The sequence below is a fragment of the Roseateles sp. P2_H4 genome, from assembly GCF_056403315.1.
Genome location: NZ_JBFUFR010000003.1, coordinates 115,344 through 168,953 on the forward strand (window position 1 = coordinate 115,344; position 53,610 = coordinate 168,953).

Consider the following 53,610-nt stretch of genomic DNA (forward strand, 5'->3'; position numbering starts at 1 on the left):
TGCAGCATGTCGTGCAGCAGATGCAGCCCGTCGGCCGCGAGATGGTGCGCCTGGGCTGGGAGACGCCCCATCCCATCCCCGACCCGCTGCGCGCCATCTGCAACCGTGCCACCGACCGCCAGTTGCGCCAGCGCTACCACCTCGCCCGCAGCTTCTGGCGCGCGCTGGACGGCTGGCGCACCTCGGCTGCGCACGACAGTGGCGGCCCCGTGGCACTGTTGATGGACAAGCTGCAGCGCGTCGGCCACCTGCCGACGACGACCAGTGGCCTGCACCGTTTCACGGGAGGCTCGGGCCTGGAGTCCCAGCACGCCAGCGCGCTGTCCGAGTTCGTGCTGAAGGACATGGCCCTGAGCCTGGAGCTGGTGCGTCGCGTCAACAACGCGCTCAAGCAGAGCGGCCACCAGGGCGAGACCGTGCTGAACATGCAGCGCGCCATCCAGATGCTGGGCCTGGACGGCCTGCAGTACGCGGCCAATTCGCTCAAGGCCTGGCCGGGACCGTTGGCGCCGGTGGCCGCCGAGATGCTGCGCCAGCTGATGGCCCGCACGGCCAAGGCGGCCCAGGTGGCGCAGGTGCTGCGCCCGGCGGGCTACGACGGCGAGGTCGTGCACCTGATCACGGTCATGCAGAACCTCGGCCGGCTGCTGCTGCAGTACCACTTCCCCGACGACGCCCAGCAGATCCGCCAGCTGATGGTGCCGCCGGAGCCGACGGAGGACCAACCCACGCCGCCGGCGATGAGCGAGCAGGCGGCGGCCTATGCGGTGCTGGGCTGCGACCTGGACGCCCTCGGCGCCGCCGTGGCCCGCCACTGGGGCCTGGGCGACGAACTGCTGCACATGATCCGCCGCCAGCCGCTGGAAGGCGCCGTGCATCCGCCGCGCAGCGACGCCGACACGCTGCGCCTGACCTGCAGCTTTGCCAACGAACTGGTCGATGCCCTCGGCCTGCCCGAAGCCCGTCGCCGCCCGGGCCTGGAAGCCGCGACGCGGCGCTATGCCAAGCCGCTGGGCATCGGCCTGCGCGAGGTGATGGAGGCCCTGAACCCCGGCACCCACAAGCCGCCGACCGCGGCCGCCAGGCCCGAAGAGGGCGCCCAACCGGCCGCGTCGTCGCTGCGCGACCGCCTGTCCGCCCGGGGCGGTTCCTAGCAAGGCGCGCCATGGCCGACGACCTGCCACCCCAACTCGGCCGCTTCCGCCTGATGCAGCGGCTGGGCGAGGGTGCGCAGGCCACCGTCTGGCTGGCCCACGACCCGCTGCTGGACCGCGAGGTCGCCGTCAAGCTGCTGAAGGCCGCGGCAGAACCGGGCAGCGTCGACGAATGGCTGAACGAAGCGCGCGCCGTCAGCCGGCTGACCCACCCCAGCATCGTGCCGGTCTTCGAGGCCGACAGCCAGGGCGGGCGCTCCTACCTCGTCTTCGAGTACGTGTCCGGTGGCACGCTGAGCCAGCGCCTGCGCGCCGCGCCGCTGCCCACGACGACCGAGGCCGTCACGATCATGTTGGGCATCCTGGATGGGCTCACCGCCGCCCACGCCGCCGGCCTGGTGCACCGCGACCTCAAGCCCAGCAACATCCTGCTCGACGCACGCGGTCGGCCGCGCGTGATGGACTTCGGCATCGCCGCGCGGGTGTCGCCGGATGCCAACCAGCCGTCGCGCATCGTCGGCACACCGGGCTATATCTCGCCCGAGGCCGCGCGCGGTGCGCCACCGCATCCGCAGATGGACGTGTTCGCGGCCGCCGTTATGCTGGCCGAGATGCTGAGCGGCCAGCGCCTGAATCATGACCCCGACCCCTGGCGCGCCGTGCAGCGCGTGCAGACCACCGATCTCCTGCTGCCCTCGGGCCTGGACAGCAGTGTGGACGATGCGCTGCGTGCCATCGTGCAGCGCGGCCTGGCGCGTGAGCCGTCGGCGCGCTGGCCCAGCGCGGCCCTGCTGCGCGATGCGCTGGCCGCCTGGCTGCGCCCCGTCGCCGAGCCCGATGCCGAGGCCCAGGACGCGCCGGTGCTGGACTTCCTGCTGCGCCGCATGCGCCACAAGAGCGACTTCCCGGCGCTGTCCGACGCCATCGGCCGCATTCAGCGCCTGACGCAGTCCGAGAACGAGAGCCTGGCCAGCCTGTCCAATGAGATCCTGAAGGACGTGGCCCTGACGCAGAAGCTGCTGCGCCTGGTCAACACGGCCCAGTACCGGCACGCCGGCGGTGGCGGCATCAGCACGGTGTCGCGCGCGGTCGCGCTGATCGGCTTTGCCGGCATCCGCAACCTGGCGCTCAGCCTGGTGCTGCTGGAGCGCATGGAGAACAAGGGCCACGCCAAGCGCCTGCGCGAGGACTATCTGCGCTCGCTGATGGCGGCGTCGCTGGCGCGCGAGCTCTGCCCCAACCCGCGCGAGGCCGAGGAGGCCTTTCTCGGCGCGATGTTCCACCACCTCGGCCGCTCGCTGACCGAGTTCTATTTCCCCGAAGAGGCCGATGCCGTGCGCCGCCTCGTCAGCCCTGCCGAGGACGGCCAGCCCGCCCTCAGCGAGGCCGCCGCTTCGGCCCAGGTGCTGGGCATGAGCTACGAGGCCCTGGGCCTGGGTGTGGCCAGGCAATGGGGCTTGCCCGACAGCCTGCAGCGCGCGATGCGCCGCCCGGTGGGCGAGGCGCCGCAGCGCCTGCTGGAAGACGGCATCGAGCGCCAGCGCTGGCTGGCGCGCGCCAGTAACGACATGGCCGACCTCATCCTGAACACGCCGCCCGAGCAGGCCCACGCCAAGCTGCGTGCGATGGCCCAGCGCCATTCGCGGGCCTTGGGCTTGAGCGCCGAAACCTTCGAGCGCGCCGCCGACACGGCGCGCCAGCATCTGGCTCAGATGACCGAGGCACTGGAGCTGCACCTGCCCAAGGACTCACGCGCCCAGCGCCTGCTGGCGCCGTTGACGCCTTCCGTTCACGACTCGCTGACGGCGCACGAACTCGCGCCGACGCTGGTGATGGAGAGGACCGCGGACAAGGCCGTCGTGTCCCCTTCCGACCAGGCCACGCAGTTGCTGGCCGCCGGCGTGCAGGACATCACCGACGCGATGGTCGAGCACTTCCAGCTCAATGCCGTGCTGCGCATGATCCTGGAGACCATTTACCGCGCCCTGGGTTTTCGCCGTGTCGTGTTCTGCCTGCGCGACGCGCGGGGCCAGGCGCTGACGGGGCGCCTGGGCGTTGGCGCCGATGTGGAGCGCCTCGCGCCGCTGCTGCGCGTCGACCTGACGGCCCAGCCGCTGGACCTGTTCGCCGCCGTCTGCCTGAAGGGCGCCGACACGCTGATCCAGGACGCCCGTGCCGCCAACATCGCGCCGCGGCTGCCGAGCTGGTTCCGGGGCGAGCTGCAGGCGCAGAGTTTTCTGCTGCTGCCCCTCATCCTCAAGGGCGCGCCGCTGGGATTGATCTACGCCGACCACGCCGTGGCCGGCGCCGTGCAGCTGGGCGAGAAGGAGCTGTCCTTGCTCCGCACGCTGCGCAACCAGGCCGTGATGGCCTTCCGCCAGGCCACCGGCTGAGCCGGCCGCGGCCTAACGCCGCTGTAGGGCATTTCCCACATCGCTGGAGGCCCCAGGCTGACCGGCGTCGCGCCGACCCTCCGACTGGGGGCCGGGCCGTGATGGCGAATACTGAATTTGCATCCTCAAAGAACCCGAGCCCGGCGGGGCGTGATGCGCGAACGCCGGGTATTTGAAACCACAGGAGTTCGTATGAATCACCATTCGATGAATGGCCGGGCTGTTTTGCTGGCGGCCCTTGCTGCCACGGCCCTGGCCGGATGTGCGTCGACAGCCGACGCCCCGAAGGAACAGATGGCCGTGGCCAATTCCTCGGTGGAGCAGGCCTCTGGCAATGCGGCCGAGGCGCCCGCCGAACTGTCCACGGCCCGCGACAAGCTGGCCCGCGCCAATGCCGCCATGGCCCGCAAGGACTATGTGCAGGCACGCCAACTCGCGGACGAAGCCGCGGCCGACGCGGCCCTCGCCCAGGCGACGGCGCGCTCCGCCCGTTCCAGCCGCGCGCTGGCCGAGGTGCGCCAAAGCATCCAGCAGCTGCAGGTGCAGCTGAACCGTTCCTGATTCATCGAAAGGATTGCCATGAAGAACTTCGCCCAACTGACTGTCCTGGCCGCAGCCGCCGCTCTGTTCGCCGGCTGCGCCAGCGCCCCCACCGTCACGCCCGGCCTGCAGCAGGCGCGCGCCAATGTGCGCAGCGCCGAGTCCGATCCGGCCGTGCTGAAGTACGCCTCGCTGGACGCCAAGAAGGCCGCCGATTCGCTGCGCCGGGCTGAAGAGCTGAGCGCCAAGCGCGAGTCGCCTGCTGACATCGACTCGGCCGCCTATGTCGCGTCGACCCAGGCCCGCACGGCGATGGCCATCGGCCGCGCCGCGACCGAGGAAGAGGCCATCAAGGCCGCCGAGGCCGACCGCGAGCGCGCCCGTGCCGACGCCAACGCGCGCCGTGCCAACGTTGCCCAGAACCAGGCCGCCAATGCACAGATCGCGGCGGCGAATGCCAACGCCGATGCCAACGCCGCGCGCCAGCAGGCCGCCGCCGCCAATGCCGATGCAGCCAACGCTCAGGCTCAGGCTGCCAACGCCCAGGCCCAGGCCGCCGCGCTGGCACAGGAGCTGGCCGATCTGCAGGCCAAGCAGACCGACCGCGGCATGCTGGTCACGCTGGGCGACGTGCTGTTCGAGACCGGTCGTGCCGAGATCAAGCCCAACGCGCAGACAGCGATCGCCAAGCTGGCCCACTACCTGAACCAGCATCCTGACCGTCGCGTCCTGATCGAGGGCTTCACCGACAGTACCGGAAGCGACGCCACCAATCTGACGCTGTCGCAGCGCCGCTCGCAGGCCGTGGCCGATGCGCTGCGCGCCCAGGGCGTGGACGCTACCCGTGTCGCGACCCGCGGCTACGGTGAGGCCTACCCGGTGGCCAGCAACGCCAGCACGTCCGACCGCGCGATGAACCGCCGCGTCGAGGTCTATATCTCGAACGACAACCAGCCGGTTCGGGCCCGCGGCTGAGGCCGCATCCGTGAAGGAGATCGCAATGAACACCCGCCGATGTCACACCGCCGCCTGGCTTGCCGCCGCCCTGCTCGTACTGGGCAGCGCCGCCCAGGCGGCACCCAAAGCCAAGAACGTCGATTCGCTGCGCATGCAGTACGAGCGTGAACGCGCCGCCTGCATGACCGGCCAGACCAATCAGCCGCGCGATGTCTGTCTGCGCGAAGCCGGCGCGGCCTATGCGCAGGCCCGCCAGGGCAAGCTGATCTCGCCGGATGACCGGTCCGAGCAGTGGGCCGCCAATGCCCTCAAGCGCTGCCAGGCCCAGCCGCTGGAAGACCGCGAGATGTGCGAGCGCCGCGTGCGCGAAGGCCTGGTGACGGGCAGTGTGCAGGGTGGCGGACAGCTGACGACGCTGACGGTGCGTTCGACCGAGGTCGCCAAGGCGCCAGGTAGCTGAGCGTCACGAGAGGGCTTTGCAGCCCCTGACCAGATCGGCCGGAGGCCCGCATCCATGCGGGTGTCCGGCCGATTCCACTTTCTCAGTTCGGGGGCTGGAAGCGATAGAGCGCCCGCGACTCCGTGCCCACCGCATCCGAGCCGGCCGTGAAGCCCCCCATCACATAGATCGCAGTGCCCACCGCCACGGCCCCCAGGCCGTGGGCGCGATAAGGCATGGTGTCCAGCACCTGCCAGCTGTTGGTGGCCGGGTCGTAGCGCTCCACCGCGTTGCTGACCGTGCTGCCGCTGGCCGTGGTCGCCTCTCCACCGAACACATAGAGCTTGCCGTTCAATACCGCCGCGGCAATGCCGCCGCGTGCCGTGGGCATGGCCGCCGCCGTCTGCCAGGTGTTGGTCAGCGGGTTGTAGATCTCATGCGTGGCCAGGCTCAAATGGTCGTTGCTGCGGATGCCGGGTGAGCGGCCGCCCACGACGTGGATCTGCGCACTGATGACGCCAGCCGCCGCCGCGTTGCGTGCCGTGGGCATGGGCGTCAGCGTGTCGGCCATCCAGGCGTTGCCCGCGGTGTCGAAGGCCGACAGGCTGGCCAGCGAGGCGCTCGCCGCGTTGCTGAGGTTCCAGCCGCCCAGCAGATAGAGCTTGCCGTTCAGCGCCGCCGCCGCGCTGGCGAAGCGGCCGCTGGGCAGGGCGGGGCCCAGTACCCAGCTGTTGCTGGCCGGGTCGTAGACCTGCAGCGACGTGCTGGCCTCGCCGCCCAGCGCATAGACCTTGCCGCCCGACCCTAGCGCGGCGACGTTGTCCGTGCCGCGCGGCAGATTGGGGCCGGCTGTCCAGGTGTTGGCGCTGATGTCATAGGCGTAGACCGTGCGGCTGGTGTCGTAGCCGCCGGTCACGAACAGCTTGCCGTTCACCTCGGCCACGCCAAACTTGGCGGCACCGGCGGGCAGGTCGGCCAATGGCGTCCAACCGGCCGGTGCGGGAGCAGGCGCGGGGGCAGGAGCCGGTGCCGGTGCGGGGGCAGGTGCAGGGGCCGGAGACGGTGCCGCGCTGCCGCCACCACCGCAGGCGGACAGGCTGGTCAGCAGGGTCAGCAAAGGCAGCATGGGGATAGGCGCTCTTCTGAGGGTCACGAGGGGTCTCCTGGTTGGCATGACGGCCCGCGGTCGGGGCCAGGTCAGGCCATTAGGAAATCTCGCCTCAGCACCCGGCAAGCATTCGCGCTCCAATCGGCATCCAGCCGCCATCCAAAATAAATTTCACTTGCAAATCAACGGCTTGCAAATGATCAGTGGGCCAGCATCAGGTCCGCATAGGCGAGGTCGGCGAGCTCCACGAAGACGCTCAGTCCGCCTTCGCCCAGGCTGAATGCCGCCATTTCCGGGAAGCTGCCGAGGGCATGCCGGGCCAGCACGCGGCGCGGGCCGCCGCGCCAGGGCGTGAGTTCGAAACGTTCGGCGTCCGAGCGGGTCAGGGCCAGCACGCCGTCGGGGTGCAGGGTCCAGTCGACGAGGCTGGCGCCGTCGGCCACCACGGCTAGCCGTTCGATGGCGCCGCCGGCCGGCGTCAGCGCCAGCAACTGGGAGGAACCGGACGGCTGGAAATAGACGCGCCGGCCGTCGCTCGCGACCCGGCTGGCTTCGGCCGGCGCGGGCAGGCCGGCGATGGCCTGGCCGCCGCTGCCGTCTTGCGCGAAGCGCCACAGCTGCCAGGTGCTGCCGGTCTGGCTGCCACGGTTGCTGGTAACCCAGATGTGCGCACCGTCCCAGGCCGGCGGGCCGTAGAGGAAGCCGTCGGCCGCCAGCGCGCGCGGTTTGCCACCCTCAGGGCCGCCTTCGCCGTCCAGCAGGCACAGGCCCGAGCGCTGCTGTTCGCCGCAATGGCCCAGGAAGGCGAGCCGGCGCCCGTCGGCCGACCAGGCCGGCGCGGTGGCCCGGCCCGGCAGCCGCGTGAGGCCCTGGGCCTGGCCGCCGTCGAGGCGCACCGTCCAGATCTGCGGCAGGCCGGAGCGCCGCGAGCTGAAGGCCAGCAGGCGCTGGGCGGCGTTGACGTCGGGCTGGCGATCGGAGGCGACGGAGCCGACGAGCCGGCGTGGTGCGGCATCGCTGCCGTCCAGCTTCACCTCGCCGATGCTGACGTGGCTGCGCATCAGCGCGTAGACGAGCTGGCCGTCGCGGCCCATGGCCGGTGCGCTGCCTTCCAGCCCGAGCGGCACGGCACGGGCGTGGCGGCGGTCCCAGCGCATCAGCATGCGGGCGTCGTGCTGGGTCGTCGCGTAGATCAGGTCCTGGCCATCGGCCGCGTAGGTGATGCCATGCAGATAGTGCAGCTTCTCGCGACTCAGCCGCGTGACGGCGCCGCTGGCCACGTCCAGCTCGAACAGGTCGCGCGTGCCGCCCACCGCGTCGCCACGCGCGAAGGCCAGGCGCCGGCCGTCCGGCGACCAGGCCGGCTGGTGGTCGGGCAGGGCCTGGGGTGGGCTGTGCGTGAGCCGCTGGGCCGCGCCGCCTTCGGGCGCGATCAGGAACAGGCCAGCCCCGCCGGCCGGATCGCCCTGGTCGCCCGTGAAGGCGATGCGGTCGCCGCGCGGCGACCAGGCCACGATGGGCGTGAAGAGCGGGTGGCAGGAGGCCAGTGCACGGCGGCTGGCCTGGCGCAGCTCGTAGATCCAGAGCTGGCATTTCTCGGGCGTCGGTCGGGCGGCATAGACGATGGACTGGCCGTCCGGAGCCCAGGACAGGCCGACGATGTCGCCCACGCCACCGCCGATGGCCTGGGGCTTGGCCTGCGGGTCGGCGGCGCCGCGCAGATAGAGCTCGGCCTGGCCCTGGCCCTGCCACCAGCCGAAAGCGAGCTGGCGGCCGTCCGGCGACAGCGCGCCGATGAATTCGTGGCCGGCGTACTGGGTAAGGGGCGCGATGCTCCAGCGGACGGGCTCGCTCGCAGCCGGCTCGGCGCCGCGCTGCAGCCAGAACCCGGCGCCTGCCAGCACGATGGCCAGCAGCGCGGCCACCAGCACCGGCCAGCGCCGGGCCGGCGCTGGCGTGGCGGCGGCCGCCTGGGCGGTTTCGGGCGCCATCACCCGCACCGGCGCGATGAGCCGGTAGCCCTTCTTCGGGATGGTTTCCAGGTAGCGCGGTGATTCGCTGTCGTCGCCCAGGGCCTGGCGGATGGACCAGATCGCGTTGTTGATGGCCTGGGGCGCGACGTATTCGTTGCCGTCCCAGATCAGCGCGACGATGTCCTCGCGCGGCACCGTCTGGCCGGCCCTTTCGGCCAGCAGCAGCAGCAGGGCCATGGCCTTGAAGCGCAGGGGGCGAACCTCGCCGTCGCGCAGCAGGCGGTTGCCGTTGGCATCGACCGTCCAGTCGCCGATCTGGAAGGGCTGCGCGGCGAGCGGGCGCGCGTCAGCCGCCGCCATGGTTGGCGTCGGTCTTCAAAAGAGGAGGGGAGGGGTGACGAGCCTTACCCCCGGCACTGGTTGCAACGCTTAGGGCTGCTTGGTTCCCCACCTGACCCGGTTGGGCGCGCTTCCATGCGGGGAGGCCCGTCGCTGACCATTCTACTTGCCCCATGAGGGTCAGCCTGGAAGGAACTGCCGATTGATGGACAAATCCATCGCCAGGGCCAGCAAGGCGAGTGCGGTGAGATAGCCCAGCAGGTGCAGCCGCGCCTGGCTCATGGCCCAGTGGCCGCAGATCATGTAGCCCACCAGCGCGACCAGCTTGGCACCCAGCCACCAGTCGCGGATGGGGCTGTAGCCGATGGAGCCCCACAGGCTCAGGCCCGTGACGACAAGGCAGGCGTTGACGCCGAACACCAGCACCAGCAGGCGAGCGTCCTTGGCCAACGCTTGCAGTTGGGGCGTGCCGAACTGCACCAGCAGGCCGCGTATGAAAAACAGCCCCACGCTGCACCAAGCCAGCAGCACATGCCACTGGATCATCTGCGTGTAATACCAACTCATGGAGCCCCTCGCCCGGTCTCGCCGCGCTGAACGCGGGCGACCCCGGTCGGTCCCCCGAGGGGACGGCGATGCTTGCGGCATTGAGCCGCAAGCACATCGCCTGAGCGGGCCGGCTCGGGAGCGGCCCAGCGCGCGGCCCGCGGGAATGCGGACGAGTTCCCCATCTCAGCGCAGCGCGAGGTCGTCTTCGCTGAAGCGGATGTCCAGCGGCTCGATCAGCAGCTGCTTCTCACCCGCCTCGACGGTGCCGGCTACCCACGCCTGGATGCCGCAGTCGCGCGCGACCTGCGCAGTGCGCTCTGCGTCCTCGGCCCTGACGAAGATGGCGAAGCCCGCGCCCATGTTCAGCGTCGAATAGGCCTCGCGGTCGTCCTGGCCGGCCTGCTGCTGGATGAAGTCCAGCACCGCCGTCTTGGGCGGCACGGTGTGGATGCGATAGGTCAGCTGCGACGGGTGGCGCAGCAGCTTGCGCCAACCGTGGCCGGTGATGTTGGCGCAGTAGTGGGGCGCGATACCGGCCTTCCACAGAGCCTCGGTGACGGGCGAATACAGCGCGGTGGGTGCGAGCAGCGCTTCGCCGTAGCTGACGCCAGGCTCGATCTCGGTCAGATAACCCTGGGGCAGGCGCTCGGCCAGCTTGCGCGCCAGGCTCAGGCCGTTGGCATGGATGCCGCTGGAGGCCAGCAGCACGATGGCGTCGCCGGCGCCCAGTTTGTCGCCGACCGACAGGCGCTCCTTGGGGTTGATGAGGCCGGTGCAGGAGGCGGCCAGGTCGATGCGGCCGTCCTCGACGATGCCGGCCAGGGCCGGCGTCTCGCCGCCGCCCCAGGCGACCTGGCAGGTGTCGCAGGCGGCCTTCCAGCCGGCCACCAGGGCCTGGGCGCGCTGGGCGTCGCCGAACCAGTCGCTGCCGCCGGCGGCCCAGTAGGCCTGCACGACCAGCGGCGTGGCGCCGACGGTGATCAGGTCGTTGACGGCCATCGCGATGGTGTCCTGGGCGATGCCGGCAAAGAAGCTCTTGCCCGTCAGCTTGGCCATCTCGTCGGCCACCAGGGTCTTGGTGCCCAGGCATTCGACGATGGAGGCCAGGTAGAACGGCCCCACGTCGACGACATAGGCCGACTCGCCACGCGAGGCCTTGACCTCGGTGAAGCCATGGCCGGCCAGGTGGGAGGCCGTGGCGGCGGCGGCGCGCTGGGCTGTGATCTTCAGCGGGTCGATCAGGTCGTAGTTGACGCCGGCCTGGTCGTAGGTGAGGGGTGCTGCAGGGGAGGTCATCCCGCAATTATCGACGGAGGGCCACTCATAGAATGACCGCCATGAGTTATCAGGTCCTGGCCCGCAAATACCGTCCGCAGAGTTTCGAGCAGCTTGTGGGGCAGGAGCATGTCGTGCAGGCCCTCGCCAATGCCTTGACGCAGGGGCGCCTGCACCACGCCTATCTGTTCACCGGCACCCGCGGCGTCGGCAAGACGACGGTGTCGCGCATCCTGGCCAAGAGCCTCAACTGCACCGGGCCGGACGGCACGGGTGGCATCACGGCCCAGCCCTGTGGCGTCTGCCCGGCCTGCCGGGACATCGATTCGGGCCGCTTCGTCGACTACGTGGAGCTGGACGCGGCGTCCAACCGTGGCGTCGAGGAGATCTCGCAGCTGCTGGACCAGGCCGTCTACAAGCCGGTCGTCGGGCGCTTCAAGGTCTACATGATCGACGAAGTGCACATGCTGTCCAACACCGCCTTCAACGCGATGCTGAAGACGCTGGAGGAGCCGCCCGACTACCTGAAGTTCGTGCTGGCGACGACCGACCCGCAGAAGGTGCCGGTCACCGTGCTGTCGCGCTGCCTGCAGTTCAATCTGCGCCCGATGGCGGCGGCGGACGTGCAGATGCATCTGGGCAATGTGCTGGGCGCCGAGAACGTGCCGGCCGAGCCGGGCGCGCTGCGCCTGCTGTCGCGCGCGGCGCGCGGCTCGATGCGCGACGGGCTGTCGCTGACCGACCAGGCCATCGCCTTCGGCGCGGGCTCGCTGAGCGAAGCCGGTGTGCGCCAGATGCTGGGCAGCGTGGACCGTGGCCATGTCGTCGCCATCGTCGACGCGCTGGCGGCGGCGAGCGGCGAAGCCGTCGTGGCCCAGGCGGATGCGCTGCGCGGCGCGGGTTTGTCGGCCGCCGGCACGCTGGAGGACCTGGCCACGCTGTTGCAGCAGATGGCGCTGGCCCAAGCTGCGCCGACGGCGCTGGACGATGCCGACAACGAGACTGCCGAGATCCGCCGCCTGGCCGCTCTGCTTCCGGCCGACGAGATCCAGCTGATGTACAGCATGGCCCTGCATGGCCGCGCCGAGCTGCATCTGGCGCCCGATGAATACGCGGGCCTCTTGATGGTGCTGCTGCGCATGCTGGCCTTCCGGCCGGCGGGCACCAGCGCCAGGCCCGTCAAGGCCGCGGCCCTGGTGAGGCCCCAGGCGGTGGCCAAGGCGGTCGTCGCGGTGCCCCTGCCCAAGGTGGCGGCGCCGGCTGCCGTGGTGGCCGCGCCGGTCGCTGAACCTGTCGCTGCACCCCGGGTTGTGGCGCCGACACCGGTTGTCGCCGCAGCCGCCGTGGCCGAGCCGGCCGCACCCAAGCCCAGTGACCGCCTGCGCCCCAAGCCGGTCGAAGCCGAGGCCGAGGCGGCCATGGACCCGGACGGCCCGCCGCCCGACGACGCACCGCCGCCCTGGATGGACGCGGACGACGCGCCCGCGCCGGTGGCTGCTGCGGCTCGCGAGCCCGAAGCGCCGCGCCGCGCCGAGCTGCGCGAGACGCGCGAAGGTGCGCAGTGGGCCGAGCGCATCGCGGCCCTCAACCTGGTGGGCATGACGGGCGAGCTGGCCCGCCAGGCCCAGGCCCTGGGCTGCGCCAGCGCCGACGGCCGCGAGGTCTGGACGCTGCGCGTCGAGCGCGAATCGCTGCGCGCGCCGGCCCTGGTCAGCAAACTCGAAGCGGCCCTCGACGCAAAGCTCGACATTGAGGTCGGCGTGGCCGAAGACTCCATCGCCCTGCGCACGGTCGCCCGGGCCGAAGCCCAGCAGCGTGCGGCCGAAGACCTCGCCGCCCAGCATCCGATGACGCGGACGCTGCTTTCCCAATTCCCGTCAGCACGCATCCTGCCCGGTTCGGTGCAGCCGCTGACGCCCACTCCGTAGACAAGGACACGATCATGATGAAAGGCCAACTCGCCGGCTTGATGAAGCAAGCCCAGGCGATGCAGGACAACCTGAAGAAGGCGCAGGACGAACTCGCCAACATCGAGGTCGAGGGCCAGAGCGGCGCCGGCCTCGTCAAGGTGCTGATGACCTGCAAGCACGAAGTCCGCCGCGTCACCATCGACCCCAGCCTGCTGGCCGATGACAAGGACATGCTGGAAGACCTCGTCGCCGCCGCCTTCAACGACGCGGCCCGCCGCGCCGAGGCGACCAGCTCCGAGAAGATGGGCAGGCTGACGCAAGGCATGCCCATGCCCCCGGGGATGAAATTCCCGTTTTGAACGCGCTTGAGACGCTGATCGAGGCGCTCAAGCGCCTGCCCGGCGTGGGCCAGAAATCGGCCCAGCGCATGGCCTACCACCTGCTGCAGCATGACAGGCTGGCGATGCCGCGCCTGGCCGAGGCGCTGACGGCGGCGGCTGAGCGCATCAAGCATTGCGAGCGCTGCCACACCTTCAGCGAGACGCCGATCTGCAGCGTCTGCACGGACACCGAGCGCGACGCGCGGCTGCTGTGCGTCGTCGAGACGCCGGCCGACCAGGCAGCGCTGGAGCGCACCGCGTCCTACCGCGGCTATTACTTCGTGCTGCTCGGGCGGCTGTCGCCGCTGGACGGTGTCGGCACGCGCCAGATAGGCGCGGCCGAACTGCTGGCGCGCGCGGCCGAAGCGGGCGTCGAGGAAGTCATCCTCGCCACCAGCTTCACGGCCGAGGGCGAGGCCACGGCGCACGTGCTGGCTGAGGCCTTGCGCGCACGCGGCATCAAGTCGACACGGCTGGCGCGTGGCGTGCCCGTGGGCAGTGAACTCGAATATGTGGACCTGGGCACCATCGCGCATGCCCTGAGTGACCGCCGCTAGAGGAGGAGATCCCGATGACCATTGCGCAGTACTGCCTGCTCATTGCCTGCCTGCTGCCGCTGGGCTGCACCTTGATGGCCAAGTCCAAGGGCATTGGCAAGCGCTGGCGTGACGGGGGCTTTGACAACCACAGCCCGCGCGAATGGCTGGCCAGGCTGGACGGCTGGCACGCTCGAGCCCATGCTGCCCAGTCCAACAGCTGGGAGGCCTTGCCGATCTTCGCCGCCGGCCTTTTCATCGCGCACCAGCATCAAGCTGCCCAGGCCACGGTGGACGCCCTGGCCATGGCCTTCATCGCGGCGCGCCTGGCCTTCATCGGCCTGTATCTGGCCAACCTGGCCACACTGCGCTCGCTGGCGTGGTTTGCTGGCCTGGCGGCCTGCGTCGCGCTCTTCTTTATTCCCTGATCAGGGAGTGGCTGCGGCCACGACGGTGCGGCCCTTGCTGCCGCCCTTGGCCTTGGGCTGCGCCTTGTTGGCGGCGGCCACCTTCACGGTCTTGGCGGGTGCGGCCTTGGCCACCGTGGCCTTGGGCGGCGCCGTGTTCGCCGTGTAGACGACGATGGCCTGGCCCGGCTTGAAGCGGCCGTTGGCGCTCATCTTGTTCCACTGCGCGACCTGCTCGGCCTTGACCTTGTAGCGGGCCGCGATGGCGGCGACGGTGTCGGCCTTGCCGGCCTTGAGGCTGACGCGGCGCAGCGGTGGCGCATCGGGCGCGAGGTTGAGGCTGGCGGTGTCGGCCAGGCGCTCCGACACGTCGGCGTGCACATGCTCGCCGCGTGGCACCAGCAGCGTGGAGCCGGCCTTGACCAGCATCTTGGGCGGGATCTTGTTGATGTCGCGCAGCAGGGCTTCGCTGGTGCCGGCACGCTTGGCGGCCTCGCCGGGGCTCATGGTCTTGGGCACGACCCAGGCCGTCCAGCTCGCCAGCGGGCCGCTGTGTCGCGCCAGGTTCTCGGCAAAGGCGCTGGCCTGGTCATAGGGCAGCAGCACCTGCGGCGTGGCGGCGGCCAGGATGACCGGCTTGTTCATCTGCGGGTTGAACTGCTGGAAGGTTTCCAGCGTGATGCCGGCGAGTTGGGCGGCCAGGGCCACGTCGATGTCGCGCTCGATCTTCACGCTCAGGAAATAGGGGTGGTTGGCCACCACCGGCAGCACCAGCGCATAGCGGTCGGGCGCGAAGACGATGTTCTTCACGGCCTGCAGCTTGGGCACGTAGTAGCGCGTCTCGTCCGGCATCTTCAGGCTGGCGTAGTCGGTCGGCAGCCCGAGCTTCTGGTTGCGCGCGATGGCCTTCTGCACATTGCCCTGGCCCCAGTTGTAGGCGGCCAGCGCCAGATGCCAGTCGCCGAACTGCTTGTGCAGGCGGCCCAGGTAGTCCAGCGCCGCCCGCGTGGAGGCGAGCACGTCGCGGCGGTCGTCGCGGAAGATGTTCTGCTTCAGGTCGAAGTCGCGGCCGGTGGCGGGCATGAACTGCCACATGCCGGTGGCCTTGGCCGTCGACACGGCGTGGGTGACGAAGGCGCTCTCCACGAAGGGCAGCAGGGCCAGCTCGGCGGGCATGCCGCGCTTCTCGACCTCGTCGAGGATGTGGAAGAGGTAGCGGCTGCCGCGCGTCGTCATGCGCTCGACGTAGTCGGGTCGGGCGCTGTACCAGGCCTCGGCCTTGCGCACCCAGTCGTCGTCGAGGTCCTGCAGCTGGAAGCCCTTGCGCACGCGGGCCCAGAGGTCGGCGTTCACTTCCGGGCCGTCGAGGTCGATCTTCTCGCCAGGGCGCAGGTTGTCTTCGAGCAGCTCGGCCGCCATCGTGCGCACCGGCACGGGAGCCACTGTGGGTTCGGCCGTGGCGCTGGCGACGGCAAGGGCGGCGGGAGGGGAGAGCGGGGTGTCCGGTGCGGCGACGTCCGCGGGCGGGGTGGTGGTGGCACAAGCGGCCAGCAGGGCGGCCAATACCAGAGGGGAGAGTCGGTGGATCAGGGTCATCGGAATCCGTTCTTCCATTCGCGCAGCGTGGCGAACACATCGACCGGGCTGGGCGCGGCCGGGAGTTTGAGGGGCGCGTGGCGGCGGGCGGCTTCGCGCAGCGCGGGTTCTGTACAGCGCAGGAAAGGGTTGATGCGGACTTCGTTGCCGATGCGACCCGGCAGCGTGGGCCGGTTCGCGGCGCGTTCGGTCTCGCACCAGGCGGCATAGGCCGCCAGGGCCGCGTTGCCGGGGTCCACCTCGCGCGCAAAACGCAGGTTGGACAGCGTGTATTCATGGGCGCAGCAGACGCGCGTCTCGGGTGGCAGCGCGGCCAGGGACTGCAGCGAGGCATGCATCTGCGCCGGCGTGCCCTCGAAGAGGCGGCCACAGCCGGCGCTGAACAGGGTGTCGCCGCAGAACAGCAAGGGATCGCCGCCGGGGACCTCGGCGGCAAAGTAGGCGATGTGACCCGCCGTGTGGCCGGGCACGTCCATGACGGCGAAGTTCAGGCCCAGCAGTTCGACCGCGTCGCCGCCCTGCAGGCGCTGCACCGGCTCGGGCATCTTCTCGTGGGCGGGTGCGTAGATGGGGCCCTTCAGGCGAGGGCGCAGTGCTTCGACGCCACCGACATGATCGCCATGGTGGTGGGTCAATAGAATGCCGGCGAGCGTCAGGCCCCGGGCGTCGAGCACAGCCGCCACCGGCGCTGCGTCACCGGGATCGACGACGAGGGCCTCGCGGCCGTTGTCCAGCAGCCAGAGGTAGTTGTCGTCGAAAGCGGGAATCGGCGTAAGCGTCAAAGGCGCATCACCCATGACAGATAAAGCGCCGAGTATAGATTTGGCAGCCTGGCTGCAAACCCCGCCGGGACAGCACCTGCTTGCCTGGGAGCAGGCCCAGGTCGATGCGGCCGTGACCGATCTGTTCGGGTTTCACGCCTTGCAGCTCGGCCTGCCCGAACTGGACGGTCTGCAGACCAACCGCATGACGCACCGCTGGCTGGCCGGCCGCGACCTGCTTTGCGACTTCGACGCCCTGCCTTTCGAGAGTGCCAGCCTCGATCTCGTGCTGCTGCCGCACGCGCTGGAGCTGGCGCCCGACGCCCATGCGCTGCTGCGCGAGGTCGAGCGAGTGCTGCGGCCTGAGGGGCGCCTCATCGTCTTCGGCCTGAACCCGGCCAGCCTGTGGGGCCTGCGGCAGAACCTGGGGCGGCTCAAGCGCCGTGGCGAGCCCTATCTGCCGCGTGACGGCGACTTCATCGGCTACTGGCGGCTGCGCGACTGGCTCAAGCTGCTGAGCTTCGATGTCGAGGCGGCGCGCTTCGGCATCTACCGCCCGCCGCTGCGCACGGACGCCTGGCTGCAGCGCTGGCGCTGGGTCGACGGCGTCGGCTCGCGCTGGTGGCCGGTGCTGGGCGCCGTCTATTTCATCCAGGCGGTCAAGCGCGTGCAGGGCATGCGCATGATCGGCCTGGCCAAGAATTCGCGCGCGGCGGCCAAGAAGGCGCCGGCCGTCGCGTTGAACAACCATCATCACAAGAAGAATGACTGAACCCACCAAGCCTGCGCTGGCCATCAAGAAGCCCCAGGTCACCATCTATACCGACGGCGCCTGCAAGGGCAACCCCGGCCCCGGCGGTTGGGGCGCCTGGCTGTCCAGCGGCGGTCACGACAAGGAACTCTTCGGCGGCGAGCGCGAGACGACCAACAACCGCATGGAGCTGACCGCACCCATCGAGGCGCTGGCCTCGCTCAAGCGCAGCTGCGACGTCGTCGTCTATCTCGACAGCGAGTACGTGCGCAAGGGCATCACCGAATGGATCGTCAACTGGCAGCGCCGCGGCTGGAAGACGGCCGACGGCAAGCCGGTCAAGAACGCCGACCTCTGGCAGCGCCTGGACGCGCTTCGCAAGCTGCACACGGTGGACTGGCGCTGGGTCAAGGGCCATGCCGGCGACCCCGGCAACGAACGCGCCGACATGCTGGCCAACAAGGGGGTGGCGTCGCTGAGCAAGCCGCGTCAGTAAAGTCCGCGTCAACCGAGCCCTCCGAGAACACTCATGAAGCTGCTGTTGCCACTGTTCGCCGCACTGCTGGCGGCCTCGTTCGCGCCGGCCAAGGCGGAGACTCGGATGGAGGCCCAAACCTACAGCGTGCTCTGCGCCAAGGTGATCTGCGGCCAGCTCAAGGTGGGGGAGTCGTCGCCGGAGCGGTTGATGGTGGACTACAGCTACCGCAACAACGGTCGCGGGCCTGACCAGACGGAGATGATGGTGTTCGCCGCCGACGGCGCCTGGCTGAGCTACCGCACCGAGGGCGTGTCCACCTACGGCGCTCGCATCGATGAGAGCTTCGAGCTCAAGGATGGCCGTGCCAGCTGGCGCTCGCCGGTGGACCGTGGCGACAAGCCCGGCGTGGGGCGGGATCTCGTCTACCTGCCCGTGCAGGCCAGCCCGGCCTGGGCCGGCCGCCTGGCCCAGACGCTGTTGAAGCGTCCCAACCAGCGCGCCGCCGCGCTGCCGGTGGGCCAGTTGAGCATCGAGCGCATGCAGACGTTGAAGCCGGCCGGCGCCGGCTATGAAGTCGGCCTCTATGCCATCGAGGGCCTGGACCTGGAGCCGAGCTATCTGTGGTTGCGCGAGGACAACCACGCACTGTTCGCCCAGGTCTCGCCGGGCTGGGGCGGCACGCTGCTGCAGGGTTTCGAGGCCGAGATGGATCGCCTCGCGGACGTGCAGAAAGCCGCCCAGCTGGCGCGCCTGGAGCGCCTGGCCAAGACGCTGCCCAAGTCGCTGCCGGGCCTGACCGTCATCGAGGGCGTGCACTGGTTCGATTCCCAGGCTGCCTTGCTTCGCGGTCCGTCCGATGTCTACCTGTTGGAGGGCCGCATCGCGGCCATCGCCAAGCCCGGCAGCCTGCCGAGCGCCGCACCCGAGCAGCGCATCAGCGGCAAGGGCCGCACGCTGCTGCCCGGCTTCATCGACATGCACGCCCACCTGGACGCCAGTGCGCTGCTGCTCAACCTGGCTTCGGGCGTCACCTCGGTGCGCGACGTCGGCAACAGCAACGCCGACCTGGCCGAACTCAAAGGCCGCATCGAGCGCGGCGAGGTGCTGGGCCCGCGCATCGCGGCCAATGGCTTCATCGAAGGCAAGAGCCCGTTCTCGTCGCAGGCCGACTTCGTGCCCGACAACCTGCCCGATGCCCTCGCCGCCATCGACTGGTATGCGGCCCATGGCTATCGCCAGCTCAAGCTCTACAACTCCATCCGTCCCGAATGGGTGAAGCCGATGGTGGCGCATGCGCGCGAGCTGGGCCTGCGCACTGGTGGCCATGTGCCGGCCTTCATGACGGCGCGCCAGGCCGTCGAGGCGGGCTATGACGAGCTGCACCACATCAACCAGGTCACGCTGAACTTCCTCGTCAGCAAGGGCGACGACACGCGCACGCTGCTGCGCTTCAACCTGCCGGGCGACAAGGCCGCCGATCTCAAGCTCAACGACCGCCGCACCCAGGACTTCCTCGCGCTGCTGAAGAAGAAGGGCACCGTCGTTGACGCGACGATGACTGCCTTCGAGGCCCAGTACACGCAGCGCCAGGGCCAGCCCAATCCGAGCTATGCCATGGTGGCTGCCAACCTGCCGGCCGTCGTGCAGCGGAGTTTTCTGTCGGCCGAGGTCGACATGGACGACACCAAGGCCAAACGCTGGGGCGCCAGCTGGAAGGTCATGACGGACCTGCTGCGCCGCATGTACGCGGCCGGCATCCCGCTGGTGGCGGGCACCGATGCGACGCCCGGCTTTGCGCTGCAGCGCGAGCTGGAGCTCTATGTGCAGGCCGGCATCCCGGCCGCGCAGGCGCTCAAGATCGCCACGTGGAACGGTGCCAAATACAGCGACCGGCTGAACGAGATCGGCAGCATCGAGCGCGGCAAGCGGGCCGACCTGGTGCTGGTGGACGGCGACCCGGTGGCCGACATCCGCGCCATCCGGCGCGTCGCGCTGGTCATCAAGGGCGGCCAGGCGCTGTCACCGTCGGCGCTCTATCAAACCATGGGCATCCTGCCCTTCGTGCCGTCGGCGGAGATCACGAAGTGAAGTTGCTGGCCGCACTGCTGCTTGCCGTGCCGCTGGCAGCCGGCGCCGACACCACGCTGCGCTACTGCACGGCCGGCAGCCCCAAGACCTTCGACCCGGCGATGACCGACAGCTATGTCGACCATGTCGCCCACATGCCGGTCTTCGGCACACTGGTCGAACCCAAGCGTGGCACGGACGAACTCATTCCCGGCCTGGCGCAGAGCTGGGCCATCAGCCCCGATGGCCTGGCCTACACCTTCGAGCTTCGCAAGGGCGTCACCTGGCACACCGTCGAGGGCTTCAAGCCCACGCGCGAGTTCAATGCCGACGACGTGCTCTTCACCTTCGGCCGGCTGCTCAGCCGCGACAGCGAATTCGCCAAGGCCTTCCCCAGCGTGTCGCCCTATGTGCTGTCCTTCGGCTGGGAAAAGCGGATCCGCAAGGTCGAGAAGCTCGGCGACCACCAGGTGCGCATCACGCTGGCCGAGCGCGACGCCTCCTTCCTGTCGGCCCTGAGCTTCACCTTCACGCTGATGCAGTCGGCCGAACTGGGCGCCCAGCTGCTCAAGGCCGGCACGCCGCATCGCATTGCGCAGATGCCGGTTGGCACCGGACCCTTCCAATTGAAGAGCTTCCGCGCAGACAGCGTCATCCGCTACGTGAAGCATCCGACCTGGTGGCGCAAGGCCGAGCGCCCGGTCGTCGACCAGCTCGTCTACGCCGTCACCCCCGACGCCAGCGTGCGCGCCCAGCGCCTCAAGCGCAACGAGTGCGACATCGCCGCCCCCGTCGGCCCGGCCGAACTCGACGAGCTGAAGAAGGACCCGGCCATCAAGCTCGCCACCGCGCCGGGCATGAACATCGGCATCCTGGCCTACAACACCCGGCGCCCGGCGCTGGCCAAGGTCGAGGTGCGCCAGGCCCTGGACATGGCCATCGACAAGGCCGCGATCGTGCGCACCGTCTACGGCGATGCCGGCACCCTGGCCACCAGCAATATCGCGGCCGCCAACTGGGCCCATGACGCAACGCTCAAGCCCACGCCCTACGACCCCGCCCGGGCGAAGGCCATGCTGGAGAAGGCCGGCGTGCTGCCGCTGAACATCACGCTGTGGGCCATGCCCGTGGTGCGCAACTACAACCCCAACGGCCAGCGCATGGCGCAGATGATCCAGGCCGACTGGGCCAAGGTGGGCGTCACGGCGCGCATCGTCACCTACGAGTGGGGTGAGTATCTGCGGCGCATCGATGCCGGCGAGCACGACACGGCGCTCAGCGGCTGGAACAGCGACCCCGAGCCCGCCAATACCTTCGGCCAGCTCGCCTGCGGCGCCAACAACGGCGCCTTCTGGTGCAACCCGGCCTACGACAAGCTGCTCGCCGAGGCGCGCCAGACCCTCAAGCAGGAAGAGCGCAAGGCCATCTATGCCAAGGCCCAGCGCATCGCCATGCAGGAGCTGCCCTGGACGCCGATTGCCAGCGGGCGCATCGCCGTGCCCGAGCGGGCGACGGTCAAGGGTTTTGTCCTGGACCTCGACGGCGGCACCTATTTCGACGGCGTGACTCCGCGCTAAACAAGGAAAACGACATGAGCATCAAGAGCGACAAATGGATCCGCCGCATGTGCGAGCAGCACGGCATGATCGAGCCCTTCGAGCCCGGCCAGGTGCGTGAGCAGGACGGCCGCAAGATCATCAGCTACGGCACCTCGAGCTACGGCTACGACATCCGCTGCGCGCCGGAGTTCAAGGTCTTCACCAACATCCACAGCACGGTGGTGGACCCGAAGAACTTCGACGAGAACAGCTTTGTCGACATCAACAAGGACCTCTGCATCATCCCGCCCAACAGCTTCGCGCTGGCGCGCACGATGGAGTACTTCCGCATCCCGCGCAATGTGCTGACGGTCTGCCTGGGCAAGAGCACCTATGCCCGCTGCGGCATCATCGTCAACGTGACGCCCTTCGAGCCGGAATGGGAAGGCTATGTGACGCTGGAGTTCAGCAACACGACGCCGCTGCCGGCCAAGATCTACGCTGGCGAGGGCTGCGCCCAGGTGCTGTTCTTCGAGAGCGACGAGGTCTGCGAGGTCAGCTACAAGGATCGGGGCGGGAAGTACCAGGGGCAGGTGGGGGTGACCTTGCCGAAGGCCTGAGGTGGAGCTAGCCGCCAGCGACGAGCCATGAGAGGACGGCCAGGACGAAAACGCAGAGGAGAGCTGCGAGCCAACGTTCACGCCGCGCGGTGATGGCCGGCGTGCCGTCGGCAGTGTTGGGCGGGAGGTTGCGCAGCGAGCGCTGCCTTTCCCGCATGTCGGCAAGCCTGAGCAGAACAAGGACGGCGAACACTGCAACGAATGTGGCGGTGAGGAGTACCTGTGCCGTCGACATGACGCTCAGCCCCGCATCAGCGCCAGATACTGGATCAGCCCCATCCGCCCCGCTCGCATCACCCGCTTGTGATTCCACCTGAACAACGGCGCCAGCAGCGGCGCCGTCCAGCGCAGGATGCCCGGCGGCAGCGTGACGCGCCAGACGAAGGTGACGTCGGTATGGCTGCCCGCCTCGGGCAGGGCCTGCTTCATCAGCCAGATGCCTTCTCCCGCCAGCGTGCCGGCCGCCCGGGCGCGCAGGCGCTCTTCCTTCAGCACCTCGGTCACTTCCAGCTGCAGGTGCAGCCGGTAGCCCAGGCCGGTGCGGAAGGTGATTTCCTGCAACAGCCCCACGCCGGTGCCGTCGCCGCTGCGCAGCTTGCGCACCCCCACGACGCCTGGCCACCAGCGTGGCCAGTGCTCGGTTTCGGTGATGGCCTGCCAGACGCGGGGAACCGGCGCATCCAGGCGCCAATGGCTGACGAGATCAAAAAAAGCGATTTGAGACATGCAAAGGGGATACGCCGGGCTACCCAGGGTAGATGCCGAGGTTTACGCTGCATCCGGAATTCTTACCGCTGCGTATCAGCTTTCCATGACCTCCCCCGCCGCCACCCCCGTCCAGGCCCGCGCCATCCGCCGCCGCCTGCTGGAGCGCGTGGCCGACACCGACGACAGCCACCAGACCGTGCCCGCGGGCCCGGCCGGCTGGCAGCCTTTCGGCCAAGGGGTGGAGATCAAGGTCTTGCATGAAAACGACGGCATTCTGAGCTATCTGCTGCGTTTCGCGCCCGGCGCCCGCCTCGAAGCCCACCGTCACCCGGTGGACGAGGAATGCCTGGTGCTGGAGGGCGTGCTCAAGGTCGGCAGCCAGATCGAGGTCGGCCCCGGCGGCTACCACCTGGCCCGTGCCGGCAGCCTGCATGCCAGCATCAGCACCGAGACCGGTGCCACCATCTTCCTGCGCGGCGCCGAGCCGCACGTGGACCAACTGTTGGTTTGAGGACATCACATGACCCTGCCACACCCCACCGAGACCGGCGAAGAGCCGCCGAACCCGGCGCTGCTGTTCGACGACGTCGATCCGCATGACGCCGAACTGGACGAGCCCTGCGTGGCCGAGGCGGCCGCCGCCAAGGCGGGCTGCCCGACGCTGGACGACGCCCAGCTTGCCGCCTGGATAGACGGCATCGTCGAGCACGACGAGCGCGCGCTGCTGGCCCTGTATGAGGCGACGCTGTCGCGCGTCTATGGCCTGGTGCTGCGCCTGGTGCGCCGCAGCCAGCTGGCCGAGGAGGTCGCCGAGGAGGTCTATTTCCAGGTCTGGCGCCAGGCGCCGCGTTTCGACGCCGAGCGCGGCCGGCCGCTGACCTGGCTGCTGGGCATGGCCCGTTCGCGCGCCATCGACGCCATTCGCCGCGAGGCCCGCTTCCAGCATGAGGAGCTCGACGAGGAGAGCGTGCCGCTGTCGGCGCCGGCCGCCGACTCCGGCGACGAGCTGCTGTCCGTGGCCCAGGGCCATGCCGAACTGCACCGCGCCCTGCTGCTGCTCAAGCCCCAGCCGCGCCAGCTCGTCGCGCTGGCCTTCTTCAATGGCCTGTCGCATGAAGAGATCGCCAGCCAGACCAGCCTGCCGCTGGGCACGGTCAAATCGCAGATCCGCCGCGCCTTGATCACGCTTCGGGAAGCCTTGGGCGACACTGGCGCCCATGCGCTGCCGGCCTGAAGGGGGACGCCATGAAGACGATGCCCACCATCCCTGAATCCGACGACGACAGCAGCGACCTGAGCCCCCTGCTCAGCGAGCCCTTTGCCCAGGCCTGGGTCACGCCGACGCCGGGCCTGCCGGGCCGCCTGGGAGAGCGCCTGGGCGGGCGCCTCGCCCAGTCCCTGAAGGCCGAGGCGGGCATGATCACCGTGCGCCGCCGCAAGGCCGAAGCCGAAACCCTCGCCGAAGGCGCCCAGCGGCGCTGGCTCTACCGCGCACCGGCCGCCCGCACGCTGCGCCGCGGCGAACCGCGGGCCGCCAGCGTCATCGAATTGCAGGCCGGTGCCCAGCTCATGCTGCCACCGGGCGGAGCGCGTGAGTTCCTGGTGTTGCGCGGCAGCCTGGAGATCGACGCCGAGAGCCTGAGCTTGCGCGACTTCCTGCTGCTGCCGGCGGGCAGCAGCACGGTGCTCGGCAGCCGCGACGGCGCCCATGTCTTCGTGCGCGAAGCCGACAGCGACAGCGTGAAGCGCACGCTGGTGCGCGATGTGGAAGCCGGTTGGCCCGAGTTCGCGCCCGGCATCCGCCGCCGCGTGCTGTGGACGGCCGGCGGCCAGGCCGCGCTGCTCTACCGCGCCGACCCCGGCGCCAGCGTGCCCAACCACAGCCACGGCCACGACGAGGAATGCCTGATGGTGCAGGGCGAGCTCTTCCTCGACGACGTGCTGCTGCAGCAGGGCGACTACCAGCTGGCCCCAGCCGGCACCGGCCACCGCATCACCGAGACCGACACCGGCGTGGTGCTCTACGCGCATGGCGACCTCGACCTGCAGTTCTTCTGACTTGAATCGCATCAGCGGCAGTTAAGGGCGGCTTTTCCAGCTTTTTCCGCCCTTCAGTTTTCGCCGGCCCCGGCACGATGGCGGCACACGCCAGAAGTCCGCCGAGGCCAACATGCTCATTCCGTTGCACCTGATCCCCATCCCCGCCGATGAACCCCGCGGCCTGGGCGACCCGGGCCATGTGCACAGCGGGCTCAAGATCGCGCAGGGCGTGCATCTGGGCGACATCCGCGCCCTGGGCCTGACGGTAGCCAGCGCCACCAGCGGCCCCGTCAGCACCGCTGATCTGCTGCGCTTCGGCCAGCTGATGAACGACGCCGGCCTGGCCATCAACCCGACGCGCATGCTCTACGACCGCCAGTACGCCTACGAGCGCCTGGCCGACGGTCATGGCAGCAACCATCCCGGCCTGCGCGAGTTGGCCCTCGATCTCTTCGAGGCCTACCAATCCGCCGGCGAATGGATAGGGATGACGCACTGAAGCCCCTCGTCCAAGGAGTACCTTGGCCGGTCCCCCGAGGGGACGGCGATGCTTGCCGGATTGACCGACAAGCACATCGCCCAAGGCGGGCCGGCTAGGGAGCGGCCCGGCGCTCGGCCCGCAACTCCCGGCGCGCGGTGTCATTCGTCCCCCAATCACGGGGCTTTCCGCGCGCTTGTGGGCTTTGCCCCCAATCCCGGGGGCTTTCCCCAGGCCGAAGCCTGGCTTTCCTCACCCGGGGCATGCGGCCCTTGCGGGTTACGCTCGCGGTTTCGTCCTTCTGCCGAACCGCTCCATGACACGACATTCCCTTTCGCTGCTGGCTTTGGCCGCGCTGGCCGCCACCGCTGCCCATGCCGATGAAGGCATGTGGATGCCCAAGCAACTGCCGCAGATCGCCAAGTCCCTGAAGGCCGGCGGCCTGGCCCTGGACCCGGCCAAGCTCAAGGAGCTGACCGACTTCCCGATGGGCGCCGTCGTGGGCATTCCCGGCTGCACGGCCAGCTTCGTGTCGCCGCAGGGCCTGGCGGTCACCAACCACCACTGCGCCTACGGCAGCATCCAGTACAACTCCAAACCCGACCGCGACCTGCTGAAGAACGGCTTCTACGCCGTCACGCTGGCCGATGAGCTGCCCGCCGCGCCCGGCACCCGCATGTGGGTGACCGTGGACATGAAGGACGTCAGCGCCGAGATCCTGAACGACAAGACCCGTGCCCTGACCGGCAAGGCCCGCACCGACGCCATCGAGACGACCCAGAAGGGCCTCGTCGCCGCCTGCGAGGCCGACAAGGGCCACCGCTGCACCGTCCATGCCTTCTTCGGCGGCCTGCAGTACCAGCTGATCAAGCAGCTCGAGATCCGCGACGTGCGCCTGGTGCACGCGCCGGCCACCGGCGTGGGCCTGTTCGGCGGCGACGCCGACAACTGGGTCTGGCCGCGCCACACCGGCGACTACAGCTTCTACCGTGCCTACGTCGGCGCCGATGGCAAGCCGGCCGATTTCAGCAAGGACAACAAGCCCTACACGCCCAAGCATCACCTGAAGATGCCCAGCAGCCCGCTGAGCCAGGGCGACTTCGTCATGGTGGCCGGCTATCCGGGCGGCACCGACCGCCACCGCCTGCCGCGCGAAGTCGACTTCGCCTTCGGCTGGCAGCAGCCCGCCCAGGCCAAGGCCATGGGCGAGGCCATCGACCTCATCAAGGCCGAAACCGCCGGCCGCCGTGACGGCGAGATCAAGATGGCGTCCCGCATGCAGGGCCTGCAGAACTACTACAAGAACCTGCAGGGCCAGCAGCAGAGCTACGACGGCAGCGACATCCTGGCCCGCAAGCAGGCCGAGTTCGACAAGCTCAAGGCCTGGGTCAACGCCTCGCCCGAGCGCAAGGCGCGCTACGGTGCCGACATCGCCGCCACCGAGAGCCTGCTGGCCGAGCGCCAGGCCATCCTGCGCGCCGAATACCTGGGCAACTTCATCACGCCGGCGCTGCTGAACTCCGCCCGCCAGCTCTACCTGGTGGCGCAGGAACGTGCCAAGCCCGACGCCGAGCGCAAGGCCGGCTACCAGGAGCGCGACCTGCCGCGCCTGCGCGCGAACCAGCAGCAGTTGGACCGCCGCTATGACGAGCAGACCGACAAGCGCGTCGTCGCCCACTTCCTGGCCCAGTACCTGGCCCAGCCGGCCAACACGCTGAACCCGGCGTGGCTGGACGCGCTCGGCCTGAAGGCCGGCCAAGACGAAGCCGGCATCCGCGCTCAGCTCGACAAGGTCTTTGCCGGCAGCAAGCTGTCCGACAGCGCCTTCCGCATGGGCTGGCTGGACAAGGACGCGGCCGCTTTCAAGGCCAGCGATGACGCCTTCCTCAAGGCTGCCGTGGCGCTCTACGACGACGACCGCCGCCTCGAGACCCGCGACAAGGAATTGGGCGGCAAGCTGCAGAAGGCCTACGCCGGCGTGCAGCAGGCCATGATCGACTACCACGCCAGCCGCGGCGAAGCCGTCTACCCCGATGCCAACAGCACGCTGCGCATCAGCTACGGCAAGGTCGAGGGCCGCAGTCCCGGCACCGACGGCAGCACCTGGACGCCGTTCACGACGCTGCGCGGCATCGTCGCCAAGCACAAGGGCCCGGACGAGGCCGGCGGCGAATTCAACGCGCCCGCCGAGCAGCTCGCCGCCATCAAGGCGCGCAACTTCGGCAAGTACTACGTCAAGTCGCTGGATTCGGTGCCCGTGAACTTCCTGTCCACGCTGGACACCACCGGTGGCAACTCCGGCTCGCCGGTGCTGAACAAGAACGCCGAACTCGTCGGCCTGCTGTTCGATGGCACGCTGGACGCGGTGATCGCCGACTGGAGCTTCGACCCCAAGATGGTCCGCAGCATCTCGCTGGATGCGCGCTACATGCTGTGGCAGATGAGCACCGTCGACAAGACGACGCGCCTCTTGGACGAGATGGGCGTGAAGTAGCCCACCCCCGAGGCGCTTGACGCGCCTCCCCCTCAAGGGGGCGCTGCCAGTGGCCCGGCAAAGCCGGTTCCACGGCAGCCGCTGGAGGAGAAGAACGGCAGCGTTTCGCTGCCGTTCTTCGTTTCGTGCCTACTCCTTCACTACCGCCTCGACCTGGATGCGCAGGTTCACGTCCATCTTGAAGCCCCAGTCCTTGCCCGCCACGAGGCCGAAGTCCTCGCGGTTGAACGTGCCCGAGGCGTCGGCGCCGCACCAGTCGCGCTTGAACAGGGGGTGGGGCATGCACTTGAGCTGGTGGATGGTCAGCGTCATCGGTTGGGTGCGGCCGTTCAGCGTCAGCTCACCGACCAGCTTGGCCGGCACAGCGCCCTCGAAGCGGCCCTTGAAGCTGGCGCCGGGGTTCTTGGCGACATTGAAGAACTGCTCGCCCTTGGCCCAGGCGTTCATCGCTTCCAGGCCGAAGTCGATGCTGGCGAGATCCATCTGCACGTCGACGCTGCCGCTGCCATTGGCCTTGTCGTAGACGATGCTGCCCGAGTTCTTCGTCAGCTTGCCGCGCCAGTAGGACATGCCCATGTGGTCGGCCTCGAAGCTGGGGTAGGTGTGGGCCGGGTCGACCACATAGGTAGCCGGCGCGGCCTGGGCCAGCGTGGCGGCGAACAAGACGGGGAGCAGGGTCAGTCGGTTCATGGGAGTCTCCGGTGAAGGGTGATGAGAGGCGCTTGCCTGACACTATGACGAAGCGGGCCGCGCGATTTCGACAGCGGCCCGCAAATTGGTTTGCCGACATGATCGCCCGACTCCTCATCGCCTTGCTCGCGCTGGCCCTTGCCGCCTGCGCACCCCTGAAGCCCCAGCCCAGCGCCGAGAAGCGCTACAGCGCCGCCGAGTTGCTCGCGCTGCGCCCGGCTGATTTCTACTGGCCGGCGATGTCGACAGCCGGCGAGCAGGCCCAGCGTGAAGCGGCCCTGGCCGACATCCGCGCCCGCATCGCGCTGCCGCCCGGCCCCGAGCGTGACGCGGCCCTGCCCAGGCTCTTCGATCTCGTGGCCCAGTACAACCTCGAGATCGACGCCGCGCGGCCGCTGCTGCTGCAGGCCCTGCCGACGCTGGCCGGCCGCGACGCGGACTACCAGCGAGCCCTGCTGACGGCGGCACGCGCGCTGTATGGGGCCGAAGCCGAGTTCGCCCTGCAGCCGCTGCTGACCCAACTGACGGCAAGCAAGCCCTTCGCCATCGCGGCCTACACGCTGAAGGCGGCCAACCCGGGCCATGCCGAGTTCATCCGCGATCTCGTGCCGCGCCAGTTCCCCCAGTGGCGCGACGACCCGCGGTTGGTGGCGTTGATGGACGACGTGGCGCCCGTGCGCATGGCCCAGCCGCCGCTGGCCGAGCTGCTCGCCGCGCCGCTGCGGCCCGGCCTGCCGGTCATCTTCAGCCTGCAGCGCCCCGGCCGCGTGGACATGGGCCTGGTGCTGGTGCGTGCTGCCGACGGCCGTTTCGTGCGCGATGCGCGCGGCCAGCTCTTCGCCCAGCCCCAACTGGCGCTGTCACGCAGCGGCCTGCCCGGCACCATCACCAATGGCAACACGCCGCAGGGCGTCTTCACCATCGTCGGCGCCGGTACGGCCACCAATCCCAACATCGGCCCCACGCCCTATCTGCACAGCAAGCTGCCCGTCGAGGCGACGGTGGCCGAGTTCGAGCATGCCGACACGCCGGCCGCCTGGAGCGAGGAGCTGTACGAGAGCTTTCTGCCGCCCAGCTGGCGCGGCTTCGCCGCCATCAAGGAAGCCTGGCTGGCCGGCCGCGCCGGGCGGGACGAGCTGCTCATCCACGGCACGACGATCAACCCGGCCTATTACGCCGGCAGCCGCTACTTCCCCGGCACGCCGCAGCAGGGCTGCATGATCTCCAACGAAGACTGGGACCCGGCCACGGGCCGCCTGATGGCGAGCCGGCAGCTGACGCTGGCACAGGCCTATGCCGCCGCCGGTGCGCGCGCCGACCTGGCGGGCTACCTCGTCGTCGTGGAGCTTGCGGGGTCCGGGCCGGTGATGCCGGCCGAGGGGCTGGCGCTGGTCAGCGCCGCGGGGCGTTGACACTCAGTCTTCGGCGCCCAGATTGGCGTGCACCCGCTCCAGCAGCGCCAGCAGTTGGTCGCACTCCACCTTGCTGAGGCCCTGCATCGCGGCCTGAGCGAGCTTGTCGCCCTGCACACGCACGGCCTCCTGCGCGGCCGCGCTCTCGGGTGACAGACGCAGGCGCTGCACGCGGCGATCGTCGGGGTCGGTCTCGGCCAGCAGCAGGCCGCGCTCCTTCAGGCCGGCGATCAGCCGGGCGATCTGCGCCTTGTCGCGGCCGCTCTTGGCCACCAGCTCGCTCGGTGTCGCGCCGGGGTGGCGCGCGAAGAAGCCCAGCGCCTTGGCCTCCATGTGCGTGACCGCCGACGGCCCGTCGCGCAGCGCGCGGAACTGGCGGCTGCGGAACAGGTGCATCAGCGTGTGGATGGTCTCGAAGACCTCCGACGCGACGCTGGCTTTATGGTTGACATTGTCAACTTTATTCTTCATGATGGATGACATTATCAACCAATGCAATCCATCATGAGCCTGGTGCCTGCACGCCGCATCCAACGAATCCGCTATGAGATCCAGCGCCGCGAGCTGCGCGTCAGCCGCGTCGAGCCGCGCGGCGACCGCTTCGTCGCCATCACGGTGCAGGGCGAATCCCTGCGCGACTTCGCCTCCGCTTCCTTCGACGACCACGTCAAGCTGATGCTGCCCGACGGGTCAGGCGGCCAGCTGATGCGCGACTACACGCCGCGCGCCTTCGACACGCAGCGGGGCGAGCTGGTGCTCGAGTTCGCGCTGCACGGAGATGGCCCCTTTGCGGGCTGGGCCGCGCAGGCTGAGGTGGGCCAAATGCTGACGGTGGCCGGCCCGCGCGGCTCCATGGTGATCCCGACGGACTACGACTGGCACCTGCTCGTCGGCGACGACAGCGCCTGGCCCGCCATCGCGCGCCGTCTGGAGGAGCTGCCGGCCGGTGTGCGCGTGGACGTGCTGCTGCTGATGCCCGACGCACCGGCCTGGCCCGCTGGCAGCTCGGTCACGCCGCAGTACTTCGCCACTCCCGAGGCGCTGGCGCAGGCCCTGCGTGAGTTGGCACTGCCCGCAGGCGAGGGCTTCGTCTGGTGTGCCGGCGAGGCCCAATGGATGGCCGCGTTGCGCGACGTGCTGCTGCGCGAGAAGGGCCACCCGAAGGAAGCCATGAAGGTCGCGGCTTATTGGAAGCAGGGCGCCACCGGCTACCACGCACGGCTGGACGACGACGCGCCGGCGCGCTGAGGCGTCATTCCACGAACCGCATCCCGCCGTACTCCCAGCGCCAAGGCACACCCGTCTCGCCGAGGATGAACTTCACGAGCTGGGGAAAGGCCGGCTCGGCCCGCACGTCGTTGGCCAGGATGACGACGCAGCGCCGGCTGGCCTTGACGCAGACCCAGGTGTTGCCGGTGCTGTCGTCGTGCCCGCCCTTGTAGAAGCCCGGGCCCTGCGGCCCGTCGAAGACGATGACGCCCAGGCCCGCGGCCAGGTCGGCGCGGCGCCGCGCGGGCGGCAGCTCCGGCTGCAGCGTCGGGAACTGCGAGGCCGTCGTGATCGGCAACTGGGGCGAGGTCAGCGCGGCGGCGCCCTCGGGCGACAGCGTGACGCCCTTGATGTAGCCGGCCGCCATGAGGGCCATGTCGGCGATGCTCGTGTCCATGGACCCGGCCAAGCGCACCTTGCTGCGCTCGTCGTGGGGCACGGCCTGGCCGTCCAGGGTCCAGCCGTCGGCGAGGTTGGGCCGGAAATCGGGCCGCCACATCATGCCGGTGCGCTTCATGCCGAAGCGGTCGAACACGCGGCGCTGGATCTCGGCGCCCATGTCCAGACCCAGGCCGCGCTCCATGACGAACTGCAGCAGGATGAGCCCTTCGCCCGAGTACGCGTAGCGCGTGCCGGGGTCGAAATGCATGCGCAGCTTGCGGTCGGGTTCGAGAAAGGCGAAGTTGGCGAAGCCGCTGCTGTGGGTCAGCAGCATGCGCGCGGTCAGGCGGCGCCAGCGCTCGTCGCCGGCCAGATGGCGCCAGGGGCCGTATTTGCTGTCGTGGGGGTAGTCGGGCAGCGGCTTGTCGAGGTAGTCGGCCAGCGGCCGGTCCAGTGACAGCTTGCCGCGCTCCACCTGCTGCATGACGGCAAAGCCGAACACGGTCTTGGTCAGCGAGGCGCCGTACATGACCGTGTCGACCAGCAGCGGCTCGCCCGCTGCATTGCGCTTGCCGTAGGCGCCGACGTGCACGACCTGGCCATCGTCGACGACCGCCACGGCCAGGCCCTGGGCCTGCGTGGCGGCCATCAGCCGCGCCGCCTCGGCGGCTATGGCCTCGCTGGTCGGCATGGCGGGCTGGGCGAGGGCGCTCAGCAGGGGCAGGGCGGCCAGCAGGCCGGCGAATCGGGTCAGGTGCATGGAGCCTCCTGGCCGCAAGCCTAACGGCTGTTCAAATCGGCCGCACATGCCGTCCCTCCTCCTCACCCCACCCACCCTCGACAGCGCCGACGAGCTGCTGCGCTTCGAGACCGACAACCGCGCCTTCTTCGAGGCCCGCATCAATTCGCGGCCCGCCAGCTATTACTCGCCCGAAGGCGTGCGCGCCGCCATTGCGCTGGCCGAGCGCGAGGCGGCCGAGGACAAGGGCTACCAGTTCCTCGTCCGCGCCGAGGCCGGCGAACTGGTCGGCCGCATCAACCTGATCGGCGTGAAGCGCAGCCACTTCCAGATGGCCGACCTGGGCTACCGCATGGCCGAGTCGGCCTGTGGCAAGGGTTACGCGAGCGAGGCCGTGCGGCTGGTGCTGGCCAAGGCCTTTGGCGAGCTGGGCCTGGCGCGCGTGGAGGCGAATGCACGCGTCGGCAACGAGGGATCGATCAAGGTGCTGCTGCGCAATGGCTTTCGCGAGTTCGGCCGCTCGCAGCGCAGCTTTCTGCTCGACGGCGTCTGGCACGACCGCCTGCATTTCGAGCGGCACGCCGGCTGAGCCCTGAGCCCTGACCCTGCCCTGACCTTCAGGGCAGGCGGCGCAGCGTCTTCTGCAGCGGCGCCTGCAGCCGTTCGCGCTGGCCCGCGTCGGTCACGTCCAGCACGCCGGCCAGCAGCGGCCACAGGAATTCGCGCAGATTGTGCAGGTCGGTCAGCGCGGTCTCGTCCCAGGCCTGGGCCTGCTTCAGCGGCTGCAGCAGCCGGTCCAGCCAGGCCTGCAGGGCGGCCTCGTCCGGCTTGAGCCTGAGCTGCAGCTGCAGCGCCGCGCGCGCCAGGCGCTGGCCCTCGCCGTAACGGTAGGCATGTCGATGGTCGGCCAGCACCTGGCTGCTGATGGCGTCCAGCAGCAGCTGGCGCTCGGCCGGGCCCAGCGCCGCGTTCATGCCGAGTTGAAGGGCCAGGTCGGCACCATGGGCCACGCCGTGGCGCCAGCCTTCGCCAGCGACGAGACCGCGGTAGTCGCGCACGCCCGCCAGGAAGCGCGCCGCGCGGTCCACCAGCTCGGCGCGCTGCTCGTCGTTCATGAAGGGCTTGAGCCGGTCGGCCCGCGCCACCTCGGCCAACGTCAGCACCGCAAAGGGCTGGTGCACGCCGGCCATATCGGGTGGGACAGCGGGCTTGGCATCCAGCACGGCGACCAGATCGGCGCGCAGCCGCTGCAAGGTGGCCGCCTCCAGCTTGGCATCCCGCGCCCAGGCGGCGATCTGCTCGAAGGCGATGTCGTCGCGCAGCCGGGGATCGAGTTCGGCGAGGCAGGGCAGCAGGGCGATGGCCTGCTGCTGGATGCGAGCGGGGTCGCTCTCGGTCTTCAGATCGGCGGGTGGCGCGCAGGGCTGCGGGGTCGGCGCGCCGTGGGCGGCCAGGGCCAGCGACGAAAGCAGGGCGGCGGCGAGGGTCTTCATGCGCCGCAGTAGCGCATGCCCGCGCGCCCCAGGCAAGAAGTCAGGCCGTCGGGTAGGTCCCGGGAACAAGGATGTCGCGCGTCACATTCGTCAGCTGCGTATGGCCGCAGAAGGCCATCGTCACGTCCAGTTCCTTGTGCAGGATGGCCAGCGCCTTGGCCACGCCTTCCTCGCCCATGGCGCCCAGGCCATAGGCCATGGCGCGGCCGATCATGGTGCCTCTCGCGCCAAGAGCCCAGGCCTTCAGCACATCCTGGCCGGAGCGGATGCCGCCATCCATCCAGACTTCCGTCTGCCCGCCCACCGCGGCCGCGATGGCCGGCAGCGCATGGATGCTGCTCGGCGCGCCGTCGAGCTGGCGCCCGCCGTGGTTGCTGACGACGATGGCGTCGGCCCCCGCCTGCACGGCGAGCCTGGCGTCCTCCACGTCCATGATGCCCTTCAGGATGAGCTTGCCACCCCATTGCTCCTTGACCCAGGCGATGTCGGCCCAGGACAGGCGCGGGTCGAACTGCTCATTCGTCCAGGCCGACAGCGAGCGCATGTCGCTGACGCCTTTCACGTGGCCGACGAGGTTGCGGAAGGTGTGGCGCTTGGTGCCCAGCATGCCCAGGCACCAGCGCGGCTTGGTGGCCAGGTTGATGAGGTTGGCGAGCGTCGGCCGGGGCGGCGCGGTGAGGCCGTTCTTCAGGTCCTTGTGACGCTGGCCGATGACCTGCAGGTCCAGCGTCAGCACCAGGGCCGAGCACTTGGCCGCCTTGCAGCGCTCGATCATGCGGGCCATCGCCTCGCGATCGCGCATCATGTAGAGCTGGAACCAGAAGGGTGCCGCGGTGTGCTCGGCGATGTCCTCGATGGAGCAGATGCTCATCGTCGACAAGGTGAACGGGATGCCGAACTTCTCGGCCGCCCTCGCGGCGTGGATCTCGCCGTCGGCGTGCTGCATGCCGGTCAGGCCCACGGGCGCGATGGCCACGGGCATCCTGGCCGCCTGACCCACCATCGTCACCGCCGTGCTGCGGCCCTCCATGTTGACGGCCACGCGCTGGCGCAGCTTGATGGCCTGGAAGTCGCTTTCATTGGCCCGGTAGGTCGTCTCCGTCCAGGAGCCCGAATCGGCGTAGTCGTAGAACATGCGCGGCACGCGCTTCTGGGCGAGCTGGCGCAGGTCTTCGATGCAGGTGATGACGGGCATGGCGCGGGGAGGGCGGTGGGAGCAGTCGTGGATTCTCGACTGCGCCGCGCCCGCGAGTTCTCAGCGCGATGAGTTTTTGGCGCGCCCGCCGCCGGCGTCAGTAGTTGACCGTCGTCGGCCCGGCGTCGCGTGATGAGGGTTTCAACAACTGGCTCAGCGTGCCGGCCATGGCCGCCGCGACGCCCGCGGCCAGGTGCCCCGCCTTGCGCCAGCCCCGCGGCTTTGCGCGCTCGCTGCGCCTTTGCTCGCGCTGGGCGACCGCGTGCACGAGGGCGATTTCCTGCTGGCGCTCCTGGATCAGGAAGATCAGCCGGTTGGGATCGGCGAAGCGCTGCGCCAGCGTGCTGACGACCTTGAGCTCACGCGTCTGCACCCGCACGCCCTGGGGGCGCAGCGTGCAGCCCAGATTGCGGCTGCGCAGGTAGAGGGCCTTGGCGGCCAGGCGGTCGGGCAGGCAGCCCACGCCGGCGAACAGGCAGTTGGCCAGATTGAAGCAGGCTTCGGCGTGGCCCGCCGCAGCAGCCGCCACATAGGCCGACAGGCCGCGCTCCTCGTCGGCCGGCCCGCCACTGCCCGTCATCAGCACGCGCCCGTAGTGGAAGCGGCCGATGGCGCTGCCGCGCGCCGCGGCCATCTCCAGCAGAGGGCGCGCCAGCGCTGCGTCGGCCGGCAGCCCCAGGCCTTCGAGCTGGCACAGGCCCAGCATGGCCAGGCCGTCGCTGTCGCCGCCATCAGCCGCGGCGCGGAACCAGCCCACGGCGCGGGCATAGTCGGGCGGCGTGGCCTGGAACAGCTCCAGCCCATGTTGCAGGGGGTTGATGGCCGTCGCGTCGAAGTTCGCGGCGTGCAGGGGTGGGGCGAGGCCCGGATCTCGGGAGTTCATCCAACGACAGTCTTGTTGCAAGGGCGCGGTGGCGCCTAATCCCTAGATTGTGGGCATGCACGGGAGGCGGCATCGATTGCGCCGCCTGACTCTTGCAAGGTGTAACTTGTTGGGCGCGCGGGTCGTGAAATATTCCGCACTGCGCGCTTGGCGCCGCGGCCTGGCCGTCAGAAGTTGATCGTCGTCGGGCCGGCGTCGCGCGATGCCGGCCGCAGATATTGACCCAGCGTGCCGGCCATGGCCGCCACCACGCCAGCGGCCATCCTGCCCGCGTTGTGCAGCGCGCCCGGCTTGGCGGGGCTCGAGGAGCGCTCCTGCGCCGGGCCGGGCTCGGCGACGGCATGCGCCAGGGCCAGCTCCTGCTGACGCTCCTGCACGAGGAAGAACAGCCGGCTCGGGTCCGTAAAACGCTGTGCCAGCGCGCTGACCGCCTTCAGTTCCTGTTTGCTGACCCGCRCGCCCTGCGGTTGCAGCGTGCAGCCCAGCGCCCGGCTGCGCAGATAGAGCGACTTGGCGGCCAGGCGATCGGGCAGGCAACCCACGCCGGCGTGCAGGCAGTTGGCGAGGTTGAAGGTGGCTTCGGCATGGCCGAGGGCGGCGGCGGTCACGTAGGCCGTCAGCCCGGCGCCCTCGTCGGCAGGCCCGCCGCGGCCGGTCATCAGCACCCGCCCGAGCTGGAAGCGCCCGATGGCGCTGCGGCGAGCGGCGGCCTGTTTCAGCAGCCCGCGGGCCTCGGTCGGGTCGGCCGGCATGCCCAGGCCTTCCAGCTGGCACAGGCCCAGCATGGCCAGGCCGTCCGCGTCACCCGCATCGGCTGCGGCGCGAAACCAGCCCACGGCGCGGGCGTAGTCCGGCTGCGCGGCGTGGAACAGGGCCAGTCCCTGCTGCAAGGCGTTGATCGCGGGCGTCGCGCCGACCGCAGGGGGTGCGGTCGGTTCGGCGAGCAGGTCCAGTAAATCCATCCGGCGAGCGAGGTCGTGATTGGCGCGGAGCGCGGGCTTGATGAGGCGTGTCTGGCGATTCTCCGGGCGCTCACCCTCGCGCGGCACGCCTAGCTCGACGAATGGCCAGCGTGCGCGCCGCCGGCGTGAAAAAGTGGGCGCGGCGGCTCGCACCGCCGACCCTGCGGGGCTGTGCAAAATGGGTCTCCCCACCCGCCCGGCCTGTCCACCATGAGTTTTTCAGCCCTCGCCAAGTACGCCATGGAACTGCCCGGCGCCACCCAGGACATCAAATGGGGCGCCGACTGGGTCGCGAGCGTCGGCGCCAAGATGTTCTTCGTCGGCGGGCCGCACCCGGGGACGTGGACGCATTGCAGCTTCAAGGTCGACGACCACCGCTTCCTGGAGCTGACCGGCGTGCCGGGCATCGAGCCGGCGCCGTATGCGGCCAGGTATCACTGGGTGGCGGTGTCGGATGCCAAGGCGCTGCCGCTGTCGGAGCTGAAGGCGCTGGTGAAGCGCTCGCATGAGCTGGTGGCGGCCAAGCTGCCCAAGAAGCTCAGGCTGAGCCTGAGCCTCTAGCGGGACCGAAATCCGTTGACTTCATGAACTACTAATGAAATAGTACTATCGAATTAGTAGATGACGGCCACGCGGCACCTCGATGACAAATCCCCTTCCCACCGACGGCGAACTGGCCATCCTGCGAGCGCTCTGGGCCATCGGCGCGCCGGCCACCGTGCGCCAGGTGCACGAAGAGCTGCTGCGTGGCAAGGACACGGCCTACACCACCGTGCTGAAGATGCTCACCATCATGACGGACAAGGCCCTCGTGCAGCGCGATGACTCGGAGCGTAGCCATCGCTACACGGCGCTGTACTCCGAGCCGGCGGTGCAGTCGTCCATGTTGAAGAGCTTCATGGCCAACGCCTTTGCCGGCTCGGCTTTCAAGCTGGTGCAAAGCGCGCTGGACGACAACCAGGCCAGCCCCGAGGAGCTGGACGCGATCTCGCGCCTGATCGCCCAGGCCAAGAGCCGCCGCAAGCCCTGACCCCGGCGGCGTGGCGATGAACCTCCAGCTCAGCCTCGCGTCCGCCCTCGTGCAGGCGCTGCTGCATTCGGTCTGGCAGCTCGCCCTCATCGGCCTGCTCGCCTCGCTCGGCTTCAACGCCCTCGCGCAGGCGCCGGCAAGGCTGCGCCACGCGCTGGGCATGGCCGGCCTTGTCGCGATGCTGCTGGCGCCGATCGTGACCTTCCTGCTGTGCTGGCAGCCGCCGTCGCCCACCACGACGGCGGGCCTGCCCTGGCTGGGCGGGCAGGGGCTGGAACCCGGCATGCAGCCCCTCGCCGCGGCCGGCGTGCCGTCCTGGCAGGATTGGCTGCTCGTCGTGCTGTCCCAGGTCTGGCTCATCGGCGTGGCGGCCATGACGCTGCGCCAGGTTGGCGGCTGGCGGCTGCTGCGCCGCATCGAGGCCCAGCCCTTCGTGGCGCTGCCGCCGCATTGGCAGGCGCGGTTCGACGCGTTGGCGGCTGCGCTTGGCGTCACGCGACGTGTGTCGGTGCGGCTGGCGCAGCGCGTCGTGTCGCCTTTCACCACCCATGTGCTGCGGCCGGTGATCTGGTTGCCGCTGTCCCTGCTGACGCGGCTGCCGCCCGACCAGGTCGAGGCGTTGCTGGCCCACGAACTGGCCCACATCCGCCGGTTGGACTGGTGCTGGAACGCGTTGCAATGCCTGATCGAAGGCCTGCTCTTCCACCACCCGGCCATGTGGTGGCTGAGCCGGCGCATCCGCGAGGAGCGCGAGCACGCCTGCGACGACCTGGCCGTGTCGGCTTGCGGCGATGCCGTCGCGCTGGCCGAGGCACTGGCGGGCCTGCAATGCGGCAAGCTGCCGCTGCCTGCGCTGGCCGCCCGCGGCGGTGGCCTGCTCAAGCGTGTCGAGCATCTGCTGGCCGGCACGCCGCGGCCGGCGAACTGGCGCGTGACCGCCATCCTGTGCTTTGCCGCCTGCTGTGCTCTGCTGGTGGCGCTGCAACTGGCCCCGCCGGCCCATCTGCTGACCAACCTCACCATCGACGCTTCATCGAGCGGCGAGCTGACGCCGGGCAACCACCGCGACTACACGGCCAGCTACCTGGGCGAGCGGCAGCGCCACTACCGCATCAGCATGGACGCCCAGGGGCAGGTGCAGGAGAGCTATAGCGAGGACGGCGAGCCCCGGCCCATCGACACCGGCGTGCGCGCCTGGCTGGCGGCGATGGCGGCCATGGGCGCCACCCTGCCGCAGTCCGGCAAGCCTCCGCTGCCGCCGCCGCCGGGTTTGCCCGCGCTGCCCGAGCTGGGCGGCGTCGCGCCACCGCAGCGTGCAGCCATGTCAGAGGAAGCCCAACGCCTGATGAACATGATCAGTGCCGACGCCCGCGTGACCGCCGTGACCGGCCTGCCTGCCCGCTTCGACCGGGCGAGCTTTCACGGCCGCATCCACACCTGGGGCGCACGCGACTTCCATCTCTGGGGCATCGACGACCCGGTTGGCGGCAAGGCCCGCTTCACCGTCACCTTCCAGGGCCCCAAGGGCCGGGCCCAGGTGAGCTATGCCGGCCGCACCGTCAGCGGTGGCGACTGGGCGATCGAGACCCTCGACGTGCTGCCACTCCCCGACTGACCGCCTGCGCAACCGCGCTTTTTTTTGACCCAATCTACTAATCGTTTAGTAGTCAACCCGAGGACATCGCCATGACGACATCGCCACGACAGCACCGGACCCTGCTCGCCCTGATCGCCGCTTCCACGCTGGCCTGCGCGCAAGCCTTGGCCGCGCCACCCGGACCGCCCGGCCCAGCCCTCACGGCCCAGCAGCGGGCTGAGGTGCTGCAGACCCTGTCCGGCAAGCTGGCCGCGAACTACGTCTTCCCCGACGTGGCCGCGCAGATCAACGGCGCGCTGCCCGCCAAGGTGCAGGCCTATGGCGCAGCCGTCTCGGCGCCGGAGTTTGCGGAGCTGATCTCCAAGGACCTGCGCGCCCTCGGCCATGACAAGCATTTCCGCGTCTTCCACGACCCCCGTTTCCGCGAAGACCCCGCCGGCCCGAACGCCGTGCCCAGCGCCGAGGACATGGACCGCCAGCGCGCCGAGGTGGCGCAGCTGGCCTTCGGCGTCGAGAAAGTGCAGCGCCTTCCCGGCAACGTCGCCTACATGGAGCTGCGCGGCTTCGGCCCGCCGGACCTGGTCGGCCCGGCCTATGCGGCTGCATTGAGCCTGGTGAATGGCAGCGACGCCCTCATCCTCGACCTGCGCCGCAATGGCGGCGGCGCGCCCGCCAGCGTGGCCTTGCTGATGAGCCACTTCTTCCCGCTGGGCGACGAGCGCCACCTGAACGACATCTACACGCGCTCCACCAACCAGACCCAGCAGTACTGGACGACACCGGCCGCCTCACCGCGCTACGGCAAGCCCGTCTATGTGCTGACCTCGGGCCGCACCTTCTCCGGTGGCGAGGAATGCGCCTACGACTTCCAGACCCAGAAGCGCGCCGTGCTGGTAGGCCAGACGACGGGCGGCGGCGCCAACGCCGGCGACCGCTTCAGCCTCGGCCACGGCCTCGTCATCAACATCCCCACGGCACGCGCCATCAACCCGATCACGCAGACCAACTGGGAGGGCGTGGGCGTGAAGCCCGATATCGAGGTGCCCGCGGCACAGGCCCAGCAGACGGCCTATGTGGCCATCCTGAAGACGCTGGCGGCTGAGGCCAAGGACCCGCGTGACGCGGGCCGGCTGAAGGAGCTGCTGGCGCTGGCGGAGAAGGGGGAGAGCCCGGCGCCGGTGTATGAGATGAGGCAGTGAAGGGGCCAGCAGTTCTTCAGAGGCCGGCCTTGGCTGCCGTTTTGGCCGCTGTTTTCTCGCGCGCCTCGTGCAGCGTGGCCAGCGTGATCTTGCGCACCTCGGCCTTGCTCTGCTCGACATGGCTGCGCAGCAGCAGCTGGGCCTGCTCGACCTTGCGCTGCATCACCGCGCGCAGGATCTTGGCGTGCTCGGCATAGGTCGCCTCGATGCGGTGGCCGCGCGTGAAATCCAGGTGCCGGATGATGCGGATCTGCTCGGTCACGTCCCAATGCACACGCGCCATCTCGGCATTGCCGGCGGCGCGCACCAGCGTGGCGTGGAAGGCTTCGTCCAGCATGCCCACCTCGCGGGCGTCGCTCAGGCGCTCGGTGGCCGGGACCAGCCAGATGGCCTTCAACGACTCCAGCTCGGGCGGCGGCGTGCCGGTGTGGGCGCACAGCCGCGCGACGGCCGCCAGCTCCAGGATCACGCGCAGGTCATAGAGCTGCTCCAGCCGGCCGAAATCAATCGGCCGCACGGACCAGCCGGTCTTGGCCTCCACGTCGAGAAAGCCTTCATTGCGCAGCTTGAACAGCGCCTCGCGCACCGGCGTGCGGCTGACGCCCAGGCGCTGGCCCAGTTCGGCCTCGGAGAAGCGGTCGCCCGGCACCAGTTGGAAGTCGTTCAGTTCCGCCTTGAGCTGGGTGTAGACCTGCTCGGCAAGATTGGGTGGCCGCATGAAGTCGATCTTAGCCAGCAGGTGGGGCCAGCAAGCTGACGTGGGCGGCCACCACGCGCCAGCCGTCGGGCATGCGCACCCAGGTCTGGCTTTGCCGGCCGGTGCTGGCGCTGCCTTCGCGATGGAACTCGGTCATCGCGGTTGCGCAGTCGCGGCCGAAAGTGGTGATGACCGTGTGCCGCAATGTGCGCGCCAGGCCGGCGGGTGAACGCGCGGCGCGGAAGGCCTGGATCTGCGCGTAACCGACAAGGTTCTCGGCAACGCCGTAGCGCACCGTATGGGGCGAGTTCCAGAACAGCGCGTCCAGCACATCGACCTTGTTGTTGACCAGCGCGTCCTCGTACCGGTCGAAGACGGCCTGCATCTCGGCCAGCACATCGGGGAGATTGATGTCGGTCATGGCTTTGCGATGGGGGCCGCGAACACGCCCGCCTGTTCCAGCGCGAGGGCGACGCGCAGCGCATGGTCTTCCCGCCAGGGGGCGGCAATGATCTGCACGCCAATGGGCATGCTGGGATGAACGCCCCACACCGGCGCCGCGCACACCGGCAGGCCGATGCAGGAGATGGGCTGGGTCAAAAGTCCCAGGCTGGGCCGCGCGGGCAGGCGGCGGCCGTCGATGTCCATCCACTCGCTGCCGATCACCGGCGCCACTACCGGCGTAGCGGGGGCGATCAGCACGTCCACGTCGCGCAGCAACTCGGCGGCACGCAGCGCGAACCAGCGGCGCACACGCTGGGCCTGAATCACCCAGGCCGCGGGCAGCAGCGCGCCGGCCAGGAAACGGTCGCGCGACAGCGGTTCGAAGTCGTGTGCGCGGCGGCGCAGATCGTCCAGATGCAGGTTGGCGCTCTCGGCGTTGCTGATCAGGAAGGCAGCCGCACGGGCGCGCTGCGCCTCGGGCAGTTCGACCGTGGCCAGGCCGCCCAGGGCCTGCGCGACCCGCGCCACTGCGGCGCGCGCCTCGGGACCGGCGTTGTCGTCGAAGTAGCCGCCGAGCCGAGCGATACGCAGGCCACCGAGGCCCTGGGCCAGCGCGGCATGCGTCGGTTCGGCCGCGCGGTTGACGCAGCCCGCGTCCGCCGCATCGAAGCCCTGCATCGCGTCATAGGCCAAGGCCAGGTCCTGCGCCGAACGTGCGAAGGGGCCGAGATGGTCCAGGCTCGCCACGAAGGGATAGCTGCCGTTGCGCGGCAGCCGGCCGTAGGTCGGCTTGAGACCGAACACGCCGCACAGCGATGCCGGCACGCGGATGGAGCCGTTGGTGTCGGAGCCCAGCGTGATCGGCACCTGGCCGGCGGCGACTGCTGCGCCGCTGCCGCCCGACGAGCCACCGGCCACGCGGGTGAGGTCATGCGGGTTGTGCGTCGGTCCCTCGTGGCTGTTCTCGGTGGTGAAGCCGTAGGCGTACTCGTCCATGTTGAGCGCGCCGACGAGCACGGCGCCGGCTGCGTCCATGCGCTGGACGAGCGGGCCGTCACTGGCGGCCGGCGGCTGATCGCGTTCGATCCTGGAGCCGGCGAGCGTCGTCAGGCCTGCGACGTCGAACAGGTTCTTGACGGCATAGGGCACGCCCAGTAGCGGCAGTGCACGCACCGCTTCGTCGCCCTCGTGCAGGCGGCGGTCCAGCAGTTGCGCGGCCATCAGCGCGCGGTCGGCGGTGATGTCGGTGAATGCGTTGACTGCGGCGTCGGTCTGCTCGATGCGCGCCAGGCTGGCCTGCACCAGCGACTCCGCGCTCACGTCGCCGGCCCGCACCGCGGCGGCGATGGCGTAAGCGGGTCGAAGCAGCAGTTCAGCCGCGCTGTTCATGGCGAGATGGGCACAAAGGCCTCGGCCGGCTCGTCCTGCACGGTCAGCGGCAAGGCGTTGACCAGCTCGGCCATCTCCGCCGCCAGCCCAAAGTAGTGCAGCACGCCGGGTCGATGTTCCGGCGCCAGTGGCAGGTCCAACGCCGCCGCAGTGGCGTCGACATACGCCTCGATCGTTTCAGCGCGCATCATCAACGCCGCACCTCGCGCTGGAAGATCTCCAGGCTCTGCTTCTTGGCCGTGATGAAGCTGGGCTCCGACAACGTCGCCACCGTGCGCGGACGCGGGTCCTCGTACTTCAGGATCTCGGCCACCTTGGTCGGCCGCTTGGTCAGCAGCAGCACCTCGTCGGCGAGGTAAACGGCCTCCTCCAGGTCGTGCGACACCAGCATCATCGTCACGCCCGTCTGCATGAAGACCTCCTGCAGCTTCTCGCGGATGAACAGTGTCATCTCGAAGTCCAGCGCGGAGAAGGGCTCGTCCAGGAACAGCACCTCGGGGCCGGGCGCCAGCGCCCGCATGATGGACGCCGTCTGCTGCTGCCCGCCCGACAGCTCATACGGGTAGCGCTTCAGGTCGAACTTGACGTCGAAGCTCTCCACCAGCTCGGCCATGCGCCGGTCCACCTCGGCCTTGCTGCGGCCTTCCATCTTCAGCGGGTAGGCGATGTTGTCGATGGTGCGCATCCACGGGAACATCGCCTCGCGGTAGTTCTGGAACACGTAGCCGATCTTGGTGTCCTTGAGGCTCTTGCCGTCGAACAGGATCTGGCCCGAGTCGATGGGGATGAGCCCCGCGATCATGTTGATCAGCGTGCTCTTGCCGCAGCCGTTGGGGCCGAAGACCGAGACGATCTTGTTCTTCGGGATGTCGAGGTTGAAGTCCTCGTACAGCGGCCAGCCGGCGAAGTATTTCGTCAGGCCGCGGATGGTGATGTGGGTGCCGGCCGGGCCGGGCTGGAAAGGGCGCACCGGGACGTCGGCGACGACGGGGGCGTTCAGGACTGCATTCATCTCCCACTCCAATGGACGATCTTGCGTTCCAGCACCAGGAACAGGATGTTGAGCACATAGCCCAGGATGCCCGCGGCCAGGATGGCGGCGTACATGGTCTTCACGTTCAGCACCTGCTGCGCGTCGATGATGCGGTGGCCCAGGCCGTTGTCCGAGCCGATGAACATCTCGGCCACGACGACGATGACCAGCGCCATCGACACCGCCGAGCGCAGGCCCACGAAGCTGGGCTGCAGGCTCTCCCACACCAGCACGTCCTTGAAGATCTGCCAGCGCGACGCGCCCATCACCTTGGCCGCCATCACCCGCTGCTTGCGCGCGTTGATGACGCCATAGGCGCTGTTGAATACCACGATCAGCAGCGCGCCGAAGGCCGCGATGGCGATCTTGTTGATGTCCGACACGCCGAAGATCAGCAGGAACAGCGGGATCAGCGCCGACGACGGCGTCGAGCGGAAGAAGTCGATCAGGAACTCGACGCTGCGGTAGGCGCGCTCGTTGCTGCCCAGCAGCACGCCCAGCGGCACGCCGATGACGGCGGCGATCAAAAAGGCCTGCACCGTGCGCCACACCGTGGTGGCGAAGTCCAGCAGCAGCGGCCCGCCGGCCAGGCCGACGACGAGGGTCTGCAACGTGGCCAGCGGCGGCGGCAGCAGGATGGGTCGGATGAGGCCGAAGCGCACCACCAGGTCCCAGGCGATGAAGAGCATCAGCGGGCCGATGAAGGGCAGCAGCTTGGCGACGTTGAAGCGCGGTAGGCGCACGGCGGGCTGGCCGTCGGCGGCTTTTTGCCACGGCGGGGTGGCGGCAGGGGTGGAGTCCATGGTGGTCATGGCCTCAAGCCTTGTAGAGCAGCGTGGTCACGTCCAGCTTCTTCTCGAACACGCCCTTCTCGGTGAAGAGGTCGAAGAACTTCTGGAAGGCCGCCACGTCGCTGGGCGTGAACTCGTTGTAGAGCATGTAGGAGGCCAGCGGCACCTCGCCGGTCAGCGGGCCTTCGATGGCGGTGTAGCCCTTCAGGAAGTTGCGTGCCTGGGCCGGGTCCTTGCGCACGAGCTCGATGCCGCGGGCGTAAGCCGCGATGTACTTCTTGGTCTCGGCCGGGTGCTTCTTGATGAACTCGGTGGTGAGCGTGGCCGAGCCGCCGTGCCAGGGCGCCAGCGGGTCGCCGAGGATGTATTTGGCGATGACGCCGGCCTCCAGCACGCGCGTCGTGCCATTGAGCCGGCCCACGGTGCCGGTGGGCTCCAGCGTATAGACGGCGTCCACCTGGCCGGCGGCGAGCGCGGCCACGTGCTGGCCGATGGGCAGCTCCGTCACCGTCGTGCCCGGCGCGCCGGCGCGCTCCAGCACGGCCATGGCCAGCGTCTTGTTCTGGATGCCGGGGCCGCTGGCCACGCGTTTGCCCTTCAGCTCGGCCAGCGTCTTGACGGGGCTGTCCTTGGGCACGAGGAACTGGTCGAGCACGTACTTCTGGTTGCTCGGGTTGGTGGCGATGATCTTGAAGAGGCCCGGCGACGCGATCTCGCCCACACCCAGGTTGCCCGAGCCCGTGCCGTTGGAGCTGCCATCGCAGCGGCCGGCCAGCATGGCCTCCATCACCTGCTGGGCGCCGGCGAACTTGAGCGCCTCCACGTCCAGCCCGGCCTCCTTGAAGTAACCCTTCTCCACCGCCGCATAGAACGGCAACCCGGCCGCCACCGGCCAGTAGCCGATGCGGATCTTGGGCGTCTGCGCGCGCACCAGCGCGGGTGCGCCCAGCGTGGCCACGGCGGCGGCCGCGCCCAGCAGCGTGCGGCGCTGGGGTTTGAACGAATCGGTCATGTTCGGCTCCTTGGGTGAATGAAAGGACTCAGGCGCGACGCAGTTCGGCCATGTAGGCCCGCCAGCCGCCGTAGGACGTGATGTCGGTTGCGCCGGCCAGCGCGTGGCCTTCGCAGATGAAACCGTGCACCTGGCTGCCATCGGCCAGCACCACGGTGCCCAGGCCCAGCGGCGCGGGGATCAGTGCGAGCAGCGAACCGACATGCCGCAGCGGCATGTTCCAGACTTCCACGGCTATTGGTGCGCCGCCTTCGCTGACGCGCTGCAGGCCTGGCTTGGGTGGCACCGTGCCGCGCAGCGCATGCAGGCGGTAGCTGGGCGCCGTCGTGGTGGCTTCGCGCAAGGTGGCGCCGCGTTCGACAAGTTGGCCGTTCAGCGGCATGCCCGACAAATGGGCGCCCACCACCGCCAGCGGCAGGGTTGCCTCGACGGCAGGCCAGGCGCTTGCCTGCTGCGGCGAACGCGGTGCGCCCGTGGCCCCGAGAGGCAACGCCGAGGCGGCCTGCCAGGCCAGGCCGAAGCGCGCGAGCGCCGCGTCCGCCTGCCCAGGCGCGATGAAGGTGACGCCGAAGGGAAGCCCCTGCTCGCTGAAGCCGGCCGGCAGCGCCAGCGCGCACCAGCCCAGCAGGTTGACGAAGTTGGTATAGCGCCCGAGCTGCGCGTTCGCGCCAATCGGGTCGGCGTCCAGCTCGGCAAAGCTGGGGTGGGCGGGCGCGGTCGGCACCATCAGCAGGTCCACCTGCTGCCACAGCGCCGCCGTGTCCCGCTGCGCGGCACGCAGCGCGTACTGCGCCTTGAAGGTGTCGGTGGCAGAGAGCCCGATGGCCCGCTCGATCACGCCACGCACCGTGGGCTCGATGGCTTGCGGGTCGCGCTCCAGCAGCTCTTGCACCACGGCATGGCGCTCGGCCACCCACGGGCCGTTGTAGAGCAGGTCCGCCACCGCGTGCAGCGATGCGAAGTCCAGCGGCACGATCTCGTGCCCCAGTTCGTGGGCGAGCTGCAACGCCAGCGGCCAGCACGACGCGTAGTCGGCGCTGAGGTCGGGCGCCGCCGGCACGCCGATGCGCAGCCGCGCCGGCAGCTGCGCGGGCCCGGGCTCGAAGCGGCTGTAGGCGTCCTGCCCGTCCGGCCCTTCGATGACCGCGAGCACGGTGGCGGCGTCTTCCACCGTCAGCGCGAACACCGACACGCAGTCCAGCGTGCGGCAGGCCGGCACGACGCCGCTCGTGCCGACCCGGCCCGGCGTGGGTTTCAGCCCCACCAGGTTGTTGAAGCCCGCCGGCACACGCCCCGAACCGGCCGTGTCCGTGCCCAGCGAGAACGCCACCTCCGCGCGGGCCACCGCCAGCGCCGACCCCGAGCTGGAGCCACCGCTGACGCGCTGCGCGTCGAAGGCGCTGAACGGCCGGCCATAGGGCGAGCGGGCGCCGACGAGGCCGGTGGCGAACTGGTCGAGATTGGTCTTGCCCAGGCAGACCGCGCCTGCGTCGACCAGGCGCTGCACCACGTGGGCATGCACTTCCGGCACATAGCTGAAAGCCGGGCAGGCGGCGGTGGTCGGCATGCCGGCCACGTCGATGTTGTCCTTGGCGGCGAAGGGCACGCCGAACAGCGGCAAGCGGGCCAGCAGCTCGGCCCGGTTGGCGCCTGCGGCAGCGAGCTGCGCTTCGAGTGCGGCGAGCCGTGTCTCCAGTTCCGCTCTGCTGGCCTTGTGAATCCACACCGCGGGGTCATGCTGTCCGAGCTGGGCGGCACACGTGCTCAGCAACACCCGCGGCGAGGCGCCGTCCAGATAGGCCAGGTGCCAGTCTCCAAGGGTCAGAAGGCTTCGCTCGGTCATGGTGCACTCTTTGGTATACCAGTCGGTACTCCAGCATCAAACGTGCCAGTTGGCCGCGTATCCGCCTCTGCGCAGCTGCTGCGTGGGGCGTACCGGGCGTCGCTCGGTCAGACGCTTTTTTTGGCAGACCTTCTTCAGGCCCCAGCGGCCGAGATCACGTGCCTCGGCATGGGGCGTCGATGCACCAGTCGGCGCTGCCGAGCACGCTTGACACATTTCGATGATTAGCTAATCATCAAGCCATGAACAAGGTTTTCAGAGCCCTCTCCGACCCCACCCGCCGCCAGGTGCTGCAGCTCCTGCGCCAGGGCCCCTTGAGCGCCGGTGAACTGAGTGACCAGTTCCACGTCTCCAAGCCCACGATGTCGGCGCACTTCGCGGTGCTGAAGGAGGCCGACCTCGTGCACGCCGAGAAGGCGGGCAAGTCCGTCCTGTATCACCTGAAGCTGTCGGTGCTCGAAGAAGCGCTGCTGGGCTTCGTCCATTCGTTCAGCCCGAGCGCCGAGGCGCCGGAACCCAAGAAGGAGATTGCGCGATGAAAGCTGACCTGATTGCAGGCCTTGCGTGGGGCGGCGGCATCGTCGCCGTGGCGCTTTGCATGACCTTGGCACGCAAGCTGGGCTATGCGGATGGCGACACCGTCACCCGGGTGGTCATCGCCATGAACGGGATCATGATTGCGTGGTACGGCAACCGCATGCCCAAGCGCTTCTTCCCTCACGAATTGGCCCGCAAGGTCAGCCGGCTCGGCGGTTGGTCCATCACGATCAGTGGGCTCATCTATGTCGCACTGTGGGCTTTCGCCCCCATCCCCGTGGCCGTTGCGGCCGGGTCCGCCGCGGTCCTGACCGGGGTCGCGGTGCCGGTGGCCTATTGCCTGTCGCAGCGGGACAAGTTCAAGAACGCGACCTGAGGGCGGTGATCTGATTGGGCTGGGCTGCGTCCAACGCGCCTCAGTCGACCGGTCATGACGATCGGCATGCGCCCCGCTGGCAGCCGCTCGCTACGCTCGCGCATCCTGGCCCTCGCGAGACACCACGCCATGCACGGACCCGCCATCACCCTGGCTCTTCTCCTGCTCGCGGCCACGGGCGCCTTCGCCCAAGGCAAACCCGTCGCGGTGGCGAGGCAGGTGACCGCTTCCTATGCCATGGACCTGGCGCCCGCGCCGGACGGCAAGCGGGCCGTGCTGATTCGGGTGATATCCGGGCGGCAGCAGCTCTTCCTGCGCACGCTGGCCGATGGCGCCGAGCAGCAGATCACCTTCGACGCGGCCGAGCATGAAGACCCGGTCTGGTCGCCCGACGGGCGCCACATCGCCTTCGTGCTGGTGAAGGAGAACAGCAAGGTCGTGCACCTGATCGCTGCCGACGGCAGCGGTGCTTCACAGGCCATCACGCCTGCGACGCAGAGCGTGCTGCACCCGTCGTTCACGCCCGACGGCAAGGCCATCCTTCATTGCACCGACGACGACATGCGCCCACCGGCCAAGAACGAGGCAGCCATCTACGCCATCGACCTCGCCAGCCGCCGCGTGACGACCTTGATCTCCGGCGGCGTCAACACGTTCCCCGTCATGTCACCCGACGGCCGCCGCATCGCCTATCGAAAGATCGTCGGCGAGATGAATTCAGAGGTCTTCGTGGCCGACGCCGATGGGCGCAACGCGAAGAACCTGACCAACCACTGGTCCTTCGAAGGCTGGCCCGCCTGGTCACCCGACGGCCGCACCATCGCTTATGCCGGCAACCGCGGCAATGCGGGCTACCAGATCTTCCTGATGGACCCCGATGGCGGCAATGTGAGGCTGCTGGCCGCGACGGAAGGGCGGGGCACGGCGCCGAAGTGGTCGGCTGATGGGAAGGCCGTCTACTTCACGGTCTGCCGGCAGAGTCAGGAGCATCGGGGGTGCGATATCTACTCGGCGGACGTCACTTCATGAAGGGCTGTTGGCCCCACATCTGGACGTAGAGCGCGCGCAGGTTGGCTGGCATCAACTTCCAGCCCTCGCGCTTCATCTTTGGATCTTTGACGTCCCACATCAGGGATTCGACATAGGCGACGTCGATGCAGCGTGCGGTGGCTTCGTCGCCTGCTGCCAGCAGCTGAGAGAGGAAGTTAAGTTGCCGGCTTGCCGTGGAGAACTCGCCCCGGCCGATGGCGTTGGTGGTGAACTGGGAAAAGCGTTCCAGCCAAGTGTGGTGTGCGTCCTCGTAGCCGCAGGTTTGCAGGTCGGCATCGATCAGCGCGGCCTCTTCGGGCCAGGCGCCTCTGACCGATTCGACGACTTGGCAGGCGGCAAGATGGTCAGCGTCTGCCATGAAGGTTGGTCGAATTCGGTTGGGAGTAAATCACGCACGCCAATTCTGGCGCGATGGGGTTCAGATTTGAGACCTGGCCCCGACCTGTGAGGACGGGTCTCTTCATGGCTGTGCATCTTGCCGGGGCGGTGGTGGGCGGCCAAGCCCCAGCTTGACACGGGCTTCTCGAAAGGCAGCGACGCTAGCGCACTAGTCGCTCTGATGAAGACTGACGCCGCTTTGCGAACCGGCAGAATCAGTCAAGACAGCGAGGAGCGGGGAATGAGACCAGTTGATGCAGCGACAAGATGGTCGCTCGGGCCTTGGTTTATTACCGTGCTTGGACTTTGGTTCTGCATCGATCTATTACCAGTGCTGCCACCGTGGAAGGAGATAGAGCAGAAGGAAAAGATTGCAGCCTGGGTGCAGGCCGGCGGAGCGATATTGGCTCTCGCTGTCAGCATTGGTACTGGATGGTTTGCAGCGAGGGCGGCAAGAGTGCAGCAGCGAGCGGAATGGGCTCAACGCCGACTTGAATCCGCACTGGTTACTTTGGCCCGCATGCAAGCGTGCCAACAGATGGCGCGCTTGTCACTTGCCGGCGTCGACGAGGCCATCAAGTTTGCAAATCCGGTTCAGCCGCGTGTGCTTGAGATATTGGCGAGATGTGTGGGGCTTCTTGAGCATGAAATTCAAGTCGCCTCTAGCGCCGACGCAGTTGACGGTTGCTGGCGGCTACTCGCCGGTGTGGTTGAACTCAGGGATACGGCGACTCCCTGGGCGGAGCAAGGAGTTGTCCGCGGCGGGTCTCGCTACGAACTTCATCGAAAGCAGCTATCTCGGCTCTTCGATGAAACGATCCAGCGCTTTGATGCCGGAGCAGCCGCGCTTCGTATTGATGCAGGGCTTCATTAGTCATGTGTATTGGTTGTACCGGCAATTGATCACCCCCGACTCCACCGACTCGGCACCGACCAGAACACCAGCAACCCCACCAACGCCACCGCCGCCACCACATGCGGCGTATCCAGCGGCCCTTTCGTGCTCGCCAGCAGTGCTGCCGTGCCGAACGCCGCTGCGCAGATCGCCGTCCATTGCGCCCGCCTCACCCAGCGTGCCCAGCGGCGCTGCCGCGGCGACACCACGCCCTTGGGCGCCAGAGCGGCCATCACCCCCAGGCTGAAGCCGTCGTCATCGGGCTCGCCGCCACCTTGCAACTGCTCCCGCAAAGCGTCGTCAAAGGAAGTGTTGTCGTCGTCATCGTCGTGATTTGTCATGGCGTGGGCTCCCATGCCTGCAGTTGCGCGCGCAGCTTGGCCTTGGCGCGCAGCACTTGCGTCTTGACCGTACCGAGGGGCCAGCCCAGCACCTGGGCGGCTTCGGCGTGGCTTAAATCGGCGCCGTAGCAGAGCAGCAGCGCGTGGCGCTGGGCCTCGCTGAGCTCGGCCATGGCGCGGTCGAGGTCGATGCGCCAGTCGCTAAGTGAAATGTGGTGCGGGGCGAAGTCGCTGTGCGCGCCCAGGTCGGGTGATTCATCGTCCAGCAGCGGCAAAGACGGCCGTTCGGCCGACAGCGCCGAGTAGGCCAGCCGTGTCAGCCAGGTGCGAAAGCGCGACTCGCCGCGGAACTTGGGCAAGGCGCGCCAGGCGCGCACAAACGCTTCCTGGGCCAGGTCGTCGGCGCGGCCCTGGTCGCCGCGGCAGACGCGGCCGAGCAGTTTGCGCAGATAGCCCTGGTGGGCCTGCACGAGGGCAGCGAAGGCCGTGCGGTCGCCGGCGGCGGCGCGGGCCACCAGGCGATCCTCCTGCAGGGCCGCCTCGGCGGGCGCGGCGGGGACGCCGGAGGTCACGGCTGGTTCTGTTGCGGCTTGCGTTCGACGGCCCAGTACAGCACCAGGCCCAGGCCGAGGAACAGCGGGATGAGGCCGATGCTCCACAGCCAGGCGCCCGGCATCATGGCGTTGAACATGCCCATCAGGCCGAGGCCGATGCCGATGTTGATGACGGCGGGGATGAGGATGCGATTGGGATTGGACTGGTCGCGCTTGGCGCGGTGCCAGTCGCTGTCCTGCACGTCGCTGAGCAGCTCGGGCGGGATGGGCTGGCCGGCGCGGGCCAGCTCGCGGATGGTCTCGTGGCGCTGGCGCTCGGTGTGGGCCTTGCCCATGTAGTGGGCCACGATGGCGATGATGGGAATCAGCAGCGACAGGATGGGGATCATCAGCGGGCTGATTTCCTGAAAGCGGTCGAAGAACATGGGCGGGCTCCGCGGAAACAGGTGGATGGTGCTTCCTTGGAGCGGTCGGCCGCGGCGTTTGGATTCAGCCGGGCACAAAAAAATCGCTGCGCCCCCTTGATCGGTGCGGCGCAAGGCGATGCCGTCAGCGGTCGTTCGGCTTGCAGCGATAGGTGACATGGAGCGCAGCCAGGGTGTAGGTGCCCAGATACTCGGTGACGCCCGATGCTTCGAGGTATTTCACGGCGGCCCGGGTGAAATCCAGATCGGAGACGCCTCTTGGAATGCAGAAATGGCGCTTGATAGACGGCTCGTCGCTCAGGAAGCCGTCGTGTGCGTGGATGACGCCCTTCACATAGCCGGTGCAAAAGGCCTCGTTCCTGCGTTGCGCCGGATGGGCCGACGCCAGTCCGACGCTCGAGCAGAGGGCGAGAAATTCCTTGCCGTCCATCTCGCCCGTGAAACGCCGAACGGATTTCGCTGGTGGCCCGTGCTGTGCCAGCTGGCAGCCGATCTGCGAGGTCCGTCCCTGGAACTGGCTGATGGGACCTTGCAGCAGCTCGCAATCCAGGTAGTTGAGGTCGGAGGTCTTCCGGCCGCTGCCGACGTTGATGAGCACCTCGTAGTCGAACCCCGTCATCAGCTGCGCCAGCCGCGGGTGAAAGCGAATGCCGTGGATGTGGGCCAACCTTTCGGTCGTCAGCGTCAGCTCGGTCTTGCCGAGCCAGATGCCGTCCGGGCCGACCTCGTCTTCGAACAGACCGCTGATCCAGATCGTCTCGCCCGTCTTGCGCAGCCACGCTTCGGCATCCGGCGTCAACACGACCTGCACGAAGAAGTTGGGCGGCTCAAGCGGCTTGCCCGGCTCCACGGCCAGCGTTCTTGCGCAGCACAGCGCCGCCAGCAGGGCGAGGCAGCAGGCCCGAAATTCAATCCGCATGAGGGGTGTCCTTTCAGCGGATTCGACTCTAGCCGACGGTCTCGTGGCTCAAGTCAAGGTGGTGGTCAGCGTGCCTTGCCGAAGTCCTGCGTCCAGTAGGTGCGGTAGGTCGTGCTGGCGTTGCCCGCCACGCAGGCCACGCCGATGTCGCGGTAGGTGGCGTTCATCAGGTTGGCGCAATGGCCGTCGCTCTTCATCCAGCCATCCACCACCTCGGCCACGCTGGACTGGCCGGCGGCGATGTTCTCGCCGAGGTTGGTCCAGACATAGCCGGCGGCCGTCGCACGCGTGCCGAGGGTGCTGCCGTCGCTGCCGGTGTGGCTGAAGAAGTTGTGCGTGACCATGTCGTCGCTGTGGCCCACGGCGGCCTGGGTGAGTGCGGCGTTCCAGCTCAGGTCGGCCGCCGGTGGGAAGGCGCCTTCCGCGCCGCAGGTCGCGCCGGCGCGGCGGCGGGCGTTGACCGCAGCCAGCATGTCGGTCTGGAAGTTGGCGAGGTTGCAGCTGATGCGGGTGCCGGCGGTGGGTGGCGGTGCAGGTGCAGGTGCAGGCGCCGGAGCGGGGGCTGGTGCCGGAGCGGGCGCAGGA

At 69.2% G+C, this 53,610-nt stretch carries 59 protein-coding genes and 1 other RNA gene (2 of these 60 running past the window's edge); 30 read left to right on the forward strand and 30 right to left on the reverse strand.

Annotated features, from left to right (window positions below; translation table 11 throughout):
* From AC1DW3_RS03345 to AC1DW3_RS03365, 5 genes are all read left to right on the forward strand, one after another.
* Positions 1–1,154, forward strand: the 3' portion of a protein-coding gene (locus tag AC1DW3_RS03345) for an HDOD domain-containing protein (RefSeq protein ID WP_477928558.1). It extends 625 nt beyond the left edge of the window; only the last 1,154 of its 1,779 coding nucleotides appear in the window; the start codon falls outside the window, past its left edge; the stop codon is at positions 1,152–1,154.
* 11 nt (positions 1,155–1,165) lie between these two features.
* Entirely contained in the window at positions 1,166–3,547 is a 2,382-nt protein-coding gene (locus AC1DW3_RS03350) for a protein kinase domain-containing protein (protein ID WP_477928560.1), read from the forward strand.
* A 192-nt stretch (positions 3,548–3,739) separates the two neighbouring features.
* Complete coding sequence (locus AC1DW3_RS03355; protein ID WP_477928562.1) at positions 3,740–4,108, forward strand: DUF4398 domain-containing protein; 369 nt, start codon at positions 3,740–3,742, stop codon at positions 4,106–4,108.
* Between the two features lie 18 nt (positions 4,109–4,126).
* Positions 4,127–5,062 (forward strand): OmpA family protein, encoded by a 936-nt coding sequence (locus tag AC1DW3_RS03360; protein ID WP_477928564.1) that lies wholly within the window; start codon positions 4,127–4,129, stop codon positions 5,060–5,062.
* A 25-nt stretch (positions 5,063–5,087) separates the two neighbouring features.
* A complete protein-coding gene (locus AC1DW3_RS03365) occupies positions 5,088–5,504 on the forward strand; it encodes a hypothetical protein (RefSeq protein ID WP_477928566.1) in 417 nt (138 codons plus the stop codon).
* An 82-nt stretch (positions 5,505–5,586) separates the two neighbouring features.
* Here the strand turns inward: AC1DW3_RS03365 and AC1DW3_RS03370 are convergent, their stop codons facing one another.
* From AC1DW3_RS03370 to AC1DW3_RS03390, 5 genes are all read right to left on the reverse strand, one after another.
* A complete protein-coding gene (locus AC1DW3_RS03370) occupies positions 5,587–6,636 on the reverse strand; it encodes a Kelch repeat-containing protein (protein WP_477928568.1) in 1,050 nt (349 codons plus the stop codon).
* A gap of 155 nt (positions 6,637–6,791) precedes the next feature.
* Positions 6,792–8,924: a winged helix-turn-helix domain-containing protein gene (locus AC1DW3_RS03375; protein ID WP_477928570.1), complete on the reverse strand. Its 2,133-nt coding sequence runs from the start codon at positions 8,922–8,924 to the stop codon at positions 6,792–6,794.
* 33 nt (positions 8,925–8,957) lie between these two features.
* Positions 8,958–9,055, reverse strand: an RNA gene (gene ffs / locus AC1DW3_RS03380) — signal recognition particle sRNA small type.
* A gap of 28 nt (positions 9,056–9,083) precedes the next feature.
* A complete protein-coding gene (locus AC1DW3_RS03385; RefSeq protein WP_477928572.1) occupies positions 9,084–9,470 on the reverse strand; it encodes a SirB2 family protein in 387 nt (128 codons plus the stop codon).
* 165 nt (positions 9,471–9,635) lie between these two features.
* Positions 9,636–10,748: an AIR synthase-related protein gene (locus tag AC1DW3_RS03390; protein ID WP_477928573.1), complete on the reverse strand. Its 1,113-nt coding sequence runs from the start codon at positions 10,746–10,748 to the stop codon at positions 9,636–9,638.
* Between the two features lie 41 nt (positions 10,749–10,789).
* On the opposite strand from AC1DW3_RS03390, the gene dnaX reads away from it, so the two are divergent.
* From dnaX to AC1DW3_RS03410, 4 genes are read left to right on the forward strand one after another with little or no spacing between them, the layout of a single operon-like run.
* On the forward strand, positions 10,790–12,655 hold the full coding sequence (dnaX, locus tag AC1DW3_RS03395) for a DNA polymerase III subunit gamma/tau (protein WP_477928575.1): 1,866 nt from the start codon (positions 10,790–10,792) through the stop codon (positions 12,653–12,655).
* Between the two features lie 14 nt (positions 12,656–12,669).
* A complete protein-coding gene (locus AC1DW3_RS03400) occupies positions 12,670–12,996 on the forward strand; it encodes a YbaB/EbfC family nucleoid-associated protein (RefSeq protein WP_477928577.1) in 327 nt (108 codons plus the stop codon).
* Positions 12,984–13,574 carry a recombination mediator RecR gene (gene recR / locus AC1DW3_RS03405; RefSeq protein WP_477928774.1) on the forward strand — a complete coding sequence of 197 codons (591 nt, stop codon included), beginning with the start codon at positions 12,984–12,986 and terminating at the stop codon, positions 13,572–13,574. The genes AC1DW3_RS03400 and recR overlap by 13 nt, the downstream gene beginning before the upstream one ends.
* 14 nt (positions 13,575–13,588) lie before the next feature.
* Entirely contained in the window at positions 13,589–13,981 is a 393-nt protein-coding gene (locus tag AC1DW3_RS03410; RefSeq protein WP_477928579.1) for an MAPEG family protein, read from the forward strand.
* Here the strand turns inward: AC1DW3_RS03410 and AC1DW3_RS03415 are convergent, their stop codons facing one another.
* Positions 13,982–15,556: a transglycosylase SLT domain-containing protein gene (locus AC1DW3_RS03415; RefSeq protein WP_477928581.1), complete on the reverse strand. Its 1,575-nt coding sequence runs from the start codon at positions 15,554–15,556 to the stop codon at positions 13,982–13,984.
* On the reverse strand, positions 15,553–16,338 hold the full coding sequence (gloB, locus tag AC1DW3_RS03420; protein ID WP_477928775.1) for a hydroxyacylglutathione hydrolase: 786 nt from the start codon (positions 16,336–16,338) through the stop codon (positions 15,553–15,555). Before gloB ends, AC1DW3_RS03415 begins: the two co-directional genes overlap by 4 nt.
* Positions 16,339–16,351: 13 nt before the next feature.
* Here gloB and AC1DW3_RS03425 point away from each other — a divergent pair, with 13 nt between their 5' ends.
* The 5 genes from AC1DW3_RS03425 to dcd are packed head-to-tail and all read left to right on the forward strand — an operon-like array spanning position 16,352 to position 21,771.
* A complete protein-coding gene (locus tag AC1DW3_RS03425; protein ID WP_477928582.1) occupies positions 16,352–17,089 on the forward strand; it encodes a class I SAM-dependent methyltransferase in 738 nt (245 codons plus the stop codon).
* Positions 17,082–17,564, forward strand: a complete 483-nt coding sequence (rnhA, locus tag AC1DW3_RS03430; RefSeq protein ID WP_477928584.1) for a ribonuclease HI — start codon at positions 17,082–17,084, stop codon at positions 17,562–17,564. The genes AC1DW3_RS03425 and rnhA overlap by 8 nt, the downstream gene beginning before the upstream one ends.
* Before the next feature lie 33 nt (positions 17,565–17,597).
* Positions 17,598–19,634 carry an amidohydrolase family protein gene (locus tag AC1DW3_RS03435; protein ID WP_477928586.1) on the forward strand — a complete coding sequence of 679 codons (2,037 nt, stop codon included), beginning with the start codon at positions 17,598–17,600 and terminating at the stop codon, positions 19,632–19,634.
* On the forward strand, positions 19,631–21,190 hold the full coding sequence (locus AC1DW3_RS03440) for an ABC transporter substrate-binding protein (protein ID WP_477928588.1): 1,560 nt from the start codon (positions 19,631–19,633) through the stop codon (positions 21,188–21,190). The genes AC1DW3_RS03435 and AC1DW3_RS03440 overlap by 4 nt, the downstream gene beginning before the upstream one ends.
* A gap of 14 nt (positions 21,191–21,204) precedes the next feature.
* Positions 21,205–21,771, forward strand: a complete 567-nt coding sequence (dcd, locus tag AC1DW3_RS03445) for a dCTP deaminase (protein ID WP_477928590.1) — start codon at positions 21,205–21,207, stop codon at positions 21,769–21,771.
* A 7-nt stretch (positions 21,772–21,778) separates the two neighbouring features.
* Here dcd and AC1DW3_RS03450 read toward each other — a convergent pair whose 3' ends face one another.
* Entirely contained in the window at positions 21,779–22,006 is a 228-nt protein-coding gene (locus AC1DW3_RS03450) for a hypothetical protein (protein WP_477928592.1), read from the reverse strand.
* A gap of 5 nt (positions 22,007–22,011) precedes the next feature.
* The gene (locus AC1DW3_RS03455) at positions 22,012–22,497 is read right to left on the reverse strand and encodes an SRPBCC family protein (RefSeq protein ID WP_477928594.1); all 486 of its coding nucleotides are present in this window, start codon (positions 22,495–22,497) and stop codon (positions 22,012–22,014) included.
* A gap of 85 nt (positions 22,498–22,582) precedes the next feature.
* Here AC1DW3_RS03455 and AC1DW3_RS03460 point away from each other — a divergent pair, with 85 nt between their 5' ends.
* The 5 genes from AC1DW3_RS03460 to AC1DW3_RS03480 all read left to right on the forward strand — a co-directional run bounded on the left by AC1DW3_RS03460 (position 22,583) and on the right by AC1DW3_RS03480 (position 27,491).
* Positions 22,583–22,990, forward strand: coding sequence for a cupin domain-containing protein (locus AC1DW3_RS03460; RefSeq protein ID WP_477928595.1), 408 nt, complete (start codon positions 22,583–22,585; stop codon positions 22,988–22,990).
* Between the two features lie 9 nt (positions 22,991–22,999).
* Positions 23,000–23,713, forward strand: a complete 714-nt coding sequence (locus tag AC1DW3_RS03465; RefSeq protein WP_477928597.1) for a sigma-70 family RNA polymerase sigma factor — start codon at positions 23,000–23,002, stop codon at positions 23,711–23,713.
* Between the two features lie 11 nt (positions 23,714–23,724).
* The gene (locus AC1DW3_RS03470; RefSeq protein WP_477928598.1) at positions 23,725–24,537 is read left to right on the forward strand and encodes a cupin domain-containing protein; all 813 of its coding nucleotides are present in this window, start codon (positions 23,725–23,727) and stop codon (positions 24,535–24,537) included.
* Between the two features lie 112 nt (positions 24,538–24,649).
* The gene (locus AC1DW3_RS03475; RefSeq protein WP_477928600.1) at positions 24,650–25,018 is read left to right on the forward strand and encodes a hypothetical protein; all 369 of its coding nucleotides are present in this window, start codon (positions 24,650–24,652) and stop codon (positions 25,016–25,018) included.
* Between the two features lie 295 nt (positions 25,019–25,313).
* Positions 25,314–27,491, forward strand: coding sequence for a S46 family peptidase (locus AC1DW3_RS03480; protein ID WP_477928601.1), 2,178 nt, complete (start codon positions 25,314–25,316; stop codon positions 27,489–27,491).
* A 129-nt stretch (positions 27,492–27,620) separates the two neighbouring features.
* Here AC1DW3_RS03480 and AC1DW3_RS03485 read toward each other — a convergent pair whose 3' ends face one another.
* Positions 27,621–28,181: a YceI family protein gene (locus AC1DW3_RS03485; protein WP_477928603.1), complete on the reverse strand. Its 561-nt coding sequence runs from the start codon at positions 28,179–28,181 to the stop codon at positions 27,621–27,623.
* A 98-nt stretch (positions 28,182–28,279) separates the two neighbouring features.
* On the opposite strand from AC1DW3_RS03485, the gene AC1DW3_RS03490 reads away from it, so the two are divergent.
* Complete coding sequence (locus tag AC1DW3_RS03490) at positions 28,280–29,593, forward strand: hypothetical protein (RefSeq protein ID WP_477928605.1); 1,314 nt, start codon at positions 28,280–28,282, stop codon at positions 29,591–29,593.
* Between the two features lie 3 nt (positions 29,594–29,596).
* Here the strand turns inward: AC1DW3_RS03490 and AC1DW3_RS03495 are convergent, their stop codons facing one another.
* Positions 29,597–30,064 (reverse strand): MarR family winged helix-turn-helix transcriptional regulator, encoded by a 468-nt coding sequence (locus AC1DW3_RS03495; RefSeq protein WP_477928607.1) that lies wholly within the window; start codon positions 30,062–30,064, stop codon positions 29,597–29,599.
* Positions 30,065–30,097: 33 nt separating this feature from the next.
* Between AC1DW3_RS03495 and AC1DW3_RS03500 the strand changes: the two genes are divergently transcribed.
* Positions 30,098–30,841, forward strand: a complete 744-nt coding sequence (locus AC1DW3_RS03500; RefSeq protein WP_477928609.1) for a siderophore-interacting protein — start codon at positions 30,098–30,100, stop codon at positions 30,839–30,841.
* A gap of 4 nt (positions 30,842–30,845) precedes the next feature.
* On the opposite strand, the gene AC1DW3_RS03505 is transcribed toward AC1DW3_RS03500, so the two are convergent.
* The gene (locus AC1DW3_RS03505) at positions 30,846–32,003 is read right to left on the reverse strand and encodes a serine hydrolase domain-containing protein (protein WP_477928610.1); all 1,158 of its coding nucleotides are present in this window, start codon (positions 32,001–32,003) and stop codon (positions 30,846–30,848) included.
* A 46-nt stretch (positions 32,004–32,049) separates the two neighbouring features.
* Between AC1DW3_RS03505 and AC1DW3_RS03510 the strand changes: the two genes are divergently transcribed.
* Complete coding sequence (locus AC1DW3_RS03510; RefSeq protein WP_477928612.1) at positions 32,050–32,571, forward strand: GNAT family N-acetyltransferase; 522 nt, start codon at positions 32,050–32,052, stop codon at positions 32,569–32,571.
* 28 nt (positions 32,572–32,599) lie between these two features.
* Here the strand turns inward: AC1DW3_RS03510 and AC1DW3_RS03515 are convergent, their stop codons facing one another.
* The 4 genes from AC1DW3_RS03515 to AC1DW3_RS03530 form a co-directional block, all read right to left on the reverse strand.
* A complete protein-coding gene (locus AC1DW3_RS03515) occupies positions 32,600–33,475 on the reverse strand; it encodes a DUF2785 domain-containing protein (RefSeq protein ID WP_477928614.1) in 876 nt (291 codons plus the stop codon).
* 40 nt (positions 33,476–33,515) lie between these two features.
* Entirely contained in the window at positions 33,516–34,670 is a 1,155-nt protein-coding gene (locus AC1DW3_RS03520; RefSeq protein ID WP_477928616.1) for an alpha-hydroxy acid oxidase, read from the reverse strand.
* Positions 34,671–34,767: 97 nt separating this feature from the next.
* Positions 34,768–35,553, reverse strand: a complete 786-nt coding sequence (locus AC1DW3_RS03525) for a tetratricopeptide repeat protein (protein WP_477928618.1) — start codon at positions 35,551–35,553, stop codon at positions 34,768–34,770.
* Between the two features lie 167 nt (positions 35,554–35,720).
* Positions 35,721–36,515: a tetratricopeptide repeat protein gene (locus tag AC1DW3_RS03530; RefSeq protein WP_477928619.1), complete on the reverse strand. Its 795-nt coding sequence runs from the start codon at positions 36,513–36,515 to the stop codon at positions 35,721–35,723.
* A 210-nt stretch (positions 36,516–36,725) separates the two neighbouring features.
* Between AC1DW3_RS03530 and AC1DW3_RS03535 the strand changes: the two genes are divergently transcribed.
* From AC1DW3_RS03535 to AC1DW3_RS03550, 4 genes are all read left to right on the forward strand, one after another.
* Positions 36,726–37,076, forward strand: a complete 351-nt coding sequence (locus tag AC1DW3_RS03535; RefSeq protein WP_477928621.1) for an MmcQ/YjbR family DNA-binding protein — start codon at positions 36,726–36,728, stop codon at positions 37,074–37,076.
* Positions 37,077–37,158: 82 nt separating this feature from the next.
* On the forward strand, positions 37,159–37,545 hold the full coding sequence (locus AC1DW3_RS03540) for a BlaI/MecI/CopY family transcriptional regulator (protein WP_477928623.1): 387 nt from the start codon (positions 37,159–37,161) through the stop codon (positions 37,543–37,545).
* A gap of 16 nt (positions 37,546–37,561) precedes the next feature.
* On the forward strand, positions 37,562–39,160 hold the full coding sequence (locus AC1DW3_RS03545; RefSeq protein WP_477928625.1) for a M56 family metallopeptidase: 1,599 nt from the start codon (positions 37,562–37,564) through the stop codon (positions 39,158–39,160).
* A 71-nt stretch (positions 39,161–39,231) separates the two neighbouring features.
* Positions 39,232–40,341: a S41 family peptidase gene (locus AC1DW3_RS03550; RefSeq protein WP_477928627.1), complete on the forward strand. Its 1,110-nt coding sequence runs from the start codon at positions 39,232–39,234 to the stop codon at positions 40,339–40,341.
* 16 nt (positions 40,342–40,357) lie between these two features.
* Here the strand turns inward: AC1DW3_RS03550 and AC1DW3_RS03555 are convergent, their stop codons facing one another.
* Genes AC1DW3_RS03555 through atzF form a run of 8 tightly spaced genes read right to left on the reverse strand, consistent with a single transcriptional unit; the run spans position 40,358 to position 47,550 of the window.
* Positions 40,358–41,059: a GntR family transcriptional regulator gene (locus tag AC1DW3_RS03555; protein WP_477928629.1), complete on the reverse strand. Its 702-nt coding sequence runs from the start codon at positions 41,057–41,059 to the stop codon at positions 40,358–40,360.
* A 10-nt stretch (positions 41,060–41,069) separates the two neighbouring features.
* Positions 41,070–41,459, reverse strand: coding sequence for an oxalurate catabolism protein HpxZ (gene hpxZ, locus AC1DW3_RS03560; RefSeq protein WP_477928630.1), 390 nt, complete (start codon positions 41,457–41,459; stop codon positions 41,070–41,072).
* A complete protein-coding gene (locus AC1DW3_RS03565; protein ID WP_477928632.1) occupies positions 41,456–42,871 on the reverse strand; it encodes an AtzE family amidohydrolase in 1,416 nt (471 codons plus the stop codon). Before AC1DW3_RS03565 ends, hpxZ begins: the two co-directional genes overlap by 4 nt.
* Positions 42,868–43,062, reverse strand: a complete 195-nt coding sequence (locus tag AC1DW3_RS03570; RefSeq protein WP_477928634.1) for a DUF4089 domain-containing protein — start codon at positions 43,060–43,062, stop codon at positions 42,868–42,870. Before AC1DW3_RS03570 ends, AC1DW3_RS03565 begins: the two co-directional genes overlap by 4 nt.
* Entirely contained in the window at positions 43,062–43,883 is an 822-nt protein-coding gene (locus tag AC1DW3_RS03575) for an ABC transporter ATP-binding protein (RefSeq protein WP_477928636.1), read from the reverse strand. The genes AC1DW3_RS03570 and AC1DW3_RS03575 overlap by 1 nt, the downstream gene beginning before the upstream one ends.
* On the reverse strand, positions 43,880–44,707 hold the full coding sequence (locus AC1DW3_RS03580) for an ABC transporter permease (RefSeq protein ID WP_477928638.1): 828 nt from the start codon (positions 44,705–44,707) through the stop codon (positions 43,880–43,882). The genes AC1DW3_RS03575 and AC1DW3_RS03580 overlap by 4 nt, the downstream gene beginning before the upstream one ends.
* A gap of 13 nt (positions 44,708–44,720) precedes the next feature.
* Positions 44,721–45,707, reverse strand: a complete 987-nt coding sequence (locus tag AC1DW3_RS03585; RefSeq protein ID WP_477928640.1) for an ABC transporter substrate-binding protein — start codon at positions 45,705–45,707, stop codon at positions 44,721–44,723.
* A gap of 28 nt (positions 45,708–45,735) precedes the next feature.
* Complete coding sequence (gene atzF / locus AC1DW3_RS03590) at positions 45,736–47,550, reverse strand: allophanate hydrolase (RefSeq protein ID WP_477928641.1); 1,815 nt, start codon at positions 47,548–47,550, stop codon at positions 45,736–45,738.
* 242 nt (positions 47,551–47,792) lie between these two features.
* On the opposite strand from atzF, the gene AC1DW3_RS03595 reads away from it, so the two are divergent.
* From AC1DW3_RS03595 to AC1DW3_RS03605, 3 genes are all read left to right on the forward strand, one after another.
* Positions 47,793–48,089: an autorepressor SdpR family transcription factor gene (locus AC1DW3_RS03595; protein ID WP_477928643.1), complete on the forward strand. Its 297-nt coding sequence runs from the start codon at positions 47,793–47,795 to the stop codon at positions 48,087–48,089.
* A complete protein-coding gene (locus AC1DW3_RS03600) occupies positions 48,086–48,463 on the forward strand; it encodes a hypothetical protein (RefSeq protein ID WP_477928644.1) in 378 nt (125 codons plus the stop codon). The genes AC1DW3_RS03595 and AC1DW3_RS03600 overlap by 4 nt, the downstream gene beginning before the upstream one ends.
* A gap of 129 nt (positions 48,464–48,592) precedes the next feature.
* Positions 48,593–49,492, forward strand: coding sequence for a TolB family protein (locus AC1DW3_RS03605; RefSeq protein ID WP_477928646.1), 900 nt, complete (start codon positions 48,593–48,595; stop codon positions 49,490–49,492).
* Here AC1DW3_RS03605 and AC1DW3_RS03610 read toward each other — a convergent pair.
* Positions 49,482–49,871, reverse strand: coding sequence for a DUF7674 family protein (locus AC1DW3_RS03610; RefSeq protein WP_477928648.1), 390 nt, complete (start codon positions 49,869–49,871; stop codon positions 49,482–49,484). The two genes, AC1DW3_RS03605 and AC1DW3_RS03610, sit on opposite strands and share 11 nt — an antisense overlap.
* Positions 49,872–50,072: 201 nt before the next feature.
* Between AC1DW3_RS03610 and AC1DW3_RS03615 the strand changes: the two genes are divergently transcribed.
* Positions 50,073–50,765: a hypothetical protein gene (locus AC1DW3_RS03615; protein ID WP_477928650.1), complete on the forward strand. Its 693-nt coding sequence runs from the start codon at positions 50,073–50,075 to the stop codon at positions 50,763–50,765.
* Positions 50,766–50,794: 29 nt separating this feature from the next.
* Here AC1DW3_RS03615 and AC1DW3_RS03620 read toward each other — a convergent pair whose 3' ends face one another.
* The 5 genes from AC1DW3_RS03620 to AC1DW3_RS03640 form a co-directional block, all read right to left on the reverse strand.
* Positions 50,795–51,127 (reverse strand): hypothetical protein, encoded by a 333-nt coding sequence (locus AC1DW3_RS03620; RefSeq protein WP_477928652.1) that lies wholly within the window; start codon positions 51,125–51,127, stop codon positions 50,795–50,797.
* Positions 51,124–51,699: an RNA polymerase sigma factor gene (locus AC1DW3_RS03625; RefSeq protein ID WP_477928654.1), complete on the reverse strand. Its 576-nt coding sequence runs from the start codon at positions 51,697–51,699 to the stop codon at positions 51,124–51,126. Before AC1DW3_RS03625 ends, AC1DW3_RS03620 begins: the two co-directional genes overlap by 4 nt.
* The gene (locus AC1DW3_RS03630) at positions 51,696–52,106 is read right to left on the reverse strand and encodes a DUF6249 domain-containing protein (RefSeq protein WP_477928655.1); all 411 of its coding nucleotides are present in this window, start codon (positions 52,104–52,106) and stop codon (positions 51,696–51,698) included. The genes AC1DW3_RS03625 and AC1DW3_RS03630 overlap by 4 nt, the downstream gene beginning before the upstream one ends.
* Before the next feature lie 124 nt (positions 52,107–52,230).
* Positions 52,231–53,025 (reverse strand): Rap1a/Tai family immunity protein, encoded by a 795-nt coding sequence (locus AC1DW3_RS03635; protein ID WP_477928657.1) that lies wholly within the window; start codon positions 53,023–53,025, stop codon positions 52,231–52,233.
* A 65-nt stretch (positions 53,026–53,090) separates the two neighbouring features.
* Positions 53,091–53,610, reverse strand: the 3' portion of a protein-coding gene (locus AC1DW3_RS03640; protein ID WP_477928659.1) for a CAP domain-containing protein. The gene runs 107 nt beyond the window's last position; the window shows 520 of its 627 coding nt (coding positions 108–627); the start codon falls outside the window, past its right edge; its stop codon occupies positions 53,091–53,093.

Coding starts and splice junctions, on each gene's coding strand:
- AC1DW3_RS03475 (WP_477928600.1), top strand. CDS start 24,650: ATGCTCATTCCGTTGCACCTGATCCCCATCCCCGCCGATGAACCCCGC.
- AC1DW3_RS03410 (WP_477928579.1), top strand. CDS start 13,589: ATGACCATTGCGCAGTACTGCCTGCTCATTGCCTGCCTGCTGCCGCTG.
- AC1DW3_RS03600 (WP_477928644.1), top strand. CDS start 48,086: ATGAAAGCTGACCTGATTGCAGGCCTTGCGTGGGGCGGCGGCATCGTC.
- AC1DW3_RS03355 (WP_477928562.1), top strand. CDS start 3,740: ATGAATCACCATTCGATGAATGGCCGGGCTGTTTTGCTGGCGGCCCTT.
- AC1DW3_RS03510 (WP_477928612.1), top strand. CDS start 32,050: ATGCCGTCCCTCCTCCTCACCCCACCCACCCTCGACAGCGCCGACGAG.
- AC1DW3_RS03545 (WP_477928625.1), top strand. CDS start 37,562: ATGAACCTCCAGCTCAGCCTCGCGTCCGCCCTCGTGCAGGCGCTGCTG.
- AC1DW3_RS03610 (WP_477928648.1), bottom strand. CDS start 49,871: ATGGCAGACGCTGACCATCTTGCCGCCTGCCAAGTCGTCGAATCGGTC.
- AC1DW3_RS03630 (WP_477928655.1), bottom strand. CDS start 52,106: ATGTTCTTCGACCGCTTTCAGGAAATCAGCCCGCTGATGATCCCCATC.
- AC1DW3_RS03460 (WP_477928595.1), top strand. CDS start 22,583: ATGACCTCCCCCGCCGCCACCCCCGTCCAGGCCCGCGCCATCCGCCGC.
- AC1DW3_RS03450 (WP_477928592.1), bottom strand. CDS start 22,006: ATGTCGACGGCACAGGTACTCCTCACCGCCACATTCGTTGCAGTGTTC.
- AC1DW3_RS03485 (WP_477928603.1), bottom strand. CDS start 28,181: ATGAACCGACTGACCCTGCTCCCCGTCTTGTTCGCCGCCACGCTGGCC.
- AC1DW3_RS03435 (WP_477928586.1), top strand. CDS start 17,598: ATGAAGCTGCTGTTGCCACTGTTCGCCGCACTGCTGGCGGCCTCGTTC.
- AC1DW3_RS03615 (WP_477928650.1), top strand. CDS start 50,073: ATGAAGACTGACGCCGCTTTGCGAACCGGCAGAATCAGTCAAGACAGC.
- AC1DW3_RS03635 (WP_477928657.1), bottom strand. CDS start 53,025: ATGCGGATTGAATTTCGGGCCTGCTGCCTCGCCCTGCTGGCGGCGCTG.
- AC1DW3_RS03580 (WP_477928638.1), bottom strand. CDS start 44,707: ATGGACTCCACCCCTGCCGCCACCCCGCCGTGGCAAAAAGCCGCCGAC.
- AC1DW3_RS03565 (WP_477928632.1), bottom strand. CDS start 42,871: ATGAACAGCGCGGCTGAACTGCTGCTTCGACCCGCTTACGCCATCGCC.
- AC1DW3_RS03585 (WP_477928640.1), bottom strand. CDS start 45,707: ATGACCGATTCGTTCAAACCCCAGCGCCGCACGCTGCTGGGCGCGGCC.
- AC1DW3_RS03385 (WP_477928572.1), bottom strand. CDS start 9,470: ATGAGTTGGTATTACACGCAGATGATCCAGTGGCATGTGCTGCTGGCT.
- AC1DW3_RS03570 (WP_477928634.1), bottom strand. CDS start 43,062: ATGATGCGCGCTGAAACGATCGAGGCGTATGTCGACGCCACTGCGGCG.
- AC1DW3_RS03500 (WP_477928609.1), top strand. CDS start 30,098: ATGAGCCTGGTGCCTGCACGCCGCATCCAACGAATCCGCTATGAGATC.
- AC1DW3_RS03465 (WP_477928597.1), top strand. CDS start 23,000: ATGACCCTGCCACACCCCACCGAGACCGGCGAAGAGCCGCCGAACCCG.
- AC1DW3_RS03415 (WP_477928581.1), bottom strand. CDS start 15,556: ATGACCCTGATCCACCGACTCTCCCCTCTGGTATTGGCCGCCCTGCTG.
- AC1DW3_RS03425 (WP_477928582.1), top strand. CDS start 16,352: ATGACAGATAAAGCGCCGAGTATAGATTTGGCAGCCTGGCTGCAAACC.
- rnhA (WP_477928584.1), top strand. CDS start 17,082: ATGACTGAACCCACCAAGCCTGCGCTGGCCATCAAGAAGCCCCAGGTC.
- AC1DW3_RS03540 (WP_477928623.1), top strand. CDS start 37,159: ATGACAAATCCCCTTCCCACCGACGGCGAACTGGCCATCCTGCGAGCG.
- AC1DW3_RS03575 (WP_477928636.1), bottom strand. CDS start 43,883: ATGAATGCAGTCCTGAACGCCCCCGTCGTCGCCGACGTCCCGGTGCGC.
- atzF (WP_477928641.1), bottom strand. CDS start 47,550: ATGACCGAGCGAAGCCTTCTGACCCTTGGAGACTGGCACCTGGCCTAT.
- AC1DW3_RS03505 (WP_477928610.1), bottom strand. CDS start 32,003: ATGCACCTGACCCGATTCGCCGGCCTGCTGGCCGCCCTGCCCCTGCTG.
- AC1DW3_RS03620 (WP_477928652.1), bottom strand. CDS start 51,127: ATGACAAATCACGACGATGACGACGACAACACTTCCTTTGACGACGCT.
- AC1DW3_RS03360 (WP_477928564.1), top strand. CDS start 4,127: ATGAAGAACTTCGCCCAACTGACTGTCCTGGCCGCAGCCGCCGCTCTG.
- AC1DW3_RS03490 (WP_477928605.1), top strand. CDS start 28,280: ATGATCGCCCGACTCCTCATCGCCTTGCTCGCGCTGGCCCTTGCCGCC.
- AC1DW3_RS03480 (WP_477928601.1), top strand. CDS start 25,314: ATGACACGACATTCCCTTTCGCTGCTGGCTTTGGCCGCGCTGGCCGCC.
- AC1DW3_RS03535 (WP_477928621.1), top strand. CDS start 36,726: ATGAGTTTTTCAGCCCTCGCCAAGTACGCCATGGAACTGCCCGGCGCC.
- AC1DW3_RS03455 (WP_477928594.1), bottom strand. CDS start 22,497: ATGTCTCAAATCGCTTTTTTTGATCTCGTCAGCCATTGGCGCCTGGAT.
- AC1DW3_RS03520 (WP_477928616.1), bottom strand. CDS start 34,670: ATGCCCGTCATCACCTGCATCGAAGACCTGCGCCAGCTCGCCCAGAAG.
- AC1DW3_RS03470 (WP_477928598.1), top strand. CDS start 23,725: ATGAAGACGATGCCCACCATCCCTGAATCCGACGACGACAGCAGCGAC.
- AC1DW3_RS03375 (WP_477928570.1), bottom strand. CDS start 8,924: ATGGCGGCGGCTGACGCGCGCCCGCTCGCCGCGCAGCCCTTCCAGATC.
- AC1DW3_RS03390 (WP_477928573.1), bottom strand. CDS start 10,748: ATGACCTCCCCTGCAGCACCCCTCACCTACGACCAGGCCGGCGTCAAC.
- AC1DW3_RS03525 (WP_477928618.1), bottom strand. CDS start 35,553: ATGAACTCCCGAGATCCGGGCCTCGCCCCACCCCTGCACGCCGCGAAC.
- AC1DW3_RS03365 (WP_477928566.1), top strand. CDS start 5,088: ATGAACACCCGCCGATGTCACACCGCCGCCTGGCTTGCCGCCGCCCTG.
- AC1DW3_RS03495 (WP_477928607.1), bottom strand. CDS start 30,064: ATGAAGAATAAAGTTGACAATGTCAACCATAAAGCCAGCGTCGCGTCG.
- AC1DW3_RS03595 (WP_477928643.1), top strand. CDS start 47,793: ATGAACAAGGTTTTCAGAGCCCTCTCCGACCCCACCCGCCGCCAGGTG.
- AC1DW3_RS03555 (WP_477928629.1), bottom strand. CDS start 41,059: ATGCGGCCACCCAATCTTGCCGAGCAGGTCTACACCCAGCTCAAGGCG.
- AC1DW3_RS03605 (WP_477928646.1), top strand. CDS start 48,593: ATGCACGGACCCGCCATCACCCTGGCTCTTCTCCTGCTCGCGGCCACG.
- AC1DW3_RS03400 (WP_477928577.1), top strand. CDS start 12,670: ATGATGAAAGGCCAACTCGCCGGCTTGATGAAGCAAGCCCAGGCGATG.
- AC1DW3_RS03350 (WP_477928560.1), top strand. CDS start 1,166: ATGGCCGACGACCTGCCACCCCAACTCGGCCGCTTCCGCCTGATGCAG.
- dnaX (WP_477928575.1), top strand. CDS start 10,790: ATGAGTTATCAGGTCCTGGCCCGCAAATACCGTCCGCAGAGTTTCGAG.
- AC1DW3_RS03515 (WP_477928614.1), bottom strand. CDS start 33,475: ATGAAGACCCTCGCCGCCGCCCTGCTTTCGTCGCTGGCCCTGGCCGCC.
- AC1DW3_RS03550 (WP_477928627.1), top strand. CDS start 39,232: ATGACGACATCGCCACGACAGCACCGGACCCTGCTCGCCCTGATCGCC.
- dcd (WP_477928590.1), top strand. CDS start 21,205: ATGAGCATCAAGAGCGACAAATGGATCCGCCGCATGTGCGAGCAGCAC.
- hpxZ (WP_477928630.1), bottom strand. CDS start 41,459: ATGACCGACATCAATCTCCCCGATGTGCTGGCCGAGATGCAGGCCGTC.